The sequence below is a fragment of the Terrabacter sp. Soil810 genome, from assembly GCF_001429645.1.
Lineage (GTDB): Bacteria > Actinomycetota > Actinomycetes > Actinomycetales > Dermatophilaceae > Terrabacter.
Genome location: NZ_LMSW01000001.1, coordinates 812,641 through 857,872 on the forward strand (window position 1 = coordinate 812,641; position 45,232 = coordinate 857,872).

General features: G+C 72.4%; 37 protein-coding genes and 2 tRNA genes. 29 read left to right on the forward strand and 10 right to left on the reverse strand.

Going from position 1 to position 45,232, the window contains the following annotated elements:
• Positions 1-23 precede the first annotated feature (23 nt).
• Positions 24-632 carry a DinB family protein gene (locus tag ASG96_RS03700; RefSeq protein ID WP_056760443.1) on the reverse strand — a complete coding sequence of 203 codons (609 nt, stop codon included), beginning with the start codon at positions 630-632 and terminating at the stop codon, positions 24-26.
• A gap of 14 nt (positions 633-646) precedes the next feature.
• Positions 647-1,222, reverse strand: a complete 576-nt coding sequence (locus tag ASG96_RS03705) for a DinB family protein (protein ID WP_157610615.1) — start codon at positions 1,220-1,222, stop codon at positions 647-649.
• Between the two features lie 61 nt (positions 1,223-1,283).
• Here ASG96_RS03705 and ASG96_RS03710 point away from each other — a divergent pair, with 61 nt between their 5' ends.
• A complete protein-coding gene (locus ASG96_RS03710) occupies positions 1,284-2,264 on the forward strand; it encodes a YafY family protein (protein ID WP_057586638.1) in 981 nt (326 codons plus the stop codon).
• Positions 2,265-2,385: 121 nt separating this feature from the next.
• On the opposite strand, the gene ppc is transcribed toward ASG96_RS03710, so the two are convergent.
• A complete protein-coding gene (ppc, locus tag ASG96_RS03715) occupies positions 2,386-5,223 on the reverse strand; it encodes a phosphoenolpyruvate carboxylase (RefSeq protein WP_057586640.1) in 2,838 nt (945 codons plus the stop codon).
• A 198-nt stretch (positions 5,224-5,421) separates the two neighbouring features.
• On the opposite strand from ppc, the gene rsmI reads away from it, so the two are divergent.
• A complete protein-coding gene (gene rsmI, locus ASG96_RS03725; protein ID WP_057586644.1) occupies positions 5,422-6,252 on the forward strand; it encodes a 16S rRNA (cytidine(1402)-2'-O)-methyltransferase in 831 nt (276 codons plus the stop codon).
• A gap of 143 nt (positions 6,253-6,395) precedes the next feature.
• The gene (locus ASG96_RS03730) at positions 6,396-6,821 is read left to right on the forward strand and encodes an OsmC family protein (protein ID WP_056760451.1); all 426 of its coding nucleotides are present in this window, start codon (positions 6,396-6,398) and stop codon (positions 6,819-6,821) included.
• Between the two features lie 89 nt (positions 6,822-6,910).
• On the opposite strand, the gene ASG96_RS03735 is transcribed toward ASG96_RS03730, so the two are convergent.
• Positions 6,911-7,342 (reverse strand): SRPBCC domain-containing protein, encoded by a 432-nt coding sequence (locus tag ASG96_RS03735; protein WP_056760455.1) that lies wholly within the window; start codon positions 7,340-7,342, stop codon positions 6,911-6,913.
• A 134-nt stretch (positions 7,343-7,476) separates the two neighbouring features.
• Between ASG96_RS03735 and metG the strand changes: the two genes are divergently transcribed.
• From metG to ASG96_RS03770, 7 genes are all read left to right on the forward strand, one after another.
• Positions 7,477-9,396 (forward strand): methionine--tRNA ligase, encoded by a 1,920-nt coding sequence (gene metG, locus ASG96_RS03740; RefSeq protein WP_057586646.1) that lies wholly within the window; start codon positions 7,477-7,479, stop codon positions 9,394-9,396.
• Positions 9,393-10,274, forward strand: coding sequence for a TatD family hydrolase (locus ASG96_RS03745; RefSeq protein WP_057586647.1), 882 nt, complete (start codon positions 9,393-9,395; stop codon positions 10,272-10,274). The genes metG and ASG96_RS03745 overlap by 4 nt, the downstream gene beginning before the upstream one ends.
• 185 nt (positions 10,275-10,459) lie before the next feature.
• Complete coding sequence (locus ASG96_RS24525) at positions 10,460-11,605, forward strand: resuscitation-promoting factor (protein ID WP_057586649.1); 1,146 nt, start codon at positions 10,460-10,462, stop codon at positions 11,603-11,605.
• A gap of 197 nt (positions 11,606-11,802) precedes the next feature.
• Positions 11,803-12,726, forward strand: a complete 924-nt coding sequence (gene rsmA, locus ASG96_RS03755; RefSeq protein WP_056760466.1) for a 16S rRNA (adenine(1518)-N(6)/adenine(1519)-N(6))-dimethyltransferase RsmA — start codon at positions 11,803-11,805, stop codon at positions 12,724-12,726.
• A 30-nt stretch (positions 12,727-12,756) separates the two neighbouring features.
• Complete coding sequence (locus tag ASG96_RS03760) at positions 12,757-13,701, forward strand: 4-(cytidine 5'-diphospho)-2-C-methyl-D-erythritol kinase (RefSeq protein WP_056760469.1); 945 nt, start codon at positions 12,757-12,759, stop codon at positions 13,699-13,701.
• Positions 13,702-13,843: 142 nt separating this feature from the next.
• Positions 13,844-15,715 carry an ABC-F family ATP-binding cassette domain-containing protein gene (locus tag ASG96_RS03765; protein ID WP_057586651.1) on the forward strand — a complete coding sequence of 624 codons (1,872 nt, stop codon included), beginning with the start codon at positions 13,844-13,846 and terminating at the stop codon, positions 15,713-15,715.
• Positions 15,716-15,775: 60 nt separating this feature from the next.
• Positions 15,776-16,138, forward strand: coding sequence for a VOC family protein (locus ASG96_RS03770; RefSeq protein ID WP_056760477.1), 363 nt, complete (start codon positions 15,776-15,778; stop codon positions 16,136-16,138).
• 13 nt (positions 16,139-16,151) lie between these two features.
• Here the strand turns inward: ASG96_RS03770 and ASG96_RS03775 are convergent, their stop codons facing one another.
• A complete protein-coding gene (locus ASG96_RS03775) occupies positions 16,152-16,688 on the reverse strand; it encodes a MarR family winged helix-turn-helix transcriptional regulator (protein WP_056760482.1) in 537 nt (178 codons plus the stop codon).
• A gap of 56 nt (positions 16,689-16,744) precedes the next feature.
• On the opposite strand from ASG96_RS03775, the gene ASG96_RS03780 reads away from it, so the two are divergent.
• Together ASG96_RS03780 and ASG96_RS03785 are read left to right on the forward strand one after the other, a co-directional pair.
• Positions 16,745-17,647 carry a methyltransferase domain-containing protein gene (locus ASG96_RS03780; RefSeq protein ID WP_082591591.1) on the forward strand — a complete coding sequence of 301 codons (903 nt, stop codon included), beginning with the start codon at positions 16,745-16,747 and terminating at the stop codon, positions 17,645-17,647.
• A 514-nt stretch (positions 17,648-18,161) separates the two neighbouring features.
• Positions 18,162-19,928, forward strand: coding sequence for a sigma-70 family RNA polymerase sigma factor (locus tag ASG96_RS03785; protein WP_057586653.1), 1,767 nt, complete (start codon positions 18,162-18,164; stop codon positions 19,926-19,928).
• Between the two features lie 71 nt (positions 19,929-19,999).
• On the opposite strand, the gene ASG96_RS03790 is transcribed toward ASG96_RS03785, so the two are convergent.
• Positions 20,000-20,605, reverse strand: coding sequence for a TetR/AcrR family transcriptional regulator (locus ASG96_RS03790; RefSeq protein ID WP_056761130.1), 606 nt, complete (start codon positions 20,603-20,605; stop codon positions 20,000-20,002).
• Positions 20,606-21,001: 396 nt separating this feature from the next.
• On the opposite strand from ASG96_RS03790, the gene ASG96_RS03795 reads away from it, so the two are divergent.
• The 4 genes from ASG96_RS03795 to ASG96_RS03810 all read left to right on the forward strand — a co-directional run bounded on the left by ASG96_RS03795 (position 21,002) and on the right by ASG96_RS03810 (position 26,133).
• Positions 21,002-23,122 (forward strand): sigma-70 family RNA polymerase sigma factor, encoded by a 2,121-nt coding sequence (locus ASG96_RS03795; RefSeq protein WP_057586655.1) that lies wholly within the window; start codon positions 21,002-21,004, stop codon positions 23,120-23,122.
• Positions 23,123-23,175: 53 nt separating this feature from the next.
• Positions 23,176-23,254, forward strand: a tRNA-Gln gene (locus ASG96_RS03800).
• A gap of 393 nt (positions 23,255-23,647) precedes the next feature.
• On the forward strand, positions 23,648-25,156 hold the full coding sequence (gene glmU / locus ASG96_RS03805; RefSeq protein WP_056760493.1) for a bifunctional UDP-N-acetylglucosamine diphosphorylase/glucosamine-1-phosphate N-acetyltransferase GlmU: 1,509 nt from the start codon (positions 23,648-23,650) through the stop codon (positions 25,154-25,156).
• Positions 25,153-26,133: a ribose-phosphate diphosphokinase gene (locus ASG96_RS03810; protein WP_056760498.1), complete on the forward strand. Its 981-nt coding sequence runs from the start codon at positions 25,153-25,155 to the stop codon at positions 26,131-26,133. Before glmU ends, ASG96_RS03810 begins: the two co-directional genes overlap by 4 nt.
• 76 nt (positions 26,134-26,209) lie before the next feature.
• Here ASG96_RS03810 and ASG96_RS03815 read toward each other — a convergent pair whose 3' ends face one another.
• Entirely contained in the window at positions 26,210-26,770 is a 561-nt protein-coding gene (locus ASG96_RS03815; RefSeq protein ID WP_056760501.1) for an ABATE domain-containing protein, read from the reverse strand.
• Positions 26,771-26,884: 114 nt separating this feature from the next.
• Here ASG96_RS03815 and ASG96_RS03820 point away from each other — a divergent pair, with 114 nt between their 5' ends.
• The 7 genes from ASG96_RS03820 to ASG96_RS03850 all read left to right on the forward strand — a co-directional run bounded on the left by ASG96_RS03820 (position 26,885) and on the right by ASG96_RS03850 (position 36,269).
• Positions 26,885-27,994, forward strand: coding sequence for a DMT family transporter (locus tag ASG96_RS03820; protein ID WP_235509048.1), 1,110 nt, complete (start codon positions 26,885-26,887; stop codon positions 27,992-27,994).
• A 10-nt stretch (positions 27,995-28,004) separates the two neighbouring features.
• A complete protein-coding gene (locus tag ASG96_RS03825) occupies positions 28,005-29,132 on the forward strand; it encodes a metallophosphoesterase (RefSeq protein ID WP_235509049.1) in 1,128 nt (375 codons plus the stop codon).
• Positions 29,133-29,457: 325 nt separating this feature from the next.
• Positions 29,458-30,147: a 50S ribosomal protein L25/general stress protein Ctc gene (locus tag ASG96_RS03830; protein ID WP_057586659.1), complete on the forward strand. Its 690-nt coding sequence runs from the start codon at positions 29,458-29,460 to the stop codon at positions 30,145-30,147.
• Between the two features lie 139 nt (positions 30,148-30,286).
• Positions 30,287-30,880: an aminoacyl-tRNA hydrolase gene (gene pth / locus ASG96_RS03835; RefSeq protein WP_056760510.1), complete on the forward strand. Its 594-nt coding sequence runs from the start codon at positions 30,287-30,289 to the stop codon at positions 30,878-30,880.
• Between the two features lie 99 nt (positions 30,881-30,979).
• Positions 30,980-34,660, forward strand: a complete 3,681-nt coding sequence (gene mfd, locus ASG96_RS03840; protein WP_057586661.1) for a transcription-repair coupling factor — start codon at positions 30,980-30,982, stop codon at positions 34,658-34,660.
• Positions 34,661-34,693: 33 nt separating this feature from the next.
• A complete protein-coding gene (locus tag ASG96_RS03845) occupies positions 34,694-35,257 on the forward strand; it encodes a hypothetical protein (protein ID WP_235506831.1) in 564 nt (187 codons plus the stop codon).
• Positions 35,258-35,276: 19 nt separating this feature from the next.
• Positions 35,277-36,269: a MazG family protein gene (locus tag ASG96_RS03850; RefSeq protein ID WP_057586662.1), complete on the forward strand. Its 993-nt coding sequence runs from the start codon at positions 35,277-35,279 to the stop codon at positions 36,267-36,269.
• A 108-nt stretch (positions 36,270-36,377) separates the two neighbouring features.
• On the opposite strand, the gene ASG96_RS03855 is transcribed toward ASG96_RS03850, so the two are convergent.
• The gene (locus ASG96_RS03855; protein WP_235509050.1) at positions 36,378-37,829 is read right to left on the reverse strand and encodes a sugar transferase; all 1,452 of its coding nucleotides are present in this window, start codon (positions 37,827-37,829) and stop codon (positions 36,378-36,380) included.
• Positions 37,830-38,215: 386 nt separating this feature from the next.
• On the opposite strand from ASG96_RS03855, the gene eno reads away from it, so the two are divergent.
• The 4 genes from eno (at position 38,216) to ASG96_RS03875 (ending at position 41,915) form a co-directional block, all read left to right on the forward strand.
• Positions 38,216-39,517 (forward strand): phosphopyruvate hydratase, encoded by a 1,302-nt coding sequence (eno, locus tag ASG96_RS03860; protein ID WP_057586667.1) that lies wholly within the window; start codon positions 38,216-38,218, stop codon positions 39,515-39,517.
• Positions 39,518-39,641: 124 nt separating this feature from the next.
• Positions 39,642-40,322, forward strand: coding sequence for a septum formation initiator family protein (locus tag ASG96_RS03865; protein WP_235506833.1), 681 nt, complete (start codon positions 39,642-39,644; stop codon positions 40,320-40,322).
• A gap of 38 nt (positions 40,323-40,360) precedes the next feature.
• On the forward strand, positions 40,361-40,948 hold the full coding sequence (locus ASG96_RS03870) for a DUF501 domain-containing protein (protein WP_057586668.1): 588 nt from the start codon (positions 40,361-40,363) through the stop codon (positions 40,946-40,948).
• A complete protein-coding gene (locus tag ASG96_RS03875) occupies positions 40,941-41,915 on the forward strand; it encodes an exopolyphosphatase (RefSeq protein ID WP_056760536.1) in 975 nt (324 codons plus the stop codon). Before ASG96_RS03870 ends, ASG96_RS03875 begins: the two co-directional genes overlap by 8 nt.
• Positions 41,916-41,922: 7 nt before the next feature.
• Here ASG96_RS03875 and mptB read toward each other — a convergent pair whose 3' ends face one another.
• Together mptB and ASG96_RS03885 are read right to left on the reverse strand one after the other, a co-directional pair.
• A complete protein-coding gene (gene mptB, locus ASG96_RS03880; protein WP_057586670.1) occupies positions 41,923-43,506 on the reverse strand; it encodes a polyprenol phosphomannose-dependent alpha 1,6 mannosyltransferase MptB in 1,584 nt (527 codons plus the stop codon).
• Positions 43,507-43,702: 196 nt separating this feature from the next.
• Positions 43,703-43,777, reverse strand: a tRNA-Leu gene (locus ASG96_RS03885).
• Between the two features lie 185 nt (positions 43,778-43,962).
• On the opposite strand from ASG96_RS03885, the gene ASG96_RS03890 reads away from it, so the two are divergent.
• Together ASG96_RS03890 and ASG96_RS03895 are read left to right on the forward strand one after the other, a co-directional pair.
• Positions 43,963-44,847: a Bax inhibitor-1/YccA family protein gene (locus ASG96_RS03890; protein ID WP_056760540.1), complete on the forward strand. Its 885-nt coding sequence runs from the start codon at positions 43,963-43,965 to the stop codon at positions 44,845-44,847.
• Between the two features lie 45 nt (positions 44,848-44,892).
• Positions 44,893-45,168, forward strand: a complete 276-nt coding sequence (locus tag ASG96_RS03895; RefSeq protein ID WP_235509051.1) for a hypothetical protein — start codon at positions 44,893-44,895, stop codon at positions 45,166-45,168.
• Positions 45,169-45,232: the final 64 nt, after the last annotated feature.

The window sequence follows — 45,232 nt, forward strand, 5'->3', positions numbered from 1 at the left end:
TTGTCCTGCAACGGCGCTCGCGTTCAGGCGCTCGTGGTGGCCGCCGGGCGCCACGGCTTGAGCCACGGCGTCTCGGGCCATCCCTCTCGCGCGGCCACGAGCTCGTACATCGTCGCGCCGTCGATCGACTCGCGGATGATGTCGGCGTGCCCGGCATGGCGTGCGAGCTCCTCGACGAGGTGCATCGCGACCCAGCGCACCGACCAGGCATCGACGTCCTTCGGGAACCACGGGGCGTCGCGCGGCACGGGTACTGCGGCGCCGAGGTCGGCACACCGCAGGACGTCGCGGGTGACGTCACCCTGCGACGCCAGCGCGGCGAGGAGCGACTCGAGGGTGTCGCCGCCGGTGACGCGGAAGTCGTCACCCCAGGCGGTCGCCTGCTCCTCGACTGAGCGGTCGGGCGGCGCCGGCGCGTCCGGCGCCGCGGCCATCCGCTCCGTCCACCCGCGCTCGCAGGTGGTGACGTGCTTGACGAGCCCGCCGATGCTCAGGGTGCCGGCAGTCGGTGCGATCCGGATCTGCTCCTCGGTGAGGCCGTGGGAGACGGAGACGAAGGCGTCGCGCTGCTGGTCGAGGTAGGCGATGAGACTCTCGCGCTCGTCGGCGACGGGTGGGACGTTTGCGGCCATGGCTGCTCCTGCCCTCAGTCGTTGCGGTGGGCGTAGAGGTCACGGAGCAGGGCGATCTCGGCCCCGTGGTGGATGAGCTCCCGGTTGATGTGCAGCACGAGCTCGACCCGCGGGTGCTCGGCCCACGGGCCCTCGCTCGGGCCGCACGGTTCGGCGAGGGCCTCCTCGTCCCAGCCCCGGGCGCCGGCGGTCCACGCCGCGAAGGCCGCGTCGACCTGGGCCAGCGCCTCGTCGGCCGTGCCGGCGTAGTCGAAGGTGAGGTAGTCGACGTCGGGTCCGCCGAAGTGGCTGTGCACGCGGGCGCCCAGCACCCCGACGATGACGTGGGCGAGCCGCCACGCGATCGTCGTCATGGGCGCGGGGACGGGCTCCGGATGGGCGAAGTCGATCGTCAGCTCGCCGCTGCCGCCCTGGATCTCGGTCGCTCCCTGGCCGCGGGGGTGGACGTTCCAGGCCCCTGGGGTGGGCTCCCAGAGGTACTCGTCGTCGGTGAGGCCCTCGAAGCGCGGGCGCAGCTGGTTGGTCCAGTGCCGCGCGGCCTGGTCGACGAGGGCGGAGGTCCAGTCGATGGAGGTCTGTGTCGTGGTCATGGCTCGAGCCTCGCAGCCATATAGGACAGATTCTGTCCGCAGAGGCTGTCATGCTGGCATCATGTCCACGACGTCCGACGGCGGCACCGGCACGACGGCCCGCGTGCTCCGGCTGCTCGACCTGCTCCAGAGCCGACCCGTCTGGAGCGGCACCGAGCTCGCCGACCGGCTCGGCGTCACGACGCGCAGCGTGCGCCGCGACGTCGAGCGCCTGCGCGACCTCGGCTACCCCGTCAACGCCGCCCACGGAGCCGGAGGGGGCTACCAGCTCGGCGCCGGCCGCCGGCTGCCACCGCTCCTGCTCGACGACACGGAGGCGGTCGCCGTCGCCGTGTGCCTCCGACTCGCGGCCGGGGGCACGGTCGAGGGGCTGGGGGAGGCCGCGGTGCGGACGCTCGCCAAGCTCGACCAGGTGCTGCCGGGTCGGCTCCGCGCACAGGTCGAAGCCATCCACGAGGCCACCGTCACGCTCGACAGCGGGGCGGCGACCGTCGACGCCGCCACCCTCCTGCTGCTCGCCCGCGCCTGCCGTGAGACCGAGCGCGTCACCTTCGCGTATGCCGGCCCGCGCGGTTCGGGGGAACGCCAGGTCGAGCCCTACCGCCTCGTCGCCACCGGACGCCGGTGGTATCTCCTCGCCTACGACCTCGACCGCGAGGACTGGCGCACGTTCCGGCTCGACCGCATGGCCGACGCCGGGGCTCGCGGGTGGCGCTTCACCCCGCGCGAGGCGCCCGACGCGGCCGCGTACGTGCAGCGCTCGATCAGCCGCGGCGCCTATGACCACGTCGCGCGGGTGCGCATCGAGGCACCGAAGTCCTTGGTGGAGAAGCAGATTCCGCCATCGGTCGGCACCGTGACGTCCGACGGCCCCGACCGCTGCATCTTCGAGGCCGGTGGCAACCACCTGGGCGCCATGGCCATGCACATCGGTGCCCTGCCGTGGGAGATGACCGTGCTCGAGCCGCCCGAGCTGCGCGAGACCATGCGCGAGCAGGCCGCCCGGATGCTCCGCGCCGCCGGCGACCCGACCACCGGCTGACACCGGAACCGCGCCGTGGCGCAGTTCCAGTCGTCATCGGGCCCCGAAGCGGGGCCGCAACGGCGCCGCAACGGCGCCGCAACGGCGCCGTGGCGCCGTTGCAACCGCACGGCATACGTGGTCAGCCGGTGTTGCGCAGCCCCGCGGCGATGCCGTTGATCGTCAGCAGCAGCGCCCGCTGCACGTCGGCGTCCGGCTCGGCGTCGTCGGGCACGGCCCGCGACCGCGCGAGCAGCGAGGTCTGCAGTGCGTGCAGCGGCGCGAGATAGCTGTCACGCAGGTCGAGCGTGCGACGCAGGACGGGCGCCGACTCGAGCAGCTCCTTCTGGCCGGTGACGCGGAGCACCTCCTCGACGGTGCGGGCATGCTCCTCACGGATCGTGTCGAAGACCCCGGCCACGTCGTCGGGCACCAGCGCCCGCACGTAGCCCGCTGCGATGTCGAGTTCCGACTTCGCGAGCGTCATCTGGACGTTGGAGAGGAACGTGCGGAAGAAGGCCCACGAGCCGTACATCTCGCGCAGCGTCTTCTCCCGGCCGTCCTCCCGCGCGGCGGCGAGGCCGGAGCCGACGCCGAACCAGCCCGGCAGGATGATCCGCGACTGGGTCCAGCCGAAGACCCAGGGGATGGCCCGGAGGTCGTCGAGACCGCCTTCGCCGCCGGGTCGCTTGGAGGGCCGCGAGCCGATGTTCATCTTGCCCAGCTCGTCGACGGGCGTCGCCGACACGAAGAAGGGCACCAGCCCTGGGTCGCGCACCAGGGTGCGGTAGGCGTCCTGTCCGCGGCCGGCGACGAGGTCCATGGTGCCGTTCCAGCCGTCGAGGAGGTCCTGCGGCAGCAGTGACCTCCGGTGCAGGACGGAGGCCTCGAGCACCGCGGCCAGCGCGACCTCGAGGTTGAAGCGCGCGAGTCCCGGCAGCGTGTACTTGTCGCTGATGACCTCGCCCTGCTCGGTGATCTTGATCGGACCGTCGAGGCTGCCGTACGGCTGGGAGAGGATCGCCTCGCCGGTTGGGCCGCCGCCGCGTCCGACCGAACCGCCTCGTCCGTGGAAGAGCCGCAGGACGACGCCGTGCTGGCGTGCCACGTCCCGCAGCGCGCGCTGCGCCCGGTGGATCTGCCACTGGGACGCCGCGATTCCCGCGTCCTTCGAGGAGTCCGAGTAGCCGAGCATGATCTCCTGCACGTCGCCGCGGGCCGCGACGACGCGGCGGTACGACGGGTCGGAGAGCAGAGCGTCGAGCAGCGGTCCGGCGGCCTCGAGCTCGGCGACGGTCTCGAAGAGCGGGGCGAAGCCGATGCGGGCGGTGGCGGGCGTCGTGTCGGTGCCGGTGTCGACGAGCCCCGCCTCGCGGGCCAGGACGACGACGGCGAAGAGGTCGTCGACGTCGTGGGTCATCGACACGATGTAGGTCTCGACCGTTTCCGGGCCGTAGGTGTCTAGCGCGCGCCCGATGGCGGTCATAAGCGACAGTGAGGCCGACGCGGAGTCACCGACGTCGTGGACGCCGACGCCGGTGAGCGGCCGGCGCGAGGCCATCTCCCGCGAGAGCAGCTCGATGCGTGCCGCGTGGTCGAGCTCGTCGTAGGGGGTGTCGAGTCCGCCGATGCGGTCGTAGAGCTCGGCGAGGGCGGCGTGGTGCTTGGCGCTGTGCTCCCGCACGTCGAGCGTCGCGAGGCCGGTGCCGGTGGCGACCGCGGTGCGGATGAGCCGCAGGATGGCCCCGTCCGCCGTGAGCGTGTCCCCGGCCGCGAGCATCGACTCGCGCATGAGCACGAGGTCGTCGAGCAGCTCGTCGAAACCGGTGTAGTCGCGTCCGGGCTCGTGCGGGGTGCCGTGGGTGAGCCGGTCACGGGTGCGCAGGAGGCGGACCCGCACGAAGCTGAGCTTGAGCCGGTAGGGCTCCTCGGCGTTGAGCCGGCGCACGGCGGCGTAGGTCACCGGCAGGGCCTGCGCGTCCCGCTCGAGGCTCTCGCGCATCGCGTCGGTGACGTCGACGAAGCGTGTCGACGACGACAGCTCGTGGAGCATGTGGTCGAGCTTCTCGACGAGCTCGGCGAGGCCGGCGTCGTGCTGCATGCCGATCACCTCGAGGGTGACCTCGGGGGTGACGTTGGGGTTGCCGTCGCGGTCGCCGCCCGCCCAGGCGCCGAAGCGCAGGGGCCGGGCCGAGGGCGGCAGCTCCACGCCGATGCCTGCGAGCGTCCGGTCGAGCTCGGCGAGCAGGTCGGGCACCACCTGGTCGGCGAGGAAGCGGAGGGTGTGCATGGCGGTGCGGGCCTCGTCGGTGGGCTCGGGCCGGACGATCCGCAGCTCGTCGGTCTGCCACATCATGTCGACGAGCTCGGCCAGCCGTCGCTCGGCCCGCGGACCGTCCGACACGGGTCGGCGGGGGTCCTCGAGCTCATCGACCGTCACGGCGATCCGCCGGAGCAGGTTGAGCACGGTGCGCCGCGTCGCCTCGGTAGGGTGCGCCGTGAAGACGGGGCGGTACTCCAGACGGCCCAGGATGGTCTCCAGCTCGTCCCGCTCGAGGGTGCCGGCCTCGAGGGCGGCACCGATGCGCCCGACGGTCGCGGCCAGCGGCGTCTTCTCGACGGCGCTCAGCTCCTGCCAGCGGTGCAGCTGCTCGGTGACGTTGACGAGCTGGAAGTAGGCGGTGAAGGCGCGGGCCAGGACGACGGCGGTCGGCGCGTCGACGCCCTCGAGCAGCGCACGCAGCTCGTCGTCCTCGGGCTCCCGGGCCAGGCCGCGCACCTTCTCGACGAGCGCGAGCAGGTCGGCGCCCTCGTGGCGTTCGAGCGCCTCGCCGAGCAGCGCGCCCAGCTGTCGCACGGACGCCCGGAGCGCCGCGTGCTGCTGCGCCGACGAGACGCCGGAGGCGAACGTCGCGGCGTTCGGCTCGCGCCGGTCGGCCTCGAGGAGCTGCTCGGTCGTGGCGTGGCCCTGACTGGTCATGGGTCTGTCGTACCGCCTCGAGGTTTCGGAGGCGTTTCGAGTCCACGATGGGGACCGCTCCGTGGACACCGACGTCCACCAGGTGGACGGTTTGTCGCGCCCGTCGTCGGCCTGTGCCGAGACGGTCCGCCACGTGGTCGGTGGCGCGGCGGTCGCGTCTCGCGGGGACCGAAGCGGCGTCCCTGCGAGGATGACGGCATGACCCCCGGCACCCTCGTCCTCGCGGCCACGCCCATCGGCGACCCCCGGGACGCGGCGCCCCGGCTGGCGCAGGAGCTCGCGACCGCGGACGTCGTCGCGGCCGAGGACACGCGTCGCCTGCGCCGCCTGCTCGCCGACCTCGCCGTCACGCCGAGCGGGTCCGTCGTCAGCTACCACGAGCACAACGAGGCGGCGCGTACGCCCGACCTCGTCTCCCGGCTCGTCGCCGGGGAGCGCGTCGTCGTCGTCACCGACGCCGGTATGCCGTCCGTCTCCGACCCCGGCTACCGCCTCGTCGCCGCCGCGGTGGAGGCGGGCGTACGCGTGACGTGCGTTCCCGGGCCGAGCGCGGTCCTCATGGCGCTGGCGGTCTCGGGGCTGCCCGTCGACCGGTTCTGCTTCGACGGCTTCCTACCGCGCAAGCCGGGTGAGAAGGCCAAGGTCCTCGCCGAGGTCGCGGACGAGCGCCGCACCATCGTGTTCTTCGAGGCGCCCCACCGGCTGGCCGAGACCCTCGCGGCGATGCGGGACGCGTTCGGCGCCGACCGCAGGGCGGCCGTGTGCCGCGAGCTGACGAAGACCTACGAGGAGGTCCGGCGCGGCACGCTCGACGAGCTCGTCGCCTGGGCCGAGGGCGGCGTCAAGGGCGAGATCACGGTCGTCGTGGCCGGTGCCGAGCGGGTGGTGCCGTCCCTCGAGGAGGCCGTCGCCGGCATACGCACGCGGGTGGAGGCGGGGGAGCGGCTCAAGGACGTCGCGGCCGACGTCGCGTCGCGCACCGGCCTGTCCAAGAAGGCGCTCTACGACGCGTCGCTCGCCGCGCGCTGACCGCCGCGGCCGCGCCTCCTGCGGCGCGTCTCGACAGGCGAACCCCTTGCCCAGCGGGGAACAGCGGGCAAGGCTGCTGTCGTTCCCCCTCCGGAGGCCGGCGACGGTCCGGCCGAGTCGACAGCACAGCGAAGGAGCAAGGCATGGGCACCACTCGCACCGCCAGCACACACTGGGAGGGCTCCCTCTTCGAGGGCTCCGGCCAGGTCAGCCTCGAGAGCTCGGGCATCGGCACCTACGACGTCAACTGGCCCTCGCGGGCGGAGGCGGCGAACGGCAGGACGAGCCCCGAGGAGCTCATCGCCGCGGCGCACTCCTCGTGCTACTCGATGGCGCTGTCGAACGGCCTCGCCAAGGCCGGAACGCCCCCGACCACGCTCGACACCACGGCGAACGTCACGTTCGTCCCGGGCACGGGCATCACGGAGATCGCGCTGAGCGTCGTCGCCGACGTGCCCGGCATCTCGGCCGAGGACTTCCAGGCCGCCGCCGAGGACGCCAAGGCCAACTGCCCCGTGAGCCAGGCCCTCAAGGCCGTGCCGATCTCGCTCGAGGCTCGTCTCGGCTGATCAGCACCACCGGACGCCATCGGCGCCGACCCGTTCGGGTCGGCGCCGATCTCGTGGTGGCGCACCGCCGCCCGTGAGGAGCCGGGGTGTCAGGCCGACTCGACGGTGGACTTCAGGGACTCGAGCATGCCCTGCCAGCTCTGGGAGAACTGGTCGGCCTGCTCCTGCGAGTCGTTGCCGTCCTGCTCGAGGGCCAGGGTCGTGCGACCGTCCCTCGTCGGAGTCAGCGTGTAGGTCACCGTGTGGTAGTTCTCGGGCCGGTCCTCCTGACCCATGAGCGGGCTGTAGTGGGTCATCGAGAGGCGGTGGCCCTCCTCGACCTCGAGCACCTCTCCCTTGTCCTCGTAGGACTTCCCGTCCATCTCGCCCTGCCACGTGATCGGGCTGCCGACCTCCCAGTCGGTGGTCAGGGTGGTGCCGGCCATCCACGACCTCACCTGCTCCGGGTCCGTCAGGGCGCCCCAGACGGCACGCGGCGACGCGGCGACGATGACCTCTGCCTCTGCGATGTGTCCAGTCATACCTCTGTCGTACCCGCACGAGGCCACCTCGCGCTAGAAGGAAGCCGACAGCCGCCCACGGCCGGAGCCCGGTGCCCGGGGCGGCGGCATACTCGTGCGCGGCGGCACCGCGTGCCCGCCTAGGATTGCTCGCCATGAGCCATGTCCTGTCTGCCGTCGCCTGGCCGTACACCAACGGCCCGCGCCACATCGGCCACGTGGCCGGTTTCGGTGTGCCCTCCGACGTCTTCAGCAGGTACATGCGGATGGCCGGGCACGACGTCCTCATGGTGTCCGGCACCGACGAGCACGGCACGCCGATCCTCGTCCTCGCCGAGGAGGAGGGCCTGACGCCGCAGGAGCTCGTCGACAAGTACAACGCGGTCATCGCCCAGGACCTCGCCGACCTCGGCCTGTCCTACGACCTCTTCACCCGCACGACGACGCGCAACCACTACGCCGTCGTGCAGGAGATGTTCCGCCAGGTCCACGCCAACGGCTACATGATCGAGCAGACCACGCGCGGCGCCATCAGCCCGTCGACCGGCCGCACCCTGCCCGACCGCTACATCGAGGGCACCTGCCCGATCTGCGGCTACGCCGAGGCGCGGGGCGACCAGTGCGACAATTGCGGCAACCAGCTCGACGCCGACGAGCTGATCGACCCGCGCAGCAAGATCAACGGCGAGACGCCCGAGTTCATCGAGACGCAGCACTTCTTCCTCGACCTGCCCGCCCTCGCCGGCGCCCTGGGCGAGTGGCTCGACGGACGCGAGGCGTCGGGCACGTGGCGCCCCAACGTCATCAAGTTCTCCAAGAACCTCCTCAAGGACGTCCGCCCGCGCGCGATGACCCGCGACATCGACTGGGGGATCCCGATCCCGCTCGAGGGCTGGGAGGACAACCCGAGCAAGCGCCTCTACGTCTGGTTCGACGCCGTCATCGGCTACCTCTCGGCGTCCATCGAGTGGGCCCGCCGGATCGGTGCCCCGGAGCGCTGGCGCGAGTGGTGGAACGACCCGTCGGCCGTGTCGTACTACTTCCAGGGCAAGGACAACATCACCTTCCACAGCCAGATCTGGCCGGCGGAGCTCCTCGGCTACGCCGGGCGCGGCGACAAGGGCGGCGAGCCCGGCGAGTACGGCGACCTCAACCTGCCCACCGAGGTCGTGGCCTCCGAGTTCCTGACCCTCGAGGGCAAGCAGTTCTCGACGAGCCGCAAGCACGTCATCTACGTCCAGGACATCATCGCCCGCTACGGCCCGGACCCGATCCGCTACTTCATCTGCGCGGCTGGCCCGGAGAACCAGGACGCCGACTTCTCGTGGGCCGAGTTCGTGCAGCGCAACAACAGCGAGCTCGTGGCCGGCTGGGGCAACCTCGTCAACCGCACGGCCGCGATGATCGCCAAGAACTTCGGCGAGATCCCGAGGGCGTATGCCGTCGAGCCCGTCGACGAGGAGCTGCTGGCCACCGTGCGGGGTGCGTTCGCGACCGTCGGTGCCTCGCTCGAGCGGCACCGGCAGAAGGCCGCCCTGGCCGAGGTCATGCGCGTCGTCGGCGAGGCCAACGCGTACGTCTCGAGGACCGAGCCGTTCAAGCTCAAGGGCGACGACCAGCGCGAGCGGCTGTCGACGGTGCTGCACACGCTGGCGCAGGCCGTCTCGGATATCAATACGCTCATCTCACCGTTCCTGCCCCATGCGGCGAACCGCGTCCACGCGGTCCTCGGGGGTGACGGCGAGCTCATGCCGATGCCTCGTCTGGAGGTCGTCCCGGACCTCGACGACGACGCCCGGAGCTACCCGATCATCACGGGCGAGTACACCTCGACGCCGCGCTGGGAGTCGCGGCCCGTCGTCGTCGGGACGCCGATGGCCAAGCCCACGGGCGTCTTCGTCAAGCTCGACCCCGAGCAGGTCATCGAGGACGAGCGGGCGCGGCTGGGCGACTCGGGGCCGGGCGGCACCCGCCACCACACCGACCCCCTCGCGGCACCGAAGATGGGCAAGCCGAAGGGCGGTGCTGCGGCCGCCGCGGCCGGTGCGCGCGCCGACGAGGCACCGACCGCATGAGCCCGCAGGCGTCGGGGCAGCGTGGCCTGCCGGACACCCCGCCGGACCCGCTGCCCATCGACGTCGTCGACAACCACGTCCACCTCGACATCACGCGTGAGGGGGACGAGCCGTTCGACGTCGCCGACGCGATCAAGGCGGCCCGCGCCGTCGGCGTGACCCGGCTCGTCCAGGTCGGCTGCGACCTCGACGGGATCCGCTTCACCATGGACGCCATCGACGCGCACGACGAACTGGTCGGTGGAATCGCCTTGCACCCCAACGAGATTCCTCGGCTCGCCGCGGCTGGGCGTCTCGAGGAGGCCTATGCCGAGGTCGAGCGCTGCGCGGCCCACGACCGCATCCGCGTCATCGGCGAGACCGGGCTCGACTACTTCCGCACCGGTCCCGAGGGGATCCCCGTCCAGCAGGACGGCTTCCGCTGGCACATCGACCTCGCCAAGCGTCTCGGCAAGGCGCTGCAGATCCATGACCGCGACGCCCACGACGACGTGCTGCGGATCCTCGAGGAGGAGGGCGCGCCCGAGCACACGGTCCTGCACTGCTTCTCGGGCGACCTGGCCATGGCTCGCGAGTGCGTCGACCGCGGCTACCACCTCAGCTTCGCCGGCACCCTCACCTTCAAGAACGCGCGCGGCCTGCGCGACGCGCTGACCGCCGTCCCGCTCGACCGCATCCTCGTCGAGACCGACGCCCCCTACCTCGCGCCTGCGCCGCACCGGGGTGCGACCAACGCCTCGTTCCTCGTGCCGGTGACCGTCCGGGCGATGGCCGCGGTGCTCAACATCGACGTCCCGGCACTGTGCCGCGCGGTGTCCGACAACAGCGAGCGGGTCTACGGTCCCTGGGGTGCGGAGCGAACCGGGCAAAGCTCCTAGCGCACCACAGAACGCCCCGTCCACCGACACCGGCCTCCGTTACCGAAATTTGACCTTTCCATGGAGTGTCGGCCACATTGGTGGACTGTTGGCCGGTTGCCACCCCGCATCGACCTCTTCCCGACGACGTGAGGAGGACGGATCGAGAGCGCGTTGCACCCGGGTCGTTCGACGTTCGGAGTGTTTTGATTTCTCGCAACGCCAAGATCCTGGCCGCCGCTGGCGCGGCCGTCGTCCTCACCGGTGGCGCCGTCGGCGCGACCCAGCTCGACAAGGCCGTCAACCTCTCGGTGGACGGCACGACGAGCTCGGCCCACGTCTTCGGCAGCACCGTCGGTGACGTCCTCGACGACCAGGGGATCGCCGTGAGGCCGGGCGACGTCGTCGTCCCCGCCGCAGACGCCCCCGTCAGCGACGGCGACACCATCACCGTGAAGTACGCCCGCCTGCTGACCCTCACGGTCGACGGCAAGACCCGTCAGGTGCGCACCACCGAGACCACGGTCGACGGGGCGCTCCTCGCGCTCGGCCTCCGCGGCGAGGGTGCCCGCCTGTCCGTGTCCCGTTCGCAGACCATCGGTCGCCAGGGGCTCGCCGTCAGCGTCGTCACCCCCAAGGCCGTGACGGTCACCGTCGACGGCAAGACGACGACGAAGACCATCGCCGCGGCCACCGTCGGCGAGGCGCTGACCCAGCTCGGTGTCCGCCTCGGCAAGGTCGACAAGGTCAACCCGCCGGTCACGACCCGCCTCACGTCAGGTGCCAAGGTCGCGGTCCAGCGCGTGCAGACCAAGGACAAGAAGGTCAACGAGGCCATCGCCTTCGGCACGACGAAGAAGAAGACGAGCGACCTCTACACCGACCAGACCAAGGTCTCGCGTGCCGGCGTCGCCGGTGTGCGCACCGTGACGGTCCGCACCACGGTCGTCGACGGCAAGGTCGTCTCCACCAAGAAGCTCTCGTCGAAGATCACCAAGGCCCCGGTCGACCGCATCCTGCTGGTCGGCACCAAGGCCCGCCCGGCCGCCGCTCCCAGCACGACGAGCACCGGCAGCACCGGCAGCACCGGCGGCTCCAGCTCTGGCGGGGGCATCAACCTGGCCCACGCCGCCATGTGGGACAGCATCGCCCAGTGCGAGTCCACCGGTAACTGGCACATCAACACCGGCAACGGCTACTACGGAGGCCTGCAGTTCCTCACCTCCACGTGGCTCGCCTACGGTGGCGGCGACTTCGCGTCGCGCGCCGACCTCGCCTCGCGTGAGCAGCAGATCACCGTGGCCAACCGCGTCTACGCCGACAACGGCACGTCGCAGTGGGGCTGTGGCTGACCCAGCCGCACAGCACCAGCACGTTTCGACGAGGCCCCCGACCATCACGGTCGGGGGCCTCGTCCCGTCGGGTGGCCCCGCGGTCACACGAGCAAGCCGGGGCACGCGAGTGCCCGGGGACCGGGCGCCCGGGGGCGGACGCGCGACACCGGGCCACGCGGCATACGCCATCCGCCGGGGCGCCATAGGGTGAGCGCATGAGCAAGAAGGACGCGCCGGACGTCGCCGATGCCGCGCTCCTCGGCGCGGCGCAGGTGCGCGAGCTCGCCGAGCGCCTCGAGGTGCGACCGACGAAGCAGTGGGGCCAGAACTTCGTCGTCGACGCCAACACGGTGCGCAAGATCGTCCGGGTCGCGGGCGTCGGTCCGCACGACGTCGTCGTCGAGGTCGGCCCCGGGCTCGGCTCGCTCACCCTCGCGCTCCTGCCCGTCGTCAAGCACGTCACGGCCGTCGAGGTGGACCCGCGGCTCGCGGGCGCCCTGGAGGAGACGGTCCGCTCGCTCCAGCCGGAGAACGCCGACAAGCTGCGCCTCGTCGCCGCCGACGCGCTGACGGTCACCAGGCTCCCCGGTCCCGACCCCACGGCCCTCGTCGCCAACCTGCCCTACAACATCTCGGTGCCGGTCGTGCTCTCCTTCCTCCAGTACTTCCCGACGATCGAGCGCGTCCTCGTCATGGTGCAGCTCGAGGTCGCCGAACGGCTCGCGGCCAAGCCGGGCAGCAAGATCTACGGCGTCCCGAGCCTCAAGGCGGCGTGGTACGCCGACGTCGAGCTGGCCGGGCGCGTCGGGCGCAACGTCTTCTGGCCGGCCCCCAACGTCGACTCCGGCCTCGTCGCGCTGCGCCGTCGCAAGCCGCCGAAGACGACGGCGAGCCGTGAGGACGTCTTCCGCTGCATCGACGCGGCGTTCCTCCAGCGACGCAAGTCCCTGCGTGGCGCCCTCGCGTCGTGGGCGGGCTCGCCGGACGCCGCGGAGCAGGCCCTCGTCACCGCAGGGGTCGACCCCCGCACGCGCGGCGAGCAGCTCGACATCACGACCTTCGCCCGGATCGCCGAGGCCCGTCCGGCCGATGTGGGTCCGCCGGAGCCGCGCGGACGCCGTCGGGGCCATACGTCCTGACGCCGGCCGGTCGGACCATAGGGTGGGCGCATGACTGTCGCTCCGACCCTGCCCGGCGCCGTGACCGTGCGCGTCCCGGCCAAGGTCAACCTCGAGCTGCGCGTCGGTCCTCGGCGGCCTGACGGCTACCACGCGCTCGCGACCGTCTACCAGGCGGTCTCGCTGCACGACGAGGTCTCGGTCGCGCGCTGGGACGAGTGGCAGGTCGTCGCGGCCGGCTCGTACGCCGACCGCATCCCCACGGACGGCGACAACCTCGCCGTCCGCGCCGCCCGCCTCGTCGCCGACCGCTGGGACGTCGACGAGTGCCTCTCGATCCGCATCGACAAGGACATCCCGGTCGCGGGTGGGATGGCCGGCGGCTCGGCCGACGCCGCCGCGGCCCTCGTCGCCTGCGACCAGCTGTGGGGCCTCGGTCTCGACCGCGACGAGCTGGCCGAGCTGGCTGCGACCCTCGGCAGCGACGTCCCGTTCATCCTCTCCGGCGGCAACGCCATGGGTTCGGGCCGCGGCGAGCAGCTCGCCCCCGTCCTGGCGCGCGGCACCTTCCACTGGGTCTTCGCCATCAGCGACACGGGTCTGTCGACCCCGGAGGTGTATGCCGAGTGCGACCGTCTGCGCGAACGTGACGGCGTCGACGTGCCCGAGCCCCAGGTCAGCGCCGCGCTGATGGCGGCGCTGCGCTCCGGCGACCCCGGGGCGCTCGGCGCCGCCCTGCACAACGACCTCGAGCCGGCCGCCTTCTCGCTGCGACCGCAGCTGCGCGAGCTGCGCGACGCGGGCGTCGAGTTCGGCGCGCTCGGCGGGATCGTGTCGGGCTCCGGGCCCACGGTCGCCTTCCTCACCGAGAGCCACGAGGCCAGCCTCGACCTGTCGGTGTCGCTCGCCGCCTCCGACCTGTGCCGCGACCTGCGTCGCGCCAAGGGCCCGGTCCACGGCGCGCACGTCGTCGCCACCCCGCGCCACCTCGAGTGAGCACTCCGTCCCACGCCGCAGGCACCCCGCCTCCTCCCCGCCGAACGCGGCGTTCGATCGCGAACGCGCTGCTCGAGCACCGAGTTCGCCACCGAACGCCGCGTTCGGCGCAAGGGGCTGGAGCACATAGGGTCAGTCAGCGATGGCCAACCTCATCTCCCTCGAACGGGTCTCCCTCGTCTTCGGCACGTCCCACGTCCTCGACGACGTGAGCCTCGGCGTCCTCACGGGCGACCGCATCGGCGTCGTCGGCGTCAACGGCGGCGGCAAGTCGACGCTGCTGCGTGTCATGGCCGGCCTGCAGGAGGCCGACTCCGGACGCACGACCAAGCAGGGCGGCGCCGACGGCATCCGCATCGGCATGCTCGCCCAGGAGGACGCGCTCGACCCCGAGTGGACGATCCGCGAGGCCGTGCTCGGCGACCTGCCCGAGCACGTGTGGGCGGGCGACCCCCGCATCCGCGACGTCCTGACCGGGCTGCTCGGCGGCATCGAGGCCGAGAACGTCGGCGGTCTCGACAGCCGCGTCGGCCCCAAGTCCGGTGGAGAGCGCCGGCGGCTCGCGCTCGCCCGGCTGCTCGTCTCGGACCCCGAGCTGCTCCTGCTCGACGAGCCGACCAACCACCTCGACGTCGAGGGGGTCGCCTGGCTCGCCGACCACCTCGCGACGAAGCGACCGCGCCCCGGCAACGCGACCGTCGCGATCACGCACGACCGCTGGTTCCTCGACGCCTACGCGACGTACACGTGGGAGGTCGAGGGCGGCAAGGTCAGCGCCTTCGAGGGAGGGTATGCCGCCTACGTCCTCGCGAAGGCCGAGCGGGACCGTCTCGCCGGGGTCGTCGCCGACCGGCGCTCCAACCTCATGCGCAAGGAGCTGGCCTGGCTGCGCCGCGGCGCACCGGCTCGCACGAGCAAGCCGAAGTTCCGCATCGACGCCGCGAACGCCCTCATCGCCGACGAGCCCGCCCCGCGCAACAGCGTCGAGCTCGCGTCGTTCGCGAGCCGCCGCCTCGGCAAGGACGTGCTCGACCTCGAGGACGCCACCGTGTCCGTCGGCGAGCCACCGCACGAGCGCCGGCTGCTCGACCACGTGACGTGGCGACTGGCACCCGGTCAGCGCATCGGCATCGTCGGGGTCAACGGCGCCGGCAAGTCGACCCTGTTGCGCGCCCTGACGGGCGAGATCCCGCTGGACGCCGGTCGCCGCAAGATCGGCAAGACCGTCGCCATCGCCCACCTGACCCAGGAGGTGCGCGAGCTCGAGCGCTTCGAGCAGTGGCGCGTCATCGAGGCCATCGAGGACGTCAAGCAGTGGACGACCCTCGGCGACAAGGAGATCAGCGCCAGCCAGCTCGCGACGCGCCTCGGCTTCCCCGGCGGGCGCCAGCAGGCACGCGTCGGTGACCTCAGCGGTGGCGAGCGTCGCCGGCTCCAGCTGACCCGGCTGCTGCTCACCGAGCCGAACGTCCTCATTCTCGACGAGCCGACCAACGACCTCGACATCGAGACGCTCACCTCCCTCGAGGACGTCCTCGACGGCTGGGCCGGCACCCTCGTCGTCGTCTCCCACGACCGCTACCTGCTCGAGCGGGTGGCCGACAAGCAGCTGGCGCTGCTCGGTGACGGCAAGGTGCGCGAGCTGCCCGGCGGTGTCGAGGAGTACCTCCGGCTGCGCACGGCGGACATCGCGGCCCGGGTGGCGCGGGCTGCTGCGGCCCCGGCCCCCGGCGGCGGCTCGGCTGCGGCGACGAGCCGGCCGGACGGCATACGCCCTGAGCCGGCGACGAGCGCGAGCCCGGCCGAGGTGCGCGAGGCGCGCAAGGTGATGGCGCGCATCGAGAAGCAGCTCTCGCGCCTCCAGGACCGCGAGGAGCGCCTGCACGGTGACATGGCCGAGAAGGCCACGGATCCCGCGGCGCTCGCCGACCTCAACGCGAAGCTGCAGGCGGTCGTGGCCGAGCGCGAGGACCTCGAGCTCGAGTGGCTCGAGGCCGCCGAGGTCGTCGGCTGACCTGGGAACGTCGTCATCGAGACCCTTGAAAGTATCTTGATATCAAGATACTTTTGGGGCATGGAGATGCTCCTGCACCACGTCCAGGTGTCCGGTCCCGCGGGGTGTGAGGACGCCATGCGGGCCTTCTACGTCGGCGTCCTCGGGATGACCGAGGTGGCCAAGCCCGAACGGCTCCGCGCCCGTGGCGGTGCGTGGTTCCGGGCGGGGTCGGCAGAGGTGCACGTCGGCATCGAGGACGGCTTCGTCCCGGCGCGCAAGGCCCACCCCGGGATCGCCGTCGGCGACGTCGAGGCGCTCGCGGCGGTCGTCGGGGCGGCGGGTGCACCCGTCACCTGGGACGACAACATCCCCGGGCTGCGCCGCTTCCACACCGCCGACCCCGTCGGCAACCGGCTGGAGTTCCAGCAGGCCGAGCGGTGAGCGCGTGAGGCCGTCAGCCGTGGCCGTCGCCGCGTCGCGTCTCGCGCGTCTCGAGCGGGGCCAGCATGCGCCGCAGCAGTCCGGCGAGCTGCGTGCGGTCGCTCGCCGACAGCTCCGAGAGCAACGACTTCTCCTGCTCGATGAGGTCGGCCATCGCCGAGTCGACGACGTCGCGGCCCGCCGGGGTCAGGCGCACGAGCACCCCGCGTCGGTCGCCCGGGTCGGGGCGGCGCTCGACGAAGCCGCTGCGCTCGAGACGGTCGACGCGGTTGGTCATCGTACCCGACGTGACGAGCGTCTGCTGCACGAGCTGGCCCGGGGACAGCTCGTAGGGCTCACCCGCGCGGCGCAGAGCCGACAGCACGTCGAACGCCCAGCCGTCGAGCAGGTGCTCGGAGAAGGCCGACCCGCGGGCGAGGTCGAGACGGCGAGCGAGGCGCGAGACCCGCGAGAGGACCTCGAGCGGCGACACGTCGAGGTCGGGGCGCTCCCGACGCCAGGCAGCGACGATCTCGTCGACGTCGTCGGCGGGCCTGCGGTCGGCGCTCATACCCCAACTGTAATCGCCGTCAAGACTCTTGACATCGAAAGAAACGGAACGATGACATGACCGAACCCACCACGCCGCCCACGACCGCAGGGGTCGCACCCGACGACCCGGCCGTGCCCGACGGGCCGGTCGCGCCCGGCACGGCCGCTCGCACGGCCGACGCGGCCTGGGACCCGCGGCAGTACGCCGTCTTCGCCGGTCACCGCGGCCGTCCCTTCGCCGACCTGCTGGCCCGCGTCGACACCGAGGCCCCCCGGCTCGTCGTCGACCTCGGCTGCGGCCCCGGTGAGCTGACGCTCGGGCTCGCCCAGCGCTGGCCCGAGGCCACGATCGTCGGGGTCGACAGCTCACCCGAGATGCTCGAGCGCGCCCGCGCGCTCGACACCGACGGCCGCGTCGAGTGGGTCGAGTCCACGGCCGAGGACTGGGACCCCACCGAGTCCGGGGGCGCGGTCGACGTCCTCGTCACGAACGCCACGCTCCAGTGGGTCCCCAGCCACCTGCGCCTCATCCCTGCCTGGCTCGCGAGCCTCTCACCCGGAGGCACGTTCGCGATGCAGGTGCCCGCGAACTTCGACGCACCCTCGCACCGGCTCATGCGCGAGGTCGCCGCTCGCCACTCGCGGGCCGACGACCTGCGGCCGGGCCTCGACCGAGCCCAGGCCGTGGCCCGACCTGCGACGTATGCCGCCCTCCTCCTCGACCGCACCGCCGACGTCGACGTGTGGCAGACGACCTACCAGCACGTGCTCACCGCCGAGGCCGGTGGTCCACACCCGGTGCTCGAGTGGGTGCGAGGCACCGGCCTGCGGCCCGTGCTCGGCGTCCTCGACGGCGACGAGCGGGACGCGTTCGTCGCGGACTACGAGCGTGAGCTCGAGACGGCATACCCCCGGCGGTCGTTCGGCGTGCTCTTCCCCTTCACCCGCACGTTCGCGATCGCCCGCACCACGCGCTGACCGGGCCGGCCCCGCCAGCGGACGCCGACGGGCGGGAGGCGCGTTGGGCAGGTATGCCGCGGGTCTCGTGGCGGTAAGGCGAGGGTCTCGGTCGCGTCCGGCGTCCCGCTCCGTAAGAAAATCTCCGTCAATTTCCGGCATTTCTGCCCATTTCGGAAAACCATGTCATGAAATGGGTCCCGGCACGTCATACAGATGACGGCACCGCAGGGGTCTCCCGCTTGGTCAGGGGAGGGAGTGACCCCTACGGGTTGTCTCGGTGGTGCCGTCAGGTTTCGTCCTTCCGCGTGGTTTCGTGGAGGGGATCATTCGGAAGGACGAAACCTGCCCACCGCGTGTCCGGCGCACCGCCCGATGCGGCCCGGTTCGTCCGGATTCACGTGACGCCCGCGTCCCGACTCGACGCACGCCCCGCCGCTTGGCAGACTGGCCCGCACCGGGGCAGTAGAAGGGCGAAGGGTTGTCGGCAGACGCGACCTTGTGGTCGAGCGAGGCATGGGCCTCGGCCCCTGACGTGTACCTCCTCGCCCGGACACGCGAAGGCTCCGCGGAGGCGTTCGGTGAGCTGTGGCGTCGCCACCTGCCTGCTGCGTATGCCGTCGCCGGGCGTCACCGCGGCCGCTCGGCCCCGGAGGACATCGTCGCCGAGGCCGCCGCGCGCGTCCTCGCGCTGATCCGCGCGGGCAAGGGCCCCGACGAGCACTTCCGCGCCTACTTCCTCTCCGCAGTGCGGTCCGTCGCCATCGACCAGGGTCGCCGCGACCTGCGGGTCGTGCCCACCGAGGCCGACGACCTCGAGGACCTCGCCGACCCGGCCGACGACCCCTTCGAGGGCCTGGCGACCGACGACGAGGGTCTCGCTCTCGTGCGCGAGGCCTTCGCCGGGCTCTCGGAGCGCGACCAGCGCGTGCTCTGGCACACGACCGTCGAGGGTGCGGCCCCGCGGGCGATCGCGCCCGCTCTCGGCATGACGGCCAACGCCGTCAGCGTCTGTGCCATGCGGGCGCGGGAGTCGCTCCGGGCGCTCTACCTCGACGCGCGGGCCGAGCGCGGGCTCGCCGGGGCCGACGACGACGAGTGCCGCTGGACGGTGAGCCACCTCGGCGCACTCGTCCGTGGCCGTCTGCCCAAGCGACAGACCGAGCGGGCAGAGGCGCACGTCGCCACGTGCCCGCACGCGGCTGCCATAGCCGCGGACCTCCGCGTCATCCACGACGGCTTCCCCGCCCTCGTCGTCCCGCTCGTGCTCCTGGCGGGTCTCGGGACACCGGGCTTCGTCAGCGTCGCTGCCGTCGCCGGTCTCTCGGGTGGCGTTGCGGCGGCCGGCTCCGCCGGGATCGCCGAGGCCACGGCCGGCGTCGGGGGAGTCACGGCCGGGGGAGTCACGGGGTCGCCGGCAGCGGGACACCCGGCGCCGTCCTCCACGTCGTCATCATCGGGGTCGGGGGTCGACGACGTCGCCCAGGTGGCCAGTCGCGTCACCGGGCTCATGGCCGGGCTCGCCGTCTCCGCAGGAGTCGTGGGAGCCCTGGCGCTCCCAGGCGCATCGCTGGCAGCCTCCACCGCGACGACCCCGTCCACCGCGATGCCGTCCACCTCCAGCGTGGGCCCCGGCGCCGCGCGCGGGGCCCTTCCGGGTGCGTCGTCGCGTCCCGTCGTCACGTCCCTCCCGGTCTCGCCGACCGACGTGGCGGCCCGGACCCTGAGTGCCTCCGCCGTCCCGTCCGTCCCTGATCGCTCCGGCGCCCCTTCCGCGGGACCGGTCGCCGACCCGGGTGCGCCGTCCGCGACTCTCGGCGGCACCCCCGTGCCGCAGGGTGAGACCCCGGCCGGCAGCAGCGGGACCGACCCCACGTCCGAGTCGAAGCCGACGAGCACGCCGCCAGGCCAGCCCGCGACCTCCTCGTTCACGACGAAGCCGCCGACCCCGAGCACGACCCCACCGACACCGACGACGACCCCGGCGCCCCAGCCGGGAGGCGTCGCCCCCACCGTCACGGTGCGCCTCGTGTCCGGACGCGACCCCGCCAGGATCTCCGTGCGGGTGCGGTCCCAGGTCGAGGGCCCGATGACGGTGCGCGTCAGCAACCTGGCGGGCACGGGGACCCTCACGGTGCGCAACTCCAGCTGGTCGTGCACCCAGCCTGCGGCCTCGGCGGTGAGGTGCACGGGCGCCCAGGGGCAGGCGCTGCTGCAGCAGTCGGGCGGGGTCCGGCCCGTCGTCGTGAGCGTCACCGACGCCGACGGCGGGACCTGGACCGAGACCCTCCGCCCCGGCTGACCGGCCAGGCGGCACCTCGTCGAGTGAGCGCTCACCCGGGTGGGGCGGGGCGCTCACTCGAGGGGGAGAGGTCAGCGGTGGGGGACCGTGACCAGCCGTGGGCTGCGGTCGAGGCCCGAGAGGCCGTTCCAGGCGAGGTTGACGAGGTGCGCGGCGACCTGGTCCTTCTTGAACTTGCGCCGGTCGAGCCACCACTGACCGGTGAGAGCCACCATCCCGACGAGCATCTGCGCGTGGATCGGCGCCGACTTCGGGTCGAGCCCGCGCTGCTTGAACTCGGCGGCGAGCAGGTGCTCGACCTGGACCGCCACGTCCCCGAGGACGCTCGCGAACGAACCCGTCGACTGCCCGGGCGGCGAGTCGCGCACGAGGATCCGGAAGCCCGACGGGTCGCTCTCGATGTAGTCGAGCAGGGCGAGCGTGGCCCGCTCGAGCAGGACCCTGGCTCCCTCCGGCTCCTCGAGGGCGGCGCTGATGCCGCCCATGAGGGCCTGGATCTCGCGGTCGACGACGACGGCGTACAGACCTTCCTTGCCGCCGAAGTGCTCGTAGACGACCGGCTTGGAGACGTTGGCCCGCGAGGCCACCTCCTCGACGGTCGTCGCCTCGAACCCCTTGTCGGCGAAGAGCTTGCGGCCGACGGCGATGAGCTGCTCGCGCCGCTCCGGACCCGTCATCCTGGCGCGCGGGCGGGAGCGGTCGGCGCGGTCTGGGCGGTCGGCGGTCACGCCGCCATTGTGCCTGTCCCGGTGTCGTCGGCCGCGACGGACGAGGCCGCACCTGACTTTCTTGCCGAATCCCGTCATGAAACGGCTCGTGAACACGTCTATGTCATTGGTAGGGAGGAGGCGGCTCGCGCCCGGCGTCCGTGTGGGGACACGGTCCGGGCGACGTCGCCGGTGAGGTCGATCTCGACGCAATGGGAGGCGGACGCGGATCGACCTCACCGCCATGCCCGACGGCGCTTTGGCAAATGCCACAACAGACGGCCCCGGTGGCGCACACTGGTGAGGCACGTCTGGTGGAAGGTGCCGCAATTGTCAGCACACACGATGGGACCACGGTCCGACCCCATGACCGGCGCACCCGCGACGGCTGGGGTCGAGGAGTCCGATGTCGTGCTGCTCGCGCGGGCGCGGTCGGGTGACGAGGAGGCTTTCGCTGCCCTCTGGCGCAGGCATCTGGCCGCCGCGCACGCCGCCGCGACGTCGTTCCGCGGTCGCGTGTCGGCCGAGGACCTCGTGGCCGAGGCCTCCGCTCGTCTGTTCCGCCTCCTGAGCGAGGGGCGCGGGCCATCGTCGAACTTCCGGGCGTACTTCGTCTCGACGGTACGCACCGTCGGCGTCGACGCGGTCCGTCGCGAGATGTCCGTCGTGACGACGTCGACGACGGACCTCGACCTGCTGCCCGGACCCGACGACGGACTGTCGGCCCTCGGCGCACAGGGCGTCGACACGGACCTGGTCCGCGAGGCCTTTCTCCGGCTGAGCGAGGCCGACCGACTGCTGCTCTGGCAGACGATGGTCGAGGGCCACCCGCCTCGGGTGGTCGCCCCCGAGCTCGGGGTCTCGGCCAACGTCGCGAGTGCGCGCGCGAGACGAGCCCGTGACGAGCTCCGGGACCGCTATCTCGACTCCTGGGTGCGGCGCCGTGTGCCGGTCTGTGACGCGCGCGACTGCCGCTGGACCCTCGACCATCTCAGCGGCCACGTGCGAGGCCGACTGACCGAGAGGCAGGGCGCGCGCGTCGAGGCCCACCTGGCCCGCTGTCCTCGCGAGGCCGGACTCGCGGTGGAGCTGCAACGCGTCTACGACGGGTTCGGTGCACTCACCGGGCCGATCGTCCTCGCGGTCGGAGCCGCGATGTTCGGCAGTCTCCCCGGGGGCGCTTCGGCGGCTCTCGTCGGGTCGAGCACGACCGGTGCGACGACCGGCGCGGCGACGGGTGCGACGACGGGTGTGACGGCAGGTGCCGGCGCTGCGGGCGGGACGGCCGGTGCGGGTGCCGCGGGCACGAGCGCCGGCTCCGCCCTCGGCGGCGCGGCGGCCGGCAGCACCGGTCTGGGCGGCACCCTCACCGTGAGCGGTGCCGGCGCGACGGCATCCGGCACCGCGACAGCAGGAGCGGGCCTCACCGCGGGCGCGACCTCAGTGTCCGCCACCACCACGGCCGCCTGCGTGGGAGGTGGGGGCGGCGCCGCCCTCACGGCCCCGGCGGGCGTGGCCGCAACCACCGCTCTCGTGTCGAGCGCAGCCATCGTCACTCCCGTCGCTGCGTGGACGGGCGGGTCGATCCTGGCTGGGACCGCGATCGGCCCACCACTCGCCACGGCGATGGCGGGCCTCGTCGTGGGGCTCGGACTCTCGGTGGCACCGGCCGCGGCGCACGACCTGGGCACCACGACGACGTCGGTCGTCTCGCCGGTGGACGGCGTCACGCAGGTGCTCAGCGCAGGCTCGGAGGTCGCGCCCGAGGCGGCCACCACCCCGGTCGACCTGCTCCATCTCGACCTCCTCCCCGCGCCGTCCGACCCGGCACCGTCCGACGCCACGTCTGTGGACCCGGCATCGTCCGACCCGGCACCGTCCGACGCCACGTCCGTGGACCCGGCACCGTCCGACCCGGCACCGTCCGACGCGACGTCCGTGGACTCGGCACCGTCCGACCCGGCACCGTCCGACGCGACGTCCGTGGACTCGGCACCGTCCGACCCTGCGCTGTCCGACGCGACGTCTGTGGACCCGGCACCGTCCGACCCTGCGCTGTCCGACGCCCCGTCCGTGGACCCGGCACCGTCCGACCCTGCGCCGTCCGACTCCACGTCCGTGGACCCGTCGCTGTCCGACTCTACGTCCGTGGACCCGGTACCGTCCGACCAGACGTCGTCCGACTCCACGTCCGTGGACCCGGTACCGTCCGACCAGACGCCGTCCGACTCGACGTCCGTGGACCCGGCACCGTCCGACCCGGCGGCCGGCCGCGCCCCGACGAACGCGGAGTCCAGCTCTGCGGCCGAGAACGGGCACCTGCGATCGGCCCGCCCCGCGGCCGACCCTCCAGCCGGCCCTCCAGCCGACCCTCCGGCCGATGCGCCATCCGGTGCTGCCGCCCCGGCGCAGGCCGCCGATGGTCCTGCCACCGCGGGCCGGCCGCCGGAGTCGCCGACCGGCGACGCCCACCCGGCAGGTGCGTGAGTCCGCGACGGAGCGACGTCGGGTCTGCACTACCCTGTCCACGTCCACGACGATCCCCGGTTGGTCTGCCGGCAGGGCCCGCCTGACTTTGAATCAGGACAAGCGACGCAGGTTCGACTCCTGCCCGGGGAGCAGGAGACGGTGACGGGTGCTCGGACGAGCGGCGTCGCCCGACGTGCGGGGGGGTTCGCGGTCGAGCGACGCCTTGGCCGCTCGGCAGGGAGTAGGTGCCAGAGCCAGCCCGGGGTCCGCCGACTTAGGGGGAATGGCGGGCCCGTCCTCCCATGGTCGCACGGCTTGCAAGATCGGCGACGGACGGTGATCGGCGCGTGGCCTGCGTCGTCGGCCACACGGCATACGCCGTCGCGCGACAGCGCCCGGTGTGAGTGGGGTCACGGCGCGCTCGTGGCCGGGGCGGCACCCTCGCTCCCCACGAGTAGCATGGCCGAGGCGCACCCCGGCGCCCTCGTGGGCCGGGGTCGTACGCACCCGAGTGCACCCCGATCCAAAAAGGAGCTGCGCCCTGTGAGCGATCTACGGCCGACCGCCGTGATCGTCCTCGCCGCCGGTGAGGGCACACGCATGAAGTCCACGACCCCCAAGGTCCTCCACACGATCGGGGGCCGCACTCTCGTGGCCCACGCGATCCGGGCGGCCCGGGGCACGAGTCCGCACCACCTCGCCGTCGTCGTGCGCCACGAGCGCGACCGCGTCGCCGAGCACGTGGCGCAGGTCGACCCGGAGGCCGTCGTCGCCGACCAGGACGACGTCAAGGGCACCGGCCGCGCCGTCGAGTGCGCCCTCGACGCCCTCCCCGGCGACCTGACCGGCACGGTCGTCGTCACGTACGGCGACGTGCCGTTGCTGACGAGCGAGACGCTCGAGGGTCTCGTCGCAGCACACCACGCAGCCGGCAGCGCCGTCACCGTCATCACGGCGACGCTCGAGGACCCCACGGGCTACGGCCGCGTCATCCGTGACGCCGAGGGCTCGGTCGTCGCGATCGTCGAGCAGAAGGACGCCGACGAGCAGCAGCGCGCGATCCGCGAGGTCAACAGCGGGTTGTATGCGTTCGACGCGGCGGTCCTGCGCGAGGCGCTCGACGAGGTGGGCACCGACAACGCCCAGGGCGAGAAGTACCTCACCGACGTCATCGCGATCGCCCGGCGCCGCGGCCTCGGGGTCCGCGCGCACCTCGTCGCCGACCTCTGGCAGACCGAGGGCGTCAACGACAAGGTGCAGCTGGCCCGCCTCGGCGCCGAGCTCAACCGCCGCACCGTCGAGCAGGCCATGCGCGACGGGGCGATCGTCATCGACCCGGCGACGACCTGGCTCGACGCGGACGTGACGATCGGCCCTGACACGGTCGTGCGTCCCGGCACCCAGATCCTCGGGGCCAGCTCGATCGGTCGCGACTGCGTCATCGGTCCCGACACGACCCTGACCGACGTCGAGGTCGGCGACGGTGCGAGCGTCGTGCGCACCCAGGCCGAGCTCGCCGAGATCGGGCCCGGCGCCAGCGTCGGGCCCTTCTCCTACCTCCGCCCGGGCACCCGACTCGGGGCCAAGGGCAAGATCGGCGGCTTCGTCGAGACGAAGAACGCCGACATCGGCGCCGGCGCCAAGGTGCCCCACCTGAGCTACTGCGGCGACGCGACCATCGGCGAAGGCGCCAACATCGGTGCGGGCACGATCTTCGCCAACTACGACGGCGTCACGAAGGGCCACACGAACGTCGGCGCCCACAGCTTCGTCGGCAGCAACTCGGTCATCGTCGCGCCACGGACGATCGCCGACGGTGCCTACGTCGCAGCCGGCTCGGCCGTCGTCAGCGACGTCGCCGCCGGGCAGCTGGCGGTGACGCGCGCGCAGCAGCGCAACGTCGACGGCTGGGTCGCCCGCCGCCGCGCCGGCACGAGGACCGACGAGGCCGCCCGAGCCGCGCAGGCGCAGGCGACCACCGAGCCCACCAGCGAGCCGACGAGCGAGCCGATGGCCGACCCGACCACCGAGACGAAGGGCGCCCAGCGATGAGCGGCATCAACAAGACGACCGAGAAGCACCTCATGGTCTTCTCCGGCCGGGCCCACCCGCAGCTCGCGCAGGAGGTCGCCGCGGCGCTCGGCACCGACCTCGTCCCCACCAGCGCCTACGACTTCGCCAACGGCGAGATCTACGTGCGCTACGAGGAGTCCGTCCGTGGCTCCGACGCGTTCGTCATCCAGAGCCACACCGCTCCGATCAACGAGTGGATCATGGAGCAGCTCATCATGATCGACGCGCTCAAGCGTGCGTCGGCCAACAGCATCACCGTGGTCCTGCCGTTCTACGGCTACGCCCGCCAGGACAAGAAGCACCGCGGCCGCGAGCCGATCTCCGCGCGGCTCATGGCCGACCTCTTCAAGACGGCCGGCGCCGACCGGCTCATGGCGATCGACCTGCACACCGCGCAGATCCAGGGCTTCTTCGACGGGCCGGTCGACCACCTCATGGCGATGCCGATCCTCGCCGACTACGTCGGCAAGAAGTACGGCCACCTCGACCTCGCCGTCGTCTCTCCCGACGCCGGCCGCATCAAGGTCGCCGAGGACTGGAGCTCGCGGCTCGGCGGCGCGCCGCTGGCCTTCATCCACAAGACCCGCGACATCAACCGGCCCAACGAGGTCGTCGCCAACCGCGTCGTCGGTGAGATCAAGGGTCGCGTCTGCGTCCTCGTCGACGACATGATCGACACGGCGGGCACCATCACCAAGGCTGCCGACGCGCTCATGGACCAGGGCGCCGCGGGTGTCATCATCGCCGCGACGCACGCGATCCTCTCCGGTCCGGCCGTCGACCGCCTCAAGGCCTGCAAGGTCGAGGAGGTCATCGTCACCAACACGCTCCCGATCCCCGACGACCGCCGCTTCGACAAGCTCGCGGTGCTCTCGATCGCCCCGCTCGTCTCGATGGCGATCCGGGAGGTCTTCGAGGACGGCTCCGTCACGAGCCTCTTCGACGGCAAGGCCTGAGCGGCCACCACACGACGAGGGCGTATGCCGCCGGGCGGGTCCCGGCGGCATACGCCCTCCGTGCGTGGTGGGGTCCTCAGGCGTGGGCGGCGCGGCGGGCGCGGTAGGCGGCGGTGTGCGCCCGGGCCGCGCAGCCGCCCTCGCAGAAGCGTCGCGAGCGGTTGCGGGAGAGGTCGACGACGACGTCGTCGCAGTCGGCGGCCTCGCAGACGCGCAGGCGGGCGAGCTCGCCGGCGCGCACGACGTCGATGACCGCGATCGCCGCCTCGACCGCCATCCGCCGGGCGAGCGGGGCGTCGGCGGGGGTGGCGTGGACGTGCCAGCCGACGCCGTCGTGGTCGACGAGCTGGGGGACGGCGCGGGCCTCGGCGAGCAGCTCGTTGACGAGGGCGACGACGCCTGCCTCGTCCTCGTCCCAGAAGCCGCGCAGCCGGGGGCGTAGCGCGCGGACGGCCGCGAGCTCCGCGGCGTCGCGGTCGAACCGGCCCGTCCACCCCTGAGCCCGGTAGAGGGTCTCGAGCTCGTCGAGGGTCGTCAGCCGGTCGGGGTCGCCGTCTCCGGGCACCGAGCCCGGCATCGTGTTGACGAGGGCTGCCGCTCCGGCGAGGGCGACGTCGGTGTCATGGGTGAAAAGCATGTTGACTCCTGACGGGCGCGATCGCTACTGTCACGAGTGTAATCACTTTCGGTGCTGACATGACGCGGGCGCGACACGGTGCCGGCCAGTCAGCGGGAACGACGAGGGACAGTCATGGCGGAGCGGGTTGCGATCGGGGAGCCAGCAGTGGTCGGTGCCGTCGCCGGTGCGGTCGCGGCCGAGGTGACACCGTCCAGGCCGCGCCACCCGCTCGTCGGACTCGGCGTCGCCCTCGCGTCGGCCGCGGCGTTCGCCACGTCGGGAGCCTTCGGCAAGTCGCTGCTCGTCGGCGGCTGGTCACCCGGAGCCGTCGTGACGATGCGCATCACGCTGGCCGCCGTCGTGCTGCTGGTGCCCGCCCTGTGGTCGCTCCGCGGCCGGTGGCCGGCGCTTCGGCGCAACGCCTGGGTCGTCGTCGGCTACGGCCTCACCGGCGTCGCCGGCTGCCAGCTGGCCTACTTCAACGCCGTGACGCACCTCTCCGTCGGCGTGGCCCTGCTGCTCGAGTACCTCGCGCCGGTCCTCATCGTCGGCTGGCTCTGGCTGCGCCACCGGCAGGCCCCGCGCCGACTCACGCTCGTCGGCGTGGCCCTCGCGGTGTCCGGGCTGCTCCTCGTCCTCGACGTCATCGGCGGCGCCAGCATCAGCGTCGTCGGAGTCCTCTGGGGCCTGGGCGCGGCCGTCTGCCTCGTGCTCTACTTCCTGCTCGCCGACCACGTCGACGACGACGTGCCGCCCCTCGCGCTCGCCGGTGGAGGCCTCGTCGTCGGCGCGGTGTCCCTCGGGCTCGCGGGCCTCGTCGGCGTGCTCGACATGTCCAGAGGCGCAGCACGGGTGCCCCTCGGCGGGGTTGTCGTGGACTGGTGGGTGCCGGTGCTCGTCATCGCCATCGTCGCTGCCGCCTTCGCCTACGTCACGGGGATCGCGGCGGTGCGCATGCTCGGCCCCAAGGTCGCCTCCTTCGTGGCCCTGACCGAGGTGCTCTTCGCCGTGCTCTTCGCCTGGCTCGTCCTCGCCGAGCTGCCGACGCCCGTCCAGCTCGTCGGGGGGCTGCTCATCGTCGCCGGCCTCGCGGCCGTCCGCGCCGACGAGTCCCGTGGGCCCGCGCCCCGGGACGGCGCGGCCGACGCGGCCGATGCGGCCGACGAGCTGGCCACGGGCTCGGGTGACCGGGCCGCCGACCCCGCTGCCGCCCGACGAGCCGAGTCGGCCGGCGCGCCCTAGGCTTGCCGGCATGCAGTGGCGTCGGGCCGTGGTGTGCGTGCTGGGGATGCTCACCCTGGTCGGAGCCGCCGCCTGCACCACGCCGCCATCCCCGACGCAGCCGCCGTCCGCCGCGGCGCTGACGACAGGCCCCGACCCGGCACCTGCCACGACGTCGGCGCTGCCGGGGCTCATCCGTCCACCGGCCACCGCCGGGGCACCCACCCCGTCGGCCCGCGTCCACCTGACCGCGGCCGGTGACTACGGCGCCACCGCGGCGACCGGTGGCGTGCTGCGGGCCCTGGGGGCCAGCGGCTCCGACGCCCACTTCGCCCTCGGCGACCTCTCCTACGGCTCGCCGGGCGGCGAGGCCTCGTGGTGCTCCTTCGTGACCTCGCGCCTCGGCGTGGGATTCCCGTTCGAGCTGCTCGCCGGCAACCACGAGAGCGACGGCAGCAACGGCTCGATCGACCGCTTCGCCGCCTGCCTGCCCAACCGGCTCGGCGGGGCCGTGGGGCAGTACGCCCACCAGTACTACGTCGACCTGCCGCGCTCGACACCTCTCGTACGCGTGGTGCTCGTCTCGCCGGGCCTGACCTTCCCCGACGGCACGTGGAGCTATGCGGAGGGGTCGGCGCGCTACGCGTGGACCGCGGACGCCATCGACGGTGCCCGACGCGCCGGCATCCGGTGGGTCGTCGTGGCCATGCACGAGCCGTGCCTCTCGATGGGCCGCTACGGCTGTTCGAGCGGGCCCGACCTGCAGCACCTTCTCGTGTCCAAGCGGGTCGACCTCGTGCTCTCCGGGCACGAGCACCTTTACCAGCGCACGAAGCAGCTGCGCGAGGGCGCGGGCTGCGCCAGGGTCACCGTCGGGTCCTACTCGCCGGCGTGCGTGGCCGACGCCGACACCTCCATGGTCGCCGGGGCGGGCACGGTCTTCGCCACGGTCGGGACCGGCGGCGTGGCACTGCGGCAGGTCGCGACGGCCGACCCGGAGCGTGGCTACTTCGCCGCGGCGTCCGGGACCGGCAGCAAACCCACCTACGGCTTCGCCGACCTGCGCGTCACCTCCGACGAGCTGCGCTACTCGTTCGTGCGGGGAGCCGGAGGCGGCTTCACGGACTCCTGGGTGCTCCGGCGTACGCCCTCGCTGTGACCTCCGCTGTGACATCGCTGTGACCGTCGTCGGGCCCACGACCGGTCCGGCCACCTGGCGCCGACGGCGGATTTCGCCGCCCGGGCGTCCGTCCCGTAAGATCGAGCAGTTGCCTCGGCGAGGGACGGTGCACGGCTGCCACGGCAGGGCGTGACGAGGTCCGTGATCGACGCGGTGGCCTGACGTGGAGCACTCCACGGTCGGGTTCGCCTCTGCGTGCGGACCACACGACCTTCCCGCTCCGTCACTGCCGATCACCGCGCGTCGTCCCGCGTCGAGGCCGACCACAACAGACCGCCTCATCCGAGACCCCCAGGAGACCCCCGTGTCCGACAACACCAAGCTCGTCGCCGAGAAGCGCACCGACTTCGGCAAGGGCGCGGCCCGCAAGATCCGCCGCGCCGGCAACATCCCCGCCGTCATGTACGGCCACGGCACCGACCCCGTGCACATCTCGCTGCCCGGCCACGACACGATGATGGCCCTCAAGCAGGCCAACGCCCTGCTCACGATCGTCGTCGACGGCAAGGAGCAGCTCGCGCTCGCCAAGGACGTCCAGCGCGACGCCATCAAGCCGGTCATCGACCACGTCGACCTGGTCGTGGTCCGCAAGGGCGAGAAGGTCACCGTCGACGTCGCCGTGCACCTCGAGGGCGAGGCCGCTCCCGAGACCGTCGTCACGCTCGACCACAACACCCTGCAGGTCGAGGCGCTCGCCACGAACATCCCCGAGAACGTCGTCGTCTCCGTCGAGGGCCTCGAGGCCGGCACGCAGATCCTCGCCGGCGCGATCGAGCTGCCCGAGGGCGCGACGCTCGTCACCGACGAGGACGCCCTCGTCGTCAACGTGACGCAGGCGATCTCCGCCGAGGCCCTCGAGGCCGAGCTCGCCGAGGCCGAGGCCGAGGCCGGCATCGAGCGCGAGGAGTCCGACGAGGAGGCCGCCGAGGGCGAGTCCGCCGAGGGCGAGTCCGCCGAGGGCGGCGAGGCCAAGGCCGAGGGCGACGAGGCCTGAGCCTCCGTCCTTCCGTGGCGCCGCGCGCCACACCACGCGTCCACGGGTCCCGCCCGAGCTCCGGCTCGGCGGGGCCCGTGCCCGCACCAGCAGCACCCGACCGTGAGCCCATCAGCACCGACCACCGATCGAGGACCGCATGGACACCTGGCTCGTCGTCGGACTCGGCAACCCCGGGCCCGGTTATGCCGGCAACCGGCACAACGTCGGGGCCATGACGGTCGACGAGGTCGCCGGCCGTGCGGTGGGCGGTCGGGCCACGTTCAAGGCGCACAAGGCCGCGCGGGCCCGCGTCGCCGAGGTGCGCCTGCGCGTCGGCGGCCCCAAGGTGGTGCTCGCCGTCCCGTCGATGTTCATGAACGAGTCGGGCTCGGCCGTCGCCGGCCTCTCGAAGTACTACGACGTGCCCGTCGACCGTGTCGTCGTGCTCCACGACGAGCTCGACATCGAGGCCGGTCTCGTGCGGCTCAAGCAGGGCGGCGGCGAGGGCGGCCACAACGGCTTGCGCTCCATCTCGCGCTCGCTCGGCACCCGCGACTACCTCCGCGTCCGACTGGGCATCGGCCGACCGCCCGGTCGTCAGGATCCCGCCGACTTCGTCCTCAAGGACTTCTCCAAGGCCGAGCGCACCGAGGTCCTGCCCTTCCTGGTCGACGAGGGCGCCGACGCCGTCGAGGCGCTCATCGAGGTCGGGCTGCTCGACGCCCAGCAGCGCTTCCACGCGCCGCGCTGACCTGAGCTCCCTGGCGGCCCCCCGCGCGCTGGGCCTCCACAGTCAGTGCCAGCACCGGCGTCACGGCTGTCGCCGCACCGACCTAGACTGGAGGACCTGATGCCGCACCCACTGCTGTCCGCCTTCAGGGCGCTTCCCGATGTCCGCCACGTCCTCGACCAGGTCGGGCGGGCACGTCTCGTCGACGTCTCCGCGAGCGACGGCACGCGCCCGTTCCTCGTCGCCGCGCTCGCCCAGCAGGCCGACGGGTCCGGAGCGGCCGCGGCCGCTCCGGCCGCCACCGACCCCGCGCCCGTCGTCGTCGTCACGGCGACGACGCGCGAGGCCGAGGACCTCGCGAGCGCGCTCGGTCTCTTCCTCTCCGCCGACCGGATCGCCGTCTTCCCGTCGTGGGAGACCCTGCCGCACGAGCGCCTCTCGCCCCGCAGCGACACCGTCGGTCGGCGGCTGGCCGTGCTGCGACGCATCGCCCACCCCGACCCGGACGACCCGGCATACGGCCCGCTCTCGGTGGTGGTCGCGCCCGTGCGCGCCATCCTCCAGCCGCTGACCAAGGGTCTCGGCGAGCTCGTGCCCGTGGCGCTGCGCGCCGGCGACGAGCGTCCGCTCGAGGACGTCGTCGACGCGCTCGTCGCCGCCGCCTACACCCGCACCGATCTCGTCGAGCGGCGCGGCGAGTTCGCCGTGCGCGGCGGGATCCTCGACGTCTTCCCGCCCACCGAGGAGCACCCGGTGCGCATCGAGTTCTGGGGCGACACCGTCGAGGAGGTGCGGTGGTTCAAGGTCGCCGACCAGCGCTCCCTCGAGATCGCCGACCACGGGCTCTGGGCGCCGCCGTGTCGCGAGCTGCTGCTCACCGACGACGTACGCGCTCGGGCACGTGCGCTCGCCGACCAGCTGCCGGGCGTCGCCGAGATGCTCTCCAAGGTCGCCGAGGGCATCGCCGTCGAGGGCATGGAGTCCCTCGCGCCGGCCCTCGTGGACGGCATGGAGTCGGTCCTCGACATCCTGCCGCAGCGCTCGATCCTGCTCCTCGCCGACCCGGAGCGGGTCCGACGCCGTGCCCACGACCTCGTCGCGACGAGCGAGGAGTTCCTCGAGGCGAGCTGGGCCAACGCCGCAGCCGGCAACCACGTGCCCGTCGACCTCCAGTCGCTGCTCGGCAGCGCGTCGTACTGGTCGCTCGCCGACGTGCGGGCCCTCGCCGAGCGCACCGGGCGCGCCTGGTGGACCCTCACGCCCTTCGCCGCCGACGCCGACCTCGTCATCGAGGACGACGACGTCGACGAGCGCCTGGCCGTGCGCACGACCGATCCCGAGGCCTTCCGGGGCGACACCGACCGCGCCGTCGAGCACCTGCGCGAGCGGGTCCGCGACGGCTGGGCCGTCGCCGTCGTCACCGAGGGTCCCGGTCTGGCCAAGCGCGTGGCCGAGGTGCTGGGTGAGCACGAGGTCGCGGTGCGCCCCCTCGACGCCACCGGCGACGACACGCTCGAGCCGGGGTGGGTCCACGTCACCACGGCCACCCTCGGCCGCGGCTTCGTCCACGAGGGCGCGCGCGTCGAGGTCCTCACCGAGACCGACCTGACCGGTCAGCCCGGCAGCGGCACGTCCACCAAGGACATGCGACGCATGCCGTCACGGCGGCGCAACCAGGTCGACCCGCTCCAGCTGCGCCCCGGCGACCACGTCGTCCACGAGCAGCACGGCGTCGGGCGCTTCGTCGAGATGATGCAGCGCACCGTGGCCGGTGCGACGCGCGAGTACCTCGTCATCGAGTACGCCCCGGGCAAGCGCGGCCAACCGGGTGACCGCCTCTTCGTCCCGACCGACCAGCTCGACCAGGTGACGAAGTACGTCGGCGGCGAGGAGCCCACGCTCAACAAGATGGGCGGCTCCGACTGGACCAAGACGAAGTCGCGGGCCAAGCGCTACGTCAAGCAGATCGCGGCCGACCTCATCCGCCTCTACAGCGCGCGCCAGGCCACCAAGGGCCACGCCTTCGCGCCGGACACCCCGTGGCAGCGCGAGCTCGAGGACGCCTTCGGCTACGTCGAGACGCCCGACCAGCTCGTCAGCATCGACGAGGTCAAGGCCGACATGGAGAAGCAGGTCCCGATGGACCGCCTCATCTGCGGCGACGTCGGCTACGGCAAGACCGAGATCGCGGTGCGCGCGGCGTTCAAGGCGATCCAGGACGGCAAGCAGGTCGCGGTCCTCGTGCCGACCACCCTCCTCGTCAGCCAGCACCAGCAGACCTTCGCCGAGCGCTACGCGCAGTTCCCCGTCAAGGTCTCCTCGCTCTCGCGCTTCCAGAGCGACAAGCAGGCCAAGGACGTCATGGCCGGGATGTCCGACGGCACCATCGACCTCGTCATCGGCACGCACCGCCTGCTGGCCAAGGACGTGGCGTTCAAGGACCTCGGCCTCGTCATCATCGACGAGGAGCAGCGCTTCGGCGTCGAGCACAAGGAGCTGCTCAAGACGATGCGCACGGCCGTCGACGTCCTGTCGATGTCGGCCACCCCCATCCCGCGCACGCTCGAGATGGCGGTCACCGGCATCCGCGAGATGTCCACGCTCGCAACGCCGCCCGAGGAGCGCCACCCGGTGCTGACCTTCGTCGGCGCCTACGACGAGAAGCAGATCACCGCGGCCGTCCGCCGCGAGCTGCTGCGCGAGGGCCAGGTCTTCTTCGTGCACAACAAGGTGAGCAGCATCGAGAAGGCGGCGGCGCGGCTGCGCGAGCTCGTGCCCGAGGCGCGCATCGCCACCGCGCACGGCCAGATGGGCGAGCACAAGCTCGAGCAGGTCGTCGAGGACTTCTGGGAGAAGCGTTTCGACGTGCTCGTCTGCACGACGATCGTCGAGACCGGCCTCGACATCTCCAACGCCAACACCCTCATCGTCGAGCGCTCCGACATGCTCGGTCTCAGCCAGCTGCACCAGCTGCGCGGTCGCGTCGGGCGTGGCCGCGAGCGGGCCTACGCCTACTTCCTCTACCCGCCCGAGAAGCCGATGACCGAGACGGCGCACGACCGCCTGCGCACCATCGCGAGCAACACCGACCTCGGGTCGGGCATGGCCGTGGCCATGAAGGACCTCGAGATCCGCGGCGCCGGCAACCTCCTCGGCGGCGAGCAGTCCGGCCACATCCAGGGCGTCGGCTTCGACCTCTACGTGCGTCTCATCGGCGAGGCCGTGGCCGACTTCCGCGGCGACGCCGTCGACCTGCCCGCCGAGATCAAGATCGAGCTGCCCGTCGACGCCCACCTGCCCCACGACTACGTGCCGGGGGAGCGGCTGCGCCTCGAGGCCTACAAGAAGCTCGCGACCGTCGAGACGTTCGAGGCCGTCGACGAGATCGAGGCCGAGCTGCGCGACCGCTACGGCGCGCCGCCCAAGCCGGTCGAGAACCTCCTCGAGGTCGCTCGTCTGCGCGTCGTGGCCCGGGCCGCCCGCATCGGCGACATCGGGGTGCAGGGCAAGGTCGTGCGCTTCGGCCCGGTCAAGGACCTCCGCGAGAGCCAGCAGCTGCGGCTGATGCGCCTCTACCCGGGCACGCTCGTCAAGGACGCCCTCGGCACCATCCTCGTCCCGGCCCCGATGACGGCCCGTGTCGGCGGCAAGCCGTTGCGTGACGTCGAGGTCCTGACGTGGGCCCGACAGCTGATCACGGCCGTCCTGCTCGACGACATCGCGGCCGCGTCGTCCGCCGCGACGGGGGCGTCGGCCGGCGCATCGTCGGGCGCGGCGAAAACCAGGGTAGGAGCCCCGTAGGATGTCAGACGCATCCGCCAGAGGAGGAAATCAGTGAAGGCTTGGTCTGCTCAACCCGCGAAGCGCGTGGCCGTCGTCGGCATCGCCGCGCTCGGCGCCGTGTCGCTGCTCGGCGGGTGCGGCTTCGAGACGCGCCAGCAGGCCGCCGCCGTCGTCAACGGCGACGTCATCCACGAGTCCGACGTGCGCGAGACGTACGACCAGCTCAAGGCGGCCAAGCTCGACTTCGCCGAGAACATCGTCGTCACGGCGCTCGTCGCCGCGCCCCTGCTCAAGGACGTCGTCGCGAAGTCCGGCAGCTGGAAGCCCGACGAGACCTATGCCTCGGTCATCTCCTCGATCCCCGACGCCACCGACACGACGAAGGAGTTCGTCGCGGCGGTCGCCCTCATCCAGTCGCAGAAGATGACGCCCGCCGACGTCGCCGCCTACCGCGCCGACCTCAAGAAGGCCGACATCACGGTCAACCCGAAGTACGGCTCGGTCGTGCAGTCCGAGGAGGGGCCGGTCTACTTCACCATCGGCCAGCAGACGCCCAACTGGGTCAAGCCGAGCGCCAACGCGGCCCCCGCCCCGGCGCCGACCACCGCGCAGTAGTCCTGCGCCCCTCGCCGTCGTGACCGCCCGCGTCGTCCTGCTCGTCACGACCCCGCGCATCGCCCCGGGTCTGCTGACCCGAGAGGCGTGGCAGGGTCTCGAGCAGGCGTATGCCGTGTGGGGCCGTCCCGACGAGCCGCAGGTAGCCGCCGTGGTCGAGGCCGGCATCGAGGTGCTGCCCCGCGAGGACGGGCACCCGGCCGACCTCGCACGTGACCTCGTCACCGCCTCCGCTCTCGGCGATGTCGTGTGGGTCGGCTCGTCCGACGGCGACCCGGGCCTCAGCGACGCGATCGCCGTCGAGGTGACACGGCTGCCCGAGCCGCCCGAGGTGGAGCTGCTCATCGGCTCGTTCGACGTGCCCGGCGCGCGGCTGCTCGACGTCGTCGCCGTCATGGACCGCCTCCGGTCGCCGGGCGGCTGCCCCTGGGACGCGAAGCAGACCCACGAGTCGCTGGTGCCCTACCTCCTGGAGGAGGCGCACGAGGCCATCGAGGCCATCGAGAGCGGCGACCCGGCCCACATGCAGGAGGAGCTCGGCGACCTGCTGCTGCAGATCGCGTTCCAGTCCCGCGTGGCGGAGGAGCACCCGACCGAGCCGTTCGGCATCGACGACGTCGCCGGAGGGCTCGTCGACAAGCTCGTCCGGCGTCACCCGCACGTCTTCTCCGACGTCGAGGCCGACACGGCCGACGCGGTCGAGGCCAACTGGGAGACGATCAAGGCCGACGAGAAGCAGCACCGGACCCATCCCGTCGAGGGTGTCCCGAGCTCGCTGCCGGCCCTGGCCCGCGCCGAGAAGTACGTCTCCCGCCTGCGCCGGGCAGGCCGCGACGACCTCGTCGACGACGCGGTCGCGACCGGTGACCTCGGCGCCCAGCTGCTCGACCTCGTCCGCCGCGCACGAGCCGAGGGCGTCGACGCCGAGGCCGCCCTGCGCGAGACCCTGCGTGGGCTCGAGGCCGCGAGCGCGGCGAGCGCAACCGGCGCGCCGGCCCACCCGGACGCCTGAGCCGGCCGGACGGCATACGCGCCCTCGGGTTCGTGAGCCGGCACGAGACGGTGAGGGCCGCGTCACCGGGTGCGGTGTCGCGGCCCTCACGGGGTTGGCGGAGCGGCGTCAGTAGGCGCCGCGCGAGGCGAAGACCGCGTGGATGGTCTTGGCCATGATCGAGAGGTCCTGGACGATGGACCAGTTGTCGACGTAATAGAGGTCGAGGCGCACCGTGTCCTCCCACGACAGGTCGCTGCGTCCGGAGACCTGCCACAGACCGGTCATGCCGGGCCGGACGTGGAGGCGGCGCTGGACGTCGGGGACGTAGCGACGCACCTCGGCCGGCAGGGCGGGCCGCGGGCCGACGAGGCTCATGTCGCCGTTGACGACGTTGATCAGCTGAGGCAGCTCGTCGATGGAGTAGCGGCGGATGAATGCGCCGACGCGGGTGATCCGGGGGTCGCTCTGGGCCTTGAAGAGGACGCCGTCGGCGTTCTGGTTCAGGTGCGTGATGCCCGACAGCCTGGCCTCGGCGTCGACGACCATGCTGCGGAACTTGAGGCACTCGAAGAGCTCGCCGTCGCGCCCAACGCGGGTCTGGCGGAAGAGGATCGGGCCGCCGTCCTGGAGCTTGGTGGCGATCGCGACGACGATCATGACGGGCGCGGCGACCAGCAGCAGCAGCGTCGCGCCCATGAAGTCGAACGCGCGCTTGAGGCCGCGGGAGGCGCCCAGGCTCTGGGGCTGCTCGACGTGCACGAGGGGCAGACCGCCGACCGGGCGCATCGCCATGCGGCCAGAGCTGATGTCGCTGAGGCTCGGCACGACCGCCATCTGCACGTGGTGGCCCTCGAGGTCCCAGGCGATCCGGCGGAAGTCGACGGCCGACGGGAACGCGCCCTCGGTGAAGACGACCATGTCGGCCTTCTCGGCGATCACCGACTCCGCGGTCTGCCCGGTGGTCCCGACGACCGGGACCCCTTGCGGGGTGGACGGTGTGGGCTGCGACTCCGGCGTCAGGGCGCCGACGATGCGGTAGCCGAGCCAGGTCTCTCGCTCCAGGACCGCGGCGACGTCGTCGACGTGACCGGCCGAGCCCGAGATGAGCACCCGGGTCAGCAGGTGGCCGTGGGCGTGGGCCCGGTGCACGAGGCGCCGGGCGTACCAGCGCCAGAGCAGCACGAGGGGCAGCCCGATGGCGAAGATCAGCACGAAGAACCCTCGGGAGAGGTTGAACTTCGTCAGGTAGCTGAGGATGCCGATCGCCCCGGCCGTGAGCCCGGCCGCACTGCAGACCCGCGCGTACTCGATGGTCCCGACGCCCAGGTGGCTGCTCGTGTACGTCCCGAGCGCGAGGTTCGCGACCATCCAGGCAGCCACGATCCACAGGCCGACCGACTGGGCGACCTGGTTGACGTCGTTCGCAACGTCGAAGACGTCGAGACTCGTGCGTCCGACGGCCGCCAGGGCGGTCGCCGCCGTGATGATGACGAGGTCTCCACCGGCGATGCCGAGCTGCAGCAGCCGCTGCCCCCGACTCCTCTCACTGAGCGGCTGCGTCACAGGACGCGCGCTCACGTTCAGCAGAACAACCCCCGACTCGCGCATGGGCTGACCCATGTCCACACCCCACCCCCGGCACCCACTGGTGCCCTATTCACGACCAGCTCCACCCCCCGGATGGCTAGTTGTGAGTATGCCTGCTCCCGGTCAGTCCTTGGTAAGGAAGAGGTAAAAAAAGTATGGGTGGAAGGGCCCCGTTTGTCCCCGTGTCCGATACGTCCGGGTCTGCCCCACCTGCCGTTCGTCCTGCCCGTATGCCGGGTCGCTCCACCGGGCCGCGGACCCCACGGGCTAGGCTCGTCCCAGCACTGTGCCCGGTGTCCGGGGGTCGGTACCACCGCGTCCCGCCCGCGCCGAGCACCCAAGAGCACCCATGAGCAGCACCAGCACAGGAGAGCCAAGTGGCCAGCATTGAGGAGATTGGCGCCCGCGAGATCCTGGACTCGCGCGGCAACCCCACCGTCGAGGTCGAGATCCGTCTCGACGACGGCACGTTCGCTCGCGCGGCCGTCCCGTCGGGTGCCTCGACCGGCGCCTTCGAGGCGTCCGAGCGACGCGACGGCGACAAGGGCCGCTATCTCGGCAAGGGCGTCGAGCAGGCCGTCGACGCGGTCATCGAGGAGATCAACCCGCGCCTCGTCGGCTTCGACGCGAGCGAGCAGCGCCTCATCGACGCCGAGATGATGGCGCTCGACGGCTCGTCCAACAAGGAGAACCTCGGCGCCAACGCGATCCTCGGGGTCTCGCTCGCCGTCGCGCACGCCGCGGCCGAGTCGGCGGGCCTCCCGCTCTTCCGCTACGTCGGCGGCCCGAACGCCCACGTGCTCCCGGTCCCGATGATGAACATCCTCAACGGTGGGTCGCACGCCGACTCCAACGTCGACATCCAGGAGTTCATGATCGCGCCGATCGGTGCGCCGACCTTCCGTGAGGCCGTGCGCTGGGGCGCCGAGGTCTACCACGCGCTCAAGAAGGTCCTGCACGAGCGCGGTCTCGCGACCGGCCTGGGCGACGAGGGCGGCTTCGCCCCCGACCTCGAGTCCAACCGTGCGGCGCTCGACCTCATCCTCGAGGCGATCAGGGCGGCCGGCTACGAGCCGGGCCGCGACATCGCCCTGGCCCTCGACGTCGCGGCGTCCGAGTTCTTCGAGGACGGCTCCTACGCCTTCGAGGGCGCGAGCAAGTCGGCCGACGAGATGGTCGCCTACTACGCCGAGCTCGTCGAGGCCTACCCGCTCGTGTCCATCGAGGACCCCCTCAACGAGGAGGACTGGGACGGCTGGAAGTCGATGACCGACCTGCTCGGCTCCAAGGTGCAGATCGTCGGCGACGACCTCTTCGTCACCAACCCCGAGCGCCTCGGCCGCGGCATCTCGACCGGCACCGCCAACGCGCTGCTCGTCAAGGTCAACCAGATCGGCACGCTCACCGAGACGCTCGACGCCGTGACGCTCGCGCAGAGCAACGGCTACCGCTGCATGATGAGCCACCGCTCGGGCGAGACCGAGGACGTCACGATCGCCGACCTCGCCGTCGCCACCAACTGCGGCCAGATCAAGACCGGCGCCCCGGCCCGCTCCGAGCGCGTCGCGAAGTACAACCAGCTGCTGCGCATCGAGGAGGAGCTCGACGACGCCGCCGTCTACGCCGGCACGGGCGCCTTCCCGCGCTTCGACGCGAGCCGCTTCGGCGCCGAGGGCTGACCTCGTGGCCGACCGCACGCCATCCCGCCCGGGCCGCCCGTCGTCGACGGGTCGCCCGGGCGGCGGCGCGCGGCCGTCCCCGGCCCGCCACGCACCCGGCACGAAGGCGGGCGAGAAACCCGGCGTGAAGCCCGGCGTGAAGCCCGGACCCAAGCCGGGGCCGAAGGCAGCCTCGAAGCCCGGCACCTCGGCCGGGGGAGCGTCGGGTTCGACGTCCGCCGGCCGGGCCTCCTCCGCACGGTCGACGGGTCGTGCCGGTGCCGGCCGCTCGTCGGCCACGCGGCCCGGCCAGTCCCGACCCGGGGCCTCGCGCGCGAGCCGCCCCGGTGCGGGCAAGGAGCGCCCGGCTCTCGCGGCCCGCCCTCGCTCGCCCCAGACGGCCCCGCCGTCGGCCTCGACGGCGTGGGTGCGCGGCGCCATCCTGCTCGGCATCCTCGTCATGCTCGCCGTGACGATCGTGCCGACCCTCCGCTCGCTCGTGCAGCAGCGGGGCGACGCCTCGGCCATGCACGACAAGGTCGCCGAGCAGCGCGAGACCGTGCAGCAGCTCGAGCGCGAGGCCGCGCTGTGGAAGGACCCCGCCTACATCGAGGTCCAGGCGCGCGAGCGCCTCAAGTTCGTGCGGGTCGGCGACCGCGCCTACACCGTCATCGACCCGTCCACCGACGACGCGAGCGCTCCGGCCTCGGAGCGCCCCGTCGTCGCCGCGCCCATGGCCAACGCCGCGTCGCCCTGGTACGGCAAGGTGTGGCAGTCGATCCAGATCGCCGACCGACCCACCGCGGGTGTCACCCGCACCAGGTGACCCGTGGTCACCCCTGAAGCCCGAGAAGTGAGTTCCGCGTGAGCGTCCCCTCCCGTCCGTCCCCGCAGCCCGAGGCGGGCACCCACCAGGTCGAGGTCGCCGACCTCGACGCCGTCGAGCGCCAGCTCGGCCGCCCCCCGCGCGGCGTGGCCGAGGTGGCGCACCGCTGCCCGTGCGGCGAGCCCGACGTCCTGCGCACGGAGCCCCGCCTGCCCGACGGCACCCCGTTCCCGACGACCTACTACGCGACGTGCCCGCGCCTGACCGGCGCCGTGAGCACGCTCGAGACCGGCGGTCTGATGAAGGAGATGACCGAGCGGCTCGCCCACGACGAGGAGCTCGCCGCGGCCTACGCCAGGGCGCACGAGCACTACCTCGCGCAGCGTGCCGAGCTCGGTGACGTGCCCGAGATCGACGGCATCTCCGCCGGCGGCATGCCGACCCGCGTCAAGTGCCTGCACGTCCTCGTCGCCCACTCGCTCGCTGCAGGTCCGGGCGTCAACCCGCTCGGTGACGAGGCCCTCGCGATGCTCGACGACTGGTGGCTCCCGACGTCGTGCGCCGCCGTGCACGCGGCCGAGGACGCCGCCGCCGAGGTGGCCGCCGAGGTGGCCGCCGGTGAGTGACACGACCCTCCGCGTCGGCGCTATCGACTGCGGCACCAACTCCATCCGCCTCCTCGTCGCCGACGTCGACCCCGCCACGGGTGCCCTCACCGACGTCCGGCGTCGCATGGAGATCGTCCGCCTGGGTCACGGCGTCGACCGCACGGGTGTCATCGCCCCCGAGTCGATGGAGCGCACGCTCGCGGTCACCCGGGAGTATGCCGCGGCGTGCCGTGAGCTGGGCGCGGTGCACGTGCGCTTCGTCGCCACGTCGGCCTCTCGCGACGCTCGCAACGCCGCCGACTTCATCGAGGGCGTGCGTGCCGCGTTCGTCGAGCACTACGGCACCGAGGTGTCGCCCGAGGTCGTCTCCGGTGACGAGGAGGCGGCGCTGTCGTTCGCGGGCGCCACGGGAGACCTTGCGGCACAGGGGGTCTCCGGGCCCTACCTCGTCGTCGACCTCGGTGGCGGCTCGACGGAGCTCGTCCGCGGCACCGACCACGTCGAGGTCGCCCGTTCGGTCGACATCGGCTGCGTGCGGATGACCGAGCGACACCTCGTCAGCGACCCGCCCACCGACGCCGAGATCGCGGCGGCCGTGCGCGACGTCGACGCGGCACTCGACGTGGCCGAGTCCGTGGTACCCCTCGAGGGCGTCGCGACGCTCGTCGGCCTCGCCGGCAGCGTCACGACGATCACGGCGCACCTGCTGCGCCTGACGGCATACGACGCCGAGCGCACCCACCTGGCCCGCTCCGCGCCGGCCGACATGGTCGCCGCGTGCGACGACCTGCTGGCCATGTCGCGTGCGCAGCGCGCCGAGCTGCCCTACATGCACCCGGGGCGCGTCGACGTCATCGGCGCGGGCGCACTGGTGTGGAGACGGGTCGTCGAGCGGGTCGTCGACCGCGCGGGCGTCACCGAGGTCGTCACGTCCGAGCACGACATCCTCGACGGCATCGCGCTCAGCGCAGCCCGCGGCGCCTGACCGGGCGTCAGCCGCGGGGGAGCGCGGCGGCGAGCACGGGCTCGCCGGCCTGCTCGTGCACGCGACGGCGGTTGGCCCGCAGCCGGGCCGCCATCCACAGGGCTGCCGAGACGCCGAGCGCCCACGTGCCGTTGGACACCGTCGCGTCGACGACGCCGTAGGTCACGAAGAAGAGCGTCACGAAGACGACGGCTCGCACGTGCTTGGCCGAGAGGCGCGCGGCGGCGAGGAGCAGCCCGCCCCAGAGGAGGTACCACGGGTGGAGGACCGGGCCGGAGGCGCAGAGCACGAGCAGGGCGCACGCGGTGGCGAGCACCGGGTTGCGCGGGGCGACGCGCCACGTGATCCACGCGATGCCGGCGAGGCCCACGAGCAGGCCGATCGTCTGCGCGATGGGGACGGGCGCCGAGGCCACGCTCTCGGGCATGCCGGCCAGCCTCAGGAGCCACTCGACGACGCTGCCGACGAAGGTCGGGGGCGAGAGCATCGAGCGCAGTGAGACCGGGACGGAGAGGTTCGGGATCCAGCCCCAGCCCAGGCCGGTCAGCGCCGTGATGCCCGTGAACGTCGCCGCGGTGATGCCGCCATAGACGAGTCCGTGGCGGACCATCGCCTTGAGGCGAGCCGGGGCGCCGGGCTCGAGGTCGGTCTGGGCCTGCAGGGCCATGCCGACGACGCCGATGAGGGCCAGGACGGCCGTCTGCTTGTAGGCGGCGGCCGCCGCGATCGTCATGGCCGCGAGGATGAACTGGCCGCGGCTGGCGAGGAGCAGGGCGAAGACGACGAGGGCGACCATGACGGCGTCGCCGTGCCCACCGCCGATGAAGTGCATCATGACGAGCGGGTTGAGCACCCCGAGCCAGAGGGCGTGCCGGCCGCTGACGCCGTAGCGCTCGGCGAGGCGGGGGAGGGCGTACGCGAGCAGCCCCACCGCGAGCAGCGCCGGCACGCGCATGGCGACGGCCGAGACGTACGCGTTGTCGGGGAAGATCCCGACGACGACGTGCTGGACCTGGAGCGCGAGCGGGCCGTACGGCGCAGGGGTGTCGACCCACATCGGGTCGACCTGGTCGGCGAACGGCCCCGGCACCCAGAACGGGCCCACGGCATACGGGTCCATCCCGCGGGAGACGATCTTGCCCTGGGCGGCGTAGCTGTAGGCGTCGCGGCTGAAGAGCGGCGGCGCGAGCATGATGGGCAGGCTCCAGAGGAGCCAGGCGAGCGAGGGCGCCTTGCGGCCGTGGACCGGGCGCATCCGCAGCCACGCGTCGACGAGCAGCGCCATGCCGACCGCGAGCAGGATCGTCGTCAGGACCCGTCCGGCTCCGGTGCCGAGCCACTCGAGGCCGAAGCGCTCGATGAGCGGCGACGCCGGCAGCTCGAAGGTGTCGGCGGGCAGGAAGGCGGGGCTGATCGAGCCGGCTGCCACCAGCGACATGCCGAGCGTGCCGCGGCGGACCATGGGGTCGGCCCAGCTGCGACGCATGGCCGCGGCGAGACGCTCCCCGAACTCGACGACGCGGGGGTCGACGACCCAGGGCGTGCGGACGGGAGCCGTCGTCGTCGCGCCGGCGACACGGTGCTCCAGCACCCGCTGCTCCTTCGTGTGGTCTGAGGGGTTCGCACTCTCGATGCGGCACAGGTCGTGCAGGAGCGCGGTGAACTGGCCCCTGGACCTCGATCTCGAGGGTCAGTCTAGGCGGAGCGGGAGGGTGCGTGCCGTGCCACGCCCAAGGCGTGGGCCGGACTGTTACCTTGCCGCTCTGGGACGGCTGACTTCCGTCACGTACCCCCGGAGGGACTCGAACCCTCACCGTTGGCGATTTTAAGTCGCCTGCCTCTGCCGATTGGGCCACGGGGGCGGGGTCCCCAGTATGCCCGTCGAGCCGTGCCGGGACGGTCGACCGGGCCGCGTCACGATCACGTTTCGGGCGTGTGCTTCTCGCGCGCGGGAACCTTCCGGAGGGGTGCGTTCGCTTACTCTTGGGGACAGTCGCCACGCCCATTCGCGGGTCGTGGCACCCAGTGCTTCGAGGAGCGCACTCACATGGCAGGTGGAAACCCGGTCTTCGACCGGCTCAACAAGCAGATCGAGAAGGAGCGCTACGCCGGCTTCGACGCGCCCCAGGGCAGTCCGCAGCAGCCGGCGCAGCAGGGCACGCAGGCCGCCACGGCCGGCTACGCGGGCCAGGATGCGATGACCGCGCAGCAGCTCAACGAGATGTACGCGCAGCCGCCGGCCGGTCCGGCCGACACCGGTCGCGTCACGGTCGACGACGTCGTCGTCAAGAGCATCGCGCTCTTCGTCGTCACGATCGCCGTGGCCTTCGTGTCGTGGTTCTGGACCGAGGCCAACACCGACATGACGCTGCCGTTCTGGCTCGGCGGCATGTTCGGCACGCTGATCCTCGGCTTCGTCATCGCCTTCATGAAGAAGGTCTCGGTGCCGCTGCTCATGGTCTACGCCGTGCTGCAGGGCGCCTTCCTCGGTGCCTTCAGCCAGTACATCGCGGCGATCCCGGACTACGACGGCGTCGTGCAGATGGCCGTGCTCGCGACGCTCTGCGTCTTCGTGGCCATGTACGTCGGCTACGCGACCGGCTTCGTCAAGGTCAACGACAAGACGCGCCGGATGTTCTTCTTCGCGATCGTCGGCTACGGCCTCTTCTCGCTGCTGCAGGTCGTGCTGCTCATGACCGGCGTCATCGACGGCTGGGGCTTCGGGGCCAGCGGCCCGCTCGGCATCGGGCTGTCGATCCTCGGCGTCGGCCTCGCGTCGTACTCCCTGGCCATCGACTTCGACTCGATCGACCGTGCGGTCCAGATGGGCGCCCCGAAGAAGTACTCGTGGCTGCTCGCCCACGGCCTCATCGTCTCGATCGTCTGGCTCTACATCGAGTTCGTCCGTCTCTTCGCGCGTCTGCGCGACTGACGTCCGATGACACCTTCAGGCGCGGGTTCGCCGACCCCGCAGGAGGTGTCCGACGAGCTCCGGCGCGTGGTCGAGCGGTGGCACCAGCTGCCGCTCGACCACGCGCTTTCGCGTCTGCCGTCCGTGCTGGTCCTCGTCCAGTCGCTCGCCGACCGCGTGGCCGGGTCCCGTGGCGGCGAATCGCAGCCGGTGCCCGACCTCGGCCCGGCCGTCGTCATGGACCAGCTGGCCGTCATGGTCCTCGACCTCTATCGGGCCCGGCCCGGCACCGACCCCACCTCAGTCGCGGACGAGCTGGCCGGCATACGCCGCTCCCTCTAGGTGTACTGACCGGGCACGTTGGTTGAGGGAATGCGACTCATCGTTGTGAGCTGCTGACATGGGA

Coding starts and splice junctions, on each gene's coding strand:
- ASG96_RS03700 (WP_056760443.1), bottom strand. CDS start 632: ATGGCCGCAAACGTCCCACCCGTCGCCGACGAGCGCGAGAGTCTCATC.
- ASG96_RS03705 (WP_157610615.1), bottom strand. CDS start 1,222: ATGACCACGACACAGACCTCCATCGACTGGACCTCCGCCCTCGTCGAC.
- ASG96_RS03710 (WP_057586638.1), top strand. CDS start 1,284: ATGTCCACGACGTCCGACGGCGGCACCGGCACGACGGCCCGCGTGCTC.
- ppc (WP_057586640.1), bottom strand. CDS start 5,223: ATGACCAGTCAGGGCCACGCCACGACCGAGCAGCTCCTCGAGGCCGAC.
- rsmI (WP_057586644.1), top strand. CDS start 5,422: ATGACCCCCGGCACCCTCGTCCTCGCGGCCACGCCCATCGGCGACCCC.
- ASG96_RS03730 (WP_056760451.1), top strand. CDS start 6,396: ATGGGCACCACTCGCACCGCCAGCACACACTGGGAGGGCTCCCTCTTC.
- ASG96_RS03735 (WP_056760455.1), bottom strand. CDS start 7,342: ATGACTGGACACATCGCAGAGGCAGAGGTCATCGTCGCCGCGTCGCCG.
- metG (WP_057586646.1), top strand. CDS start 7,477: ATGAGCCATGTCCTGTCTGCCGTCGCCTGGCCGTACACCAACGGCCCG.
- ASG96_RS03745 (WP_057586647.1), top strand. CDS start 9,393: ATGAGCCCGCAGGCGTCGGGGCAGCGTGGCCTGCCGGACACCCCGCCG.
- rsmA (WP_056760466.1), top strand. CDS start 11,803: ATGAGCAAGAAGGACGCGCCGGACGTCGCCGATGCCGCGCTCCTCGGC.
- ASG96_RS03760 (WP_056760469.1), top strand. CDS start 12,757: ATGACTGTCGCTCCGACCCTGCCCGGCGCCGTGACCGTGCGCGTCCCG.
- ASG96_RS03765 (WP_057586651.1), top strand. CDS start 13,844: ATGGCCAACCTCATCTCCCTCGAACGGGTCTCCCTCGTCTTCGGCACG.
- ASG96_RS03770 (WP_056760477.1), top strand. CDS start 15,776: ATGGAGATGCTCCTGCACCACGTCCAGGTGTCCGGTCCCGCGGGGTGT.
- ASG96_RS03775 (WP_056760482.1), bottom strand. CDS start 16,688: ATGAGCGCCGACCGCAGGCCCGCCGACGACGTCGACGAGATCGTCGCT.
- ASG96_RS03780 (WP_082591591.1), top strand. CDS start 16,745: ATGACCGAACCCACCACGCCGCCCACGACCGCAGGGGTCGCACCCGAC.
- ASG96_RS03790 (WP_056761130.1), bottom strand. CDS start 20,605: ATGACGGGTCCGGAGCGGCGCGAGCAGCTCATCGCCGTCGGCCGCAAG.
- ASG96_RS03795 (WP_057586655.1), top strand. CDS start 21,002: ATGACCGGCGCACCCGCGACGGCTGGGGTCGAGGAGTCCGATGTCGTG.
- ASG96_RS03810 (WP_056760498.1), top strand. CDS start 25,153: ATGAGCGGCATCAACAAGACGACCGAGAAGCACCTCATGGTCTTCTCC.
- ASG96_RS03815 (WP_056760501.1), bottom strand. CDS start 26,770: ATGCTTTTCACCCATGACACCGACGTCGCCCTCGCCGGAGCGGCAGCC.
- ASG96_RS03820 (WP_235509048.1), top strand. CDS start 26,885: ATGGCGGAGCGGGTTGCGATCGGGGAGCCAGCAGTGGTCGGTGCCGTC.
- ASG96_RS03825 (WP_235509049.1), top strand. CDS start 28,005: ATGCAGTGGCGTCGGGCCGTGGTGTGCGTGCTGGGGATGCTCACCCTG.
- pth (WP_056760510.1), top strand. CDS start 30,287: ATGGACACCTGGCTCGTCGTCGGACTCGGCAACCCCGGGCCCGGTTAT.
- mfd (WP_057586661.1), top strand. CDS start 30,980: ATGCCGCACCCACTGCTGTCCGCCTTCAGGGCGCTTCCCGATGTCCGC.
- ASG96_RS03890 (WP_056760540.1), top strand. CDS start 43,963: ATGGCAGGTGGAAACCCGGTCTTCGACCGGCTCAACAAGCAGATCGAG.